We start from the raw sequence: 57,671 nt of genomic DNA on the forward strand, positions 1-57,671 counted from the left end.
CCCGCCGCCTACCGCACTCCCAGCCGAAGCGGCACCACCCGAGTCCGCCGCCTACCGCACTCCCAGCCGAAGCGGCACCACCCGAGTCCGCCGCCTGCCGCACTCCCAGCCGAAGCGGCACCACCCGAGTCCGCCGCCTACCGCACTCCTAACCAAAGCGGCACCACCTGAGTCCGCCATGACCGCATTCCCAGCCCCGCACGACCCGACCTCGAGGAGGGTCCGCCGCGAAGCGGCGCAGCGGCCCGGCCGCGCTCGAGCGCGCCAGCGCTCCAAAAACACAGCCAGTACCTCTGTGGGCGCAATACCGAAAGGTCCTGGCGCGACAGTGCCGATCAGTTCCGCCGGCGATGCCCACCCGACCGACGCGCCCGCCGCGCAAACCAGCGCCCGTCGACCCGGTCCAGCGCGATGGCCTGACTGAACGCCTTACTCAGGTTGTCCGCGGTGAGCACGTCCTCGAGCAGCCCCTGACCGACCACCTCACCCTCCTTGAGCAGCAGAGCATGAGTGAACCCCGGCGGGATCTCCTCGACGTGGTGCGTCACCAGAACCATGGCAGGTGCGTCGGGATCGGCGGCCAGGTCCCCGAGGCGTTCGACGAGTTCCTCGCGCCCGCCGAGGTCGAGACCTGCGGCCGGTTCGTCGAGCAGGAGCAGTTCCGGATCGGTCATCAGGGCACGGGCGATGAGCACCCGCTTGCGTTCACCCTCGGAGAGGGTGCCGTAGGTGCGGTCGGAGAGGTGTTCGGCACCAAGGGTTTCCAGCATGTCGACGGCGCGTTCGGTGTCGATGTCGTCGTAGCGTTCGCGCCAGCGGCCGAGCACGGCGTACCCGGCCGACACCACCAGGTCGCTGACCTTTTCGTCGACGGGGATGCGGCTGGCCACCGCCGCCGAGGACAGGCCGATGCGTGGGCGTAATTCGGTGACGTCGACGCGACCGAGGGTCTCGCCCAACAGGTTCGCCGTCCCGGAGGTCGGATGGACCTCGGCGGCAGCCATTCTCAGCAGTGAGGTCTTACCGGCACCGTTGGGGCCGAGGACCACCCAGCGTTCGTCGAGTTCGACCTGCCAGGTGACCGGGCCGACGAGCGTTCGGCCCGAGCGGCGGATGGTGACGTCGGAGAAGTCGATGAGCAGATCTGGATCGGGTTGCGACACGCGCTCCATCTTGGCCCACGGGAGCCCTCAGCGGAACGACCGGCCCGGGTGGGATTCGTCGGTTCGGTGCCGCGCCGCTTCGCGCGACGCGCCGAGGTCGCTGCGCAGCATCCGGGCGGCGAGGAACGACACCGGCACCGCGAGGGCGACCCAGACGATCAGGATCACGGCGATTGTCGTCATCATGGCGGAACCTCCGTGTGTCTCTCGCTGCGAACGGGTATCCGATAGGTCTTACCCACACAATGCTGCCGGTACACCCGAACATCGCGACGACGCGCGCGAACCGCAACGACAGCCGTCTGATTCGCTCGCGCGTGTCGGCAGTCTCACGGCACGGCGATCACCGTCATCGAGCCCGGGGCCACCTCGGTGAAGCCGGCGTCACGCACGGCGACAGCACGTCCCGCCGATACCTGCGCGACGAGTTCGGACCATTGCCGCGGGTCGGCATCGCGCACAGCGCAACGGAATTCGCGTTCGGCCCAGGCGGCGGCCGTTTCGACCGGCATGGCACCGGCCAGCAGCATGCTCGCGTGTCCCACCTGCGCGGCTGCCTTACCCACCGACATCCGCAGCGCGCTGTTCACCCACAGCACGGGCAGGTCGGGGTCGGGTGGGCCCGGTTCGTCGTGGACGAGGTCGGTTCCGCCGATCTGGAGTTTGCGGATGCGCTGGTCGATCGCGCCGACCGGGCCGGGGACGAATGCCCGCGCCTGCGCACCGTCGATGTCGACGGTCACGCCGTCGACATCGTTGGCCGCCACCCATTGCGCACCGCGCGCCCGGCGGGCCACCTTCCTGATCCGTGAGCGCTTCCACGCCAGGTACCGCGCCTCCCATTCGCCACCCGGCCCGGAACGCGGGTCGAGACACACCGCGACCGCGGCGGCGGCAGCGGCGGCGAGTAGCGCACTGCGCGCGGGCGGTTCGGCTTTGGGGATGTGCAGCACCATCTGCATCGCCTGCACCATGGCCGGGTCGTCGGGGTCGCCGGTGCCGCCGTAACCCTGCGCCAATTCCGCATGCCGGACAGCGAATTCGGCCGCTTCGTCGCGGACCTCCACCTCGGTATCCCCACCGCTCAGTTCCGCGCTACCCACACCACACCCGATTCGATCGACACCACACGTGCGAACCAGCGTAGCGAGCCGTGCGCGCTAGGAGACCTCGACCGTCACCAGGAAGGTGCTTTCCGGCCGGACCGGCGGTTCCTCGAGCTGCACGTAGGTGAACTCGACCGCCGTCGTCCCCTTGGCGACCGCGCGCAACGGCCACACCGTCGTCCGGCCCTCGGCTATCGGCTCCTCCGCGACCAAGATGCCCTCGTCGAGATTCACCGGCTCCCATTCCTGATCCGAGTCGGCCGCCTGAGGCAGCCGCACCCGCAGTTCCTGACCCACATCGAGGGTCACCGTGCGACCGGCGGCCGACTGGTCGACGGTGACCGCCGGTTTCGCGACCGCCGGAGCGGTGCTCGGCAGGGTGAGCGTCGTCGATCCGATGCTGTCGGGGATCGGTTCGTCGTCGCCGCAGCCGGTGAGCAGACCGGCCACGGCGAGCGGGACGAGCAGGAATTTACGCACGGACTCTCCCAACGCCGAAGTTCTTTCTGCGCTGGGATTACCCGCCGTGCCCGGAACTAACGGCCGAGCAGCGGAACTCGGCGGACCCCGCCGTCGCGGGCGTCGGCCGCCTCCACCTCGTCACGCGTCACACCGAGGATGAACAGCACCGCGTCCAGGTACGGGTGCGACAGCGCCGTATCGGCCACCTCGCGCAGCGCGGGCTTGGCGTTGAACGCCACACCGAGCCCGGCCGCGTTGAGCATGTCGATGTCGTTGGCGCCGTCACCCACGGCGACGGTCTGCTCCATCGGCACGCCCGCGTCTGCGGCGAACTTGCGCAGCGCGGTCGCCTTGAACGCGCGGTCGACGATCTCGCCGGTGACCCGTCCGGTGAGTTTGCCGTCGATGATCTCGAGGGTGTTGGCCTGCACGAAGTCGAGTTCCAGCTCGTGCGCGAGCGGCTCGATGACCTGCCGGAACCCGCCGGAGACCACACCACAGCGGAACCCGAGCCTGCGCAGCGTACGAATGGTGGTGCGCGCGCCCGGGGTGAGTTCGATGCGGTCGGCGACCTCCTCGATCACCGATTCGTCGAGCCCCTCGAGGGTGGCCACACGCTGACGCAGCGACTCGGCGAAGTCGAGTTCACCGCGCATCGCGGCCTCGGTGACCTCGCGAACCTGCTCCTCCACGCCCGCGTGCGCGGCGAGCATCTCGATGACCTCACCCTGGATGAGGGTGGAGTCCACGTCGAACACGATGAGCCGCTTGGCCCGGCGGGCCAGGCCCGCGCGTTCCACAGCGATGTCGACTTGTTCGGCGACGGCCACATCGGCCAGTGCCGTGCGCAGTCGCGCATCGGTGTCGGCACCGGAGTCGGCCGCCGACACCATGAGCTCCATGCCGGTCACCGGGTAGTCGGCGATGCCGCGGATGGTGTCGATATTGGCGCCGAGCCCGGCCAGCAGCCGCGAGATCGCGCTGAAGGCGTGCGCGGTGACCGGCGAACCGAGTACGACGACGGCGTGGGTCGACATCGGCGGCTTGCCGATCTGCGCGTCGACCGACACGTCGACCTGCATGCCGACGGTGTTCATCGCCTCTTCGAGCTCGTCCTGCAGCGCCTCGGGGTCGTTCGGGCACGAGACCAGCACGCCGAGGGTGAGTCGGCCCCGGATGACCACCTGCTCCACGTCCAGCAGGCTCACCTGATGCCGCGACAGCGCCGCCAGCAGCACCGAGGTGACGCCGGGTCGGTCGGGGCCGGTGACGGTCACGAGAACTGTGGTGTCGGCCAAGTCGATCTGCTCCGTTCGTTTACCCACAAAAAGAGTGTGCACCCGCTGGTCACCCAGCAGGTGCACACCCTGGTCGTTCGGTGGTTCCTTGCTACTTCGTCAGCACGGGTTCGTCGGCGTGGGCGTTGTGCTTGCCCGAGCCCCAACCCACGTGCGCCTCACGCTTCATGCGCTCGATCATGTGCGGGTAGTGCAGCTCGAACGCCGGACGCTCCGAGCGGATGCGCGGCAGCTCGTAGAAGTTGTGGCGCGGCGGCGGGCAGGTGGTGGCCCACTCGAGCGAGTTGCCGTAGCCCCACGGGTCGTCCACGGTGACGACCTCACCGTAGCGGTAGCTCTTGAAGGTGTTCCACACGAACGGCAGCATCGAGGCGCCGAGGATGAACGCGCCGATGGTGGAGATGGTGTTCAGCGTGGTGAAGCCGTCGCTGGGCAGGTAGTCGGCGTAGCGACGCGGCATGCCCTCGGCGCCCAGCCAGTGCTGCACCAGGAAGGTGGTGTGGAAGCCGATGAAGGTGGCCCAGAAGTGCCACTTGGCCAGACGCTCGTCCATCATGCGGCCGGTCATCTTCGGGAACCAGAAGTAGATACCGGCGAAGGTGGCGAACACGATGGTGCCGAAGAGCACGTAGTGGAAGTGCGCGACGACGAAGTACGAGTCGGTGACGTGGAAGTCCAGCGGCGGCGAGGCGAGGATGACGCCCGACAGACCACCGAAGAGGAAGGTCACCAGGAAGCCGATCGACCACAGCATCGGTGATTCGAACGTCAGCTGACCGCGCCACATGGTGCCGATCCAGTTGAAGAACTTCACACCGGTCGGGACCGCGATGAGGAAGGTCATGAACGAGAAGTACGGCAGCAGCACGGCGCCGGTGGCGTACATGTGGTGCGCCCACACGGCGATGGACAGCGCGGCGATACCGAGGGTCGCGTAGACCAGCGTGGTGTAACCGAAGATCGGCTTACGGCTGAACACCGGGAAGATCTCGGAGACGATGCCGAAGAACGGCAGCGCGATGATGTACACCTCGGGGTGGCCGAAGAACCAGAACAGGTGCTGGTAGAGCAGGATGCCGCCGGTGGCCGGGTCGTAGATGTGGCCGCCCAGGTGGCGGTCGTAGGCCAGGCCGAACAGGGCCGCGGTGAGCAGCGGGAACGCCAGCAGCACGAGCACCGAGGTGACCGCGATGTTCCAGGTGAAGATCGGCATGCGGAACATGGTCATACCGGGCGCGCGCAGGCAGACCACGGTGGTGAGCATGTTGACACCACCGAGGATGGTGCCCAGACCGGAGACGGCCAGGCCGAGGATCCACAGGTCGGTGCCGACACCGGGCGAGTGCAGGATGTCGGTGAGCGGCACGTACGCCGTCCAGCCGAAGTCCGCGGCGCCACCGGGGGTCACGAAGCCCGCGGTCGCCATCGAGGCGCCGAACAGGTACAGCCAGTAGCTGAACGCGTTCAGACGCGGGAAGGCGACGTCGGGGGCGCCGATCTGCAGCGGCAGGATGATGTTGGCGAAGCCGAACACGATCGCGGTCGCGTAGAAGAGCAGCATGATCGTGCCGTGCATGGTGAACAGCTGGTTGAACTGCTCCGGCGACAGGAACTGCAGACCCGGACGGGCGAGCTCGCCACGCATGAGCAGCGCCATGAGGCCGCCGATCATGAAGAAGCTGATCGCCGTCACCAGGTACATGGTGCCGAGCACCTTGGGGTCGGTGGTGGTGACCGCCTTGTAGAGGAACGAGCCCTTCGGCCCGGTCCGAGCCGGATACGGTCGAGTCGCTTCCAACTGAGGGACTGGCCTGGGCTCTACCGCAGTCACTGATCCTCCTGAAGATGCCTGTACGTCACTCGCAGAGCCGACCGCGCCTCGTACAAGGGCAGCAGACATGCGTTGAAGTGATCGTAAACCGTGCGGCCGCAGCATTCCGCGCGGGTCCTACTCTGTGTCGTATTCGGCGCGCCGTAGACGCCGATCGCCATCTTCCTCCGCAGGTCGCGCGGGTGCAACGGTTGGCGGGGACAACCTTTCGGGTTCCGGCGCGTCTCGTGCGCGACCGATCCGGTTCACCCACCTTGGGGTGGTATTCGAGCCCCCTCGGAGTGCGCACCCCACCGCTGGGGTCGCTGTCGGCGAGGCCCCTGGGCGACGAGATTGGAGGTGTACCGAAAACACCGCTGACAAGCCCTCGAGGGGAACACGATGAGCACCTTGGTCACCGCACCCGCCGACAACGTCATCCAGCTGCCGCGCCGCTCGGGCGCACCGATCGCCGACGGCCGACTCGCCGACGCCGACCTGGACCGCTGGGCGAACCGCCTGGCCCGGCTCCTGCTCGGCCGTGGTGCGGGCGCGGGCGACCGCATCGCCCTCGCGGTCGATCCCCGGGTGGAGGCCGTCGTCGCCGAGGCCGCGGTGCGCAAGATCGGCGCCGTCCCGGTGAGCGCCGAGGAGCAGTCGGACACCGGTTTCGGAATCACCACCAGGTCTCGCCGCGGCGAACTCTCCGACACCGTCGACTGGCTGGTGCTCGACGATCGGTCGACCCTGCGGCGCTATCTGGTGAGCTCGGACGCCCCGCTGTCCGGCATCGATCTGCGCGCGGTCTCCTGAACCCATTCCGGTCTGGTCCCCACAGGTTCAGAATGGAACCCAGAGCGCAGTACCAAGCGGTCGGGGATACCGGGCTCCACATATGAAAACGCAGGTCAGCTCATGATTCAGCCTTCTTCGCGAGCGTCCGACACCGCGCCCGAAGATCCTTTCCCCCTGTCCGCCGCCCAGCGGGGCATCTGGTTCGCCCAGCACATCGCGGGCGACACCCCCATCTCCATCGCCCAGTACGTCGAACTCAGCGGCGCGATCGACCACGCGCTGCTGACCGCGGCCGTGCGGCGGACCGGTCGCGAGTTCGGCACCGGTTTCGTTCGCCTGGTCGACATCGACGGACAACCCCATCAACTCGTCGACCCGACCCTGGACGCCGACATCGCCGAACTGGATCTGCGCGACGAGCCCGACCCGGAAGCGGCCGCGCACGCCTGGATGCGCGCCGAGTACTCCGCGCCGCTGGATATGACGCGTGACCGTCTGGTCCGCCTGGCGATGCTGCGGATCGCCGAGGATCGCTGGTTCTGGTACTCGCGGATGCATCACATCGTGCTCGACGGAATGGGCGCCCTGGCGCTGGTCCAGCGCACCGGCGAGCTGTACAACGCCGCCTTCGAGGGCCGTGAGCCCCCGCCGGCCAAGGCCGAGCCGTTGCAGCGGATCGTCGAGGCCGACCTGGCCTACCGGAGCTCGGACCGTTTCGCGGCCGACCGTGAGTACTGGCGCACCCATCTGGCCGACCTGCCCGACCCGGTCACCCTCGCCGGTCGTGCCGCCGAGGTCGACAGTCATCCCACCCGGGTCGCGGGCGCGCTGCCCGCCGAGACGAGCGCCCTCCTGGATTCGGTCGCCGCGGAGATCAATTCGGGCGTCGCGCCGACGGTGGTCGCCGCCTTCGGCGCCTATCTCGCGGCGATGACCGGTGCTCCCGAAGTCGTGCTGAGCCTGCCGGTGTCCGCGCGGACCTCCGCGACGCTGCGCCGCTCGGGCGGCATGCTGGCCAATGTCGTCCCGCTGCGGGTCGCTCTCGACCCGACCACCACGGTGGGTGCCGCGATTCTCGCCGTGCAGAGCGAGCTCACGGGGGCGTTGCGACGGCAGCGGTACCGCCAGGAGGACATCATCCGCGATCTCGGCTGGTCGATGGACGAGGCGGTGTCGTTCGGTCCGGCGGTGAACCTGATGATGGTGGACACCAAGATCGCGCTCGGCCCGGTCGTCGGTCGGCTGCATGTGCTCACCTCCGGTCTGATCGACGATCTGTTCGTCAATCTGTATCCGGGGATGGGCGGAGACAGCACCCATATCGATCTCCAGGGCAACGGCAACCTCTACAGTCCCGCGGAACTGGCCGCGCATCACGACCGTTTCCTGCGGTTCCTGCATCGTTTCCTCGCCGCGGGCCCCGAGGCGCCGCTGTCGTCGGTCCACGTGCTCGCCGATGCCGAGCAGGCCGTGTCGGTGCCCGCGCGCGGAGCTGCCGGGGTCGAGCAGCGCACCCTGCCCGAGATCCTCGCCGCGGGTGCCGCGATCGATCCCGACGCGGTGGCGCTGCGCGGGGGCGTGGACGACACGATGACCTACCGCGAGGTCGACGACTACACGAATCGGCTGGCCCGCGTGCTCATCGCAGCCGGTGCCGGACCGGAACACGGTGTGGCGCTGTCCATTCCACGCTCGGCCGAATCGGTGCTCGCCACGATCGCGGTCGCCAAGTCCGGCGCTCCCTTCGTCCCGATCGACCCGACCTACCCGGACGACCGGATCGAGCACATGATCGACGACAGCGCGGTGGTCACCGGCCTGACGGTGACCCAGGCGCGAAAGTCCTTGCCCGACAAGGTCGACTGGCTCTGCCTCGACGACGAAGCGACCGCCGGCCGCGTTGCCGAGCAGGAGGCCACCCCGATCACCGACGCCGACCGGACCGCCTCGATCCACCCCGATCAGGTCGCCTACGTCATCTACACCTCGGGCTCGACCGGATTGCCCAAGGGCGTGCTCGTCTCGCATCGCGGGCTGGCTGATCTCGCCGCCGGATCGGGCGCGGGTTTCGGTGTCGATGCGGGTTCGGTTGTCGCGCACGCTGTTTCCCCGAGTTTCGACATCTCGGTGGAGGAGATCCTGGTGACGCTGGCGGCCGGGGCCACCCTCGCCGTGGTGCCGCCGTCGGCCTACGCGGGCGAGGACATGGCGCAGGTCTTGCGCGCGCACCGCGTGACCCATCTGAACGTGACCCCGGCGGTCGTCGGCTCCCTCGATCCGGCGACGCTGCCCGACCTGGGCACCATCGTGGTCGGCGGCGACGCCTGCCCACCCGAGCTCGTGTCGAAGTGGGCCGGGCGCAGACTGCTCAACGGGTACGGCCCGACCGAGACGACGGTCACCGCCACGCTGAGCGAACCGCTGACTCCGGGCGGCCCGGTCACCATCGGTGGTCTCGCCCGTGGCGTGAACGGGTTGGTGCTCGATCCATGGCTGCGGCCGGTCGCACCGGGCACCGTTGGCGAGTTGTATCTGTCGGGTCCCGGGGTGGCGCGCGGTTACCACCGGCGCAGCGGGCTGACCGCGAGCCGCTTCGTCGCCGATCCGTATGCGCCCGGAGCGCGTATGTACCGCACGGGCGATCTGGTGCGCTGGACCGCCGACGACGGCCGGTTCACGCTGGAATACCAGGGCCGCAGCGACTTCCAGGTGAAGGTGCGTGGGTACCGGATCGAACTCGGTGAGATCGACGCAGCGCTGCAGCGGTTGCCCGCCGTCGACTTCGCCATCACCCTCGGTGTCGAGACACCGTCCGGCGCGACCGCTCTGGCCTCCTACATCACTGTCGAACCCGGTGCCGATGTCCATCCCGAGGCGGTGAAAGCCGCTGTCGGCGAGACTCTTCCGGCGTATATGGTGCCCACCTCGGTGATCGTGCTCGACCGTGTTCCGCTCACGCCGCTCGGCAAGGTGGACCGCAAGGCCCTGCCCGCACCGGATTTCGGCACCCGCGCCGTCGCGAGCAGAGCGCCGTCCACACCGCGTGAGGAAGTCCTCGCCGCCCTGTTCGCCGAGGTGCTCGGGGTAGATGCGGTCGGGGTGGACGACAGCTTCTTCGCCCTCGGTGGTGACAGCATCGTGTCCATTCAACTGGTCTCGCGGGCGAAGGCGGCGGGGATCGCGTTCAGCGCCCGCGACGTGTTCGAACGCAAGACCGTGGCCGCGCTGGCCGCGATCGCGGGCGACACCGAGGCCACCGTGGTGCACGAGCTGCCCGGCGGCGGTGTCGGCGCGGTGGAGCTCACGCCCATCGTGCACGCCATGATCGAGCACGGTGAGCCGTGGGGTCGCTACGGTCAGGCCGTCCTGATCGGTCTGCCCGACGGCACCCGCCGCGAGACCCTCGTCGCGGCGCTCGGGGTGCTGCTCGACCATCATGATCTGCTGCGCAGCTCGTTGCGCGACGGGGAATGGGTTGTCGCCGAGGCAGGTTCGATCGACGCCGACAGTCTCGTCGAGGTGATGCGGTCGGAATCCGACGATGTTGTCGACCGCGCGTTGCAGGACGCGGCGAACCTGCTCGATCCCGCGTCCGGTGTCGTGGTGCGATGCGTGCTGATCGAACGCGCGGATGCCGCTCCGCTGTGCTGGCTCGTGCTGCACCACCTGGTCACCGACGGTGTGTCCTGGCGAATCCTGCTGCCCGACTTGGCGATCGCCGCGTCCGGCGGCACGCCCGCTCCGGTCGGGACCTCGTTCCGGCGGTGGGCGCACGGTCAGGCGGAACAGGCGGCGCTGCGTGCCGGTGAGCTGCCCGTCTGGCAGCGGATCGCGGCCACCCCCGACCCGGCGTTCGGCCGCGACACCTTCGATCCGGCCCGCGATGTGGTCGCCACCATGGCGCAGCTGCGATCGACCGTCCCCGCCGAGGTCGCGCACGCGGTGCTCACCACCGTTCCCGAGCGATTCCATTGCGGCGCGGACGATGTGCTGCTCGCCGCGCTCACCATGGCGGTGTGCCGCTGGCGTGCGCGCACAGGCACCCTGCTGACCCTGGAAGGGCACGGCCGCAGCGAATCCCTGCTTCCCGGTGCCGATATCGGGCGCACGGTCGGCTGGTTCACCACCGTCTACCCCGTCGCGATCGACCTCGCGGGCATGGACCTGGACGACGCGTTCGCGGGCGGCGGCTCGGCGGGCTCGGTCGTCAAGGCGACCAAGGAGCAGTTGCGCACCGTCCCGGACCGGGGCGTCGGCTACGGACTGCTGCGGTACCTGAACAGCGAGACGGCACCGGCTCTGGCAGACGCGCCGATGCCCCAGCTCAGCTTCAACTATCTGGGCCGGGCGGTCACCGGCGAGGACCCCTGGCTCCCACGCCGCTTCGCCGCGACCAACGACGATCGCGCGCCGCTGGCCGCCGTCGTGGATGTCAACGCCGTGCTCACCGACGCCGAGCTGGAGGTCACCTGGGCATACGCGGGCAGACTGCTCGACGAGGCCGACGTGCGAGAACTGAGCGAGCTGTGGTCACAGGCGCTCGACGCGCTGGTCGACCATGCGCGCACCGACGGGGCAGGCGGGCGCACACCGACTGACTTCGCTCTCGTCGCAGTCGATCAGTCCCAGATCGATAGCTGGGAGGCGACCTATCCGAATCTCGCCGATGTATGGCCGCTGTCGCCGCTGCAGTACGGGCTGCTGTTCCACGCCCTCTACGACTCCGACACCGCCGACGGCTACACCGTCCAGTCCCTGCTCACCCTGGCGGGCACCGTCGACAGCGCCCGCCTGCGCCGCGCGGCCCAGGCCTTGGTCGACCGGCACGAGAATCTGCGGGCGGCGTTTGTCGAAACCGCCGACGGACCACGTCAACTCGTCCTCACCGATGCCGAGATCGAGTGGCACGAAATCGATCTCACCGGCATCGCCGAGGAACAGCGGGCACGTGAGTGCGACCGGGTGGTCGAACTGGACGCGCTCACCCGCTTCGACCTGACCCGTCCCCCACTGCTGCGGTTCACCCTGATCACGACGGCGCCCGACACGTACCGCCTCGTGATGACCAACCACCACCTGGTGCTCGACGGCTGGTCGACGCCGCTGCTGGTCCGGGAACTGCTTGCCCTCTACGTCACGGCGGGCGACACCGCACCGCTGCCGCCCCCTCGGTCCTACCGCGAATTCCTGTCCTGGCTCGCGGAGCGCGACGCCCAGGAATCGATCGACGCGTGGACGCGGTCGCTGGCCGGCATCGACACCCCCACTCGCGCGGTCCCCACCCTGGCCGGGATCGAGTCGACCGAGACCGCGATGATCTCGCGCGACCTGCCACGGACCACCGTCGCCACCCTCGAATCCGCCGCCCGCGCCGCCGGTGCCACGGTGAACACCCTCGTGCAGGCGGGTTGGGCGCTGGTGCTCGCCATGCTCACCGGCCGCACCGATGTGGTGTTCGGCAGCACCGTGTCCGGTCGGCCGCCGGAGCTGCCCGGCGTCGAGGAGATGGTCGGGCTGTTCATCAACACGCTTCCGGTGCGGGTGACGCTCGACCCCGGTGAGCGGGTCGCCGATCTCCTGGCGCGGGTGCAGGCCGAGCAGGCGCGCCTGATGGACCATCAGCACGTCGGGCTGGCGGAGATCCATCGCGCTGTCGGCCTGGCCGAATTATTCGACACACTCACGGTTTTCGAGTCGTATCCCATCGACCGGGCGGCATTGTCGCAGGCTCTCGACATCGCCGGGATGCGTGTACTCGATGTGGAGGGCACCGACGCCACGCCGTACCCGCTGAACCTCATGGTGATTCCGCTGCGCGGCGCGGACGACGCGGGCGACACCTTGCGCATCACCGTCAAGTTCATGGCCGATCAGCTTGAACACTCTGCGGCACAGTCTCTTCTGGATCGGTTCATTCGGCTCCTGGGTGCGCTCACCGAGAATCCGGATATCCCGGTGGCCCGCCTGCAACATTGCGATGACGACGAAAGAGCTCTGCTGGCACCGGTATACGGTGCCCCCGCGCTGCCGATGCGCACCCTGCCCGACGTGCTGACGGCGGGCGCCCGCATCGACCCCGCCGCGATCGCGGTCAGTTCGGGCGACCTGCGGATGACCTACGGCGAACTCGACGCCTGGTCGAACCGGTTCGCGCGGGTCCTGCTCGGCCGTGGCATCGGGCCCGAGGTGTTCGTCGTGCTCGCCCTGACCCGATCCCTGGAGTCGGTGGTGGCGGTGTGGGCGCTGGCCAAGACGGGCGCGGCGTTCGTCCCGCTCGATCCCAGCTACCCGGTGGAGCGGATCGAGCACATGCTCGCCGATTCCGAGGCGCCCATCGGCGTCACCGTCACAGAGACCGGCGAGACCCTGCCGGGATCCATCGACTGGCTGCTGCTCGACGACCTGAACACCTTGCGCCGGGCAATGCTGGTGTCGGACGCGCCGATCACCGACGCCGAACGCGGCGGACCCCTCGACATCGACCACACCGCCTACCTGATCTACACCTCCGGATCGACCGGCAAGCCCAAGGCGGTCCTGCTCAGCCATCGTGGTCTCGCCAATCTCGTTGCCGCCCAGCGCGAAACGCTCGCCCTCGACCCGTCGGCGAGCGCGTTGCAGGTGGCCTCCCCCAGCTTCGACGCGTCGGTCTTCGAAATGCTCACCGCGCACGCGGCGGGTGGACGGCTCGTGGTGTCCCCGCCGGAGGTGTACGGCGGCAGCGAGCTGGAGACATTGCTGCGCACCGAACGCGTCACCCATGCGGTGATCACCCCGTCGGCGCTGGCCACGATGGAACCCACCGATCTCACCGACCTGCGGGTACTCGCGGTGGCGGGCGAGGCGGCCACCCCTGAGCTCATCGAGAAGTGGGCCGCGGGTAGGCGCATGGTGAACCTGTACGGGCCGACCGAGTTCAGTATCTGGGCGACCGGTCCCGCCGAACTCGTGGCCGGTGCGCCGGTCACCATCGGTGGGCCGATTCGCGGTGCGGCGGTGGTGGTGCTCGACAGCTGGTTGCGGCCGGTCCCGGTCGGTATCGCCGGTGAGCTGTACCTGTCGGGCCCCGCGCTGGCCCGCGGCTACTTCAACCGCTTCGAGATGACCGCCGGTCGCTTCGTCGCCGATCCGTTCGGCGCACCGGGCGAGCGCATGTACCGGACCGGCGACATGGTGCGCTGGGTGACCGACGCGGACGACTGGCTCACCCTGGAGTACTTGGGCCGCAGCGACTTCCAGGTGAAGATCCGTGGTCTGCGCATCGAACTCGGTGAGATCGATGCGGTGCTCTCGCGTGACGAGGAAGTCGACTACGCGGTCACCATCGGGCGCGAAGGACCGGCAGGCGCGACCGTGCTCGTGTCCTATGTGCTGCCCGTCCCGGGCGTCGAACTCGACACTGAGCGGTTGCGGGCGCGGGTCGCGGCGGAACTGCCCGGTTACATGGTGCCTGCGTACGTCGTCGTGCTCGACGACATCCCGCTCACACCGGTCGGCAAGCTGGACCGCAAAGCCCTTCCGGTACCGGACTTCTCGGCGGCCCGGCAGGCGTATCTGGCGCCGCGCACGCCCGTCGAACAGGCCGTCGCCGAAGTTTTCGCCGAGGTGCTCGGCAGCGAGCGGGTGAGCGTCGATCAGTCGTTCTTCGAGCTCGGCGGCAATTCGCTGAGTGCGACCAAGGTGGTGGCGCGGGTCAATGCGGCGCTCGGTTCGACCATCGCGCTGCGCGATCTGTTCGACGCGCCGACGGTGGCGCAGCTGTCGGCGCGGGTGGTTCCCGCCGCCGAGGGCAGTCCCGGACGTCCCGCGCTCGCGCCACGGGTGCGCCCGGATCGCCTTCCGCTGTCCCCGGCCCAGCAGCGCATGTGGGTGCTCAACCAGCTCGATCCGGCCTCGTCGGCCTACAACATCGCGATCGCGCTTCGCCTCACCGGAACCCTGGACGTCGCGGCCATGCGCGCGGCCCTCATCGACGTGATCGACCGTCAGGAAAGCCTGCGCACCCGCTACCCCGCCGACGCCGACGGCCCACGCCAGGTCGTCGTCGGTATCGACACCGCCACGCCGGTGATGCCGCTGATCGAGACCGAGGACGGTGCCGCACTGCGTGATCGGATCAACGAGCTGGCCGGCACCGGGTTCGACCTCACCCGCGAGGCGCCTCTGCGCGTCGGACTGTTCGCGGTTCGTCCCGCCGCCGTGAACCGAGATCGGGACACCGAACCGGTCGACAGAGCGCGGTCGGACTCGTCTCCGGCCATGCCACAGCGCCCTTCCGCGCACACGCAGGGTGCTGGAGCTGGCCGTCCGCCTGCGTCTGCCCGGCCCTCGGGAGAAGCCGCCGATAGCGTGACCGACCATGTCCTTGTCCTCGTGGTGCACCACATCAGCGCCGACGGTGCGTCGATGGCACCCCTGGCCGCCGATCTGGTCGCCGCGTATTCGGCGCGGGTCGCGGGCGAGGCACCGTCGCGGCCGCCGCTCGCAGTGCAGTACGCGGATTTCGCCCTGTGGCACCGCGAACTACTCGGCTCCCCCTCGGAGCCGGAAACCCTTGCCGCCGAGCAGGTTCAGTATTGGCGCGAAACGCTCGCCGGTGCGCCGGACGCACTGGAACTTCCCTCGGACCGGCCACGACCCGCCGTGCAGACGATGCGCAGCGACGACGTGGACTTCGGCATCGACGAGCAGACACACCGCGCGATGATCGATTTCGCCGCCGCCCACCACGTGAGCGTCTTCATGGTGGTGCACGCGGCGCTGGCGGTCCTGCTGGCCCGGCTCGGCGGCACCGACGACGTGGTCATCGGCACCCCGATCGCCGGCCGGGGCGACGCGGCACTCGACGACCTGGTCGGGATGTTCGTGAACACCCTCGCCCTGCGCACACCGGTCGACCCCGGCACCGATTTCCGGCAGCTGCTCGCCGCCGTCCGCGCCACCGACCTCGACGCGTTCGCCCATGCCGACGTGCCGTTCGAACAGCTCGTCCAAGCCCTCGACCCCACCCGGTCCACCGCGCATCACCCGCTGTTCCAGGTGTCGCTGTCGCTGCAGAACTTCGTGGAGCCGGTCCTCGAGCTGCCCGGCCTGCGCTTCGAGGTCGAGGATTTCGACCGGCGCTCCTCGGCCTTCGATCTCACCCTCGACCTGCGCGAACGCTTCACCGACGCCGGTGCGGCGGGCATCGACGGCGTCCTCACCTACGCGACCGACCTGTTCGACCCCGCCACCGTCGTCTCTTTCGCCGATCGCTGGAAGCAGGTACTCACCACAGTCCTCACCGCCCCCGACACCCGCCTGTCCGACATCGACATCCTCGCCGGATCCGAACGCGCCGAGCTGGTTCCGGTGCTCGGTCCCGCCACCGCCGGAACAACCACCCTTCCCCAGCTGCTCACCACCACAGCGACCACCTTCCCCGACCGTGCCGCCTTGGTCGCCGGCACCGGCGGCACGACGACCTACCGCGCCCTCGACGCCCGCTCGAACCAGCTGGCACGGCTACTCATCGAGGTGGGCGTGCGCACGGAAACAGTTGTGGCCCTCGGCCTTCCGCGCTGCCCCGAATTGCATCTCGGCATCTGGGCCGCGGCGAAGGCGGGCGCGGCGTTCCTGCCGGTCGATCCGAAACATCCGGTGGATCGCATCGAGCACATGCTCACCGATTCCGGTGCGCGGATAGGGATCACGACCGTCGAGTACCGGCCTGCACTTTCGGACTCCACCCGGTGGCTGATCCTCGACGACCCCGATTTCGCCGCGCGGCTGGACAATGCCGACGACCGCGCGCTCGAAGGCCTCCCGGCGCCGATCAGGGTCGAGAACCCGGCCTGGGTGATCTACACCTCCGGATCGACCGGCACCCCGAAGGGCGTCACCGTCACCCACCGTGGCCTGGCCGATCTGGTCACCTCCCAGCGCACCGATCTGCGGCTGGACGAGCAGGCCCGCGTCTTGCAGGTCGCCTCACCGAGTTTCGACGCCTCGATCTTCGAGGCACTGATGGCCTTCGGCTGCGGTGCCGCCGCCGTCATCGCCCCGCCGGACGTGTTCGGCGGCGCATCCCTGGCCGAACTCATCGCGGCCGAGGGTGTGACCCACATGGTGATCACCCCCTCGGCACTGTCCACCATCGATCCCGCCGAGGTGTCGAGTGTGCGTGTCCTCGCGGTGGCAGGCGAAGCGGTCGGTCCCGACCCGGTCGCGCGGTGGTGCGGTGGCACCGGCGGACGGACGATGGTCAACCTGTACGGCCCGACCGAATACACCATCTGGGCAACGGGTTCCGGTCCGCTGTCGGCGACGGAGCCGGTCACCATCGGCACTCCGGTGCGTGGTGCGGCGGCGCTCGTCCTCGACGACCGGCTGAGCCCGGTACCGGTCGGTGTCGCGGGTGAGCTCTACCTAGCGGGCACCGCCCTCGCCCGTGGCTACCATGCCCGGCCGGGACTGACGGCGGCCAGGTTCGTCGCCGACCCGTTCGGCGCGCCCGGTGACCTGCTCTATCGCACCGGCGATCTGGTGCGCTGGACCCGTGGCGCGTCCGGGCTCGCCCTGGAGTATCTGGGCCGCACCGACTTCCAGGTGAAAGTGCGTGGTCAGCGCATCGAACTCGGCGAGATCGATGCGGTTCTCAGCGGCATCGACGGGGTGGAAGTCGCTGTGACACTGGGTGTTCCCGGCCCCACCGGAGCCACCGCGCTCGCCGCCTACCTGGTGCGCGTGCCCGGCACCGAGCTGGACGTCGACCGCGTCCGTGCCCTGGCGGCCGACACCCTGCCCGCGTACATGGTGCCCGCCGCCTTCGTCGTCCTGGACGAGATCCCGGTCAACGCAGTCGGCAAACTCGACCGAAAGGCGCTGCCCGCACCAGTTTTCGTCACCGACGAGGCGCCCTATCGAGCGCCGGAGACCCCGACCGAAAAGGTGCTGGTCGAGGTGTACGCCGAGTTGCTCGGCCGCGATCAGGTGGGTGTCGACGACTCCTTCTTCGCGCTCGGCGGCGACAGCATCCTCGCGATCCAGTTGGTGACCCAGGCCAAGCTGCGCGGTGTGCACTGCACGCCCCTGCAGGTGTTCGAACACCGCACCGTTGCCGCGCTCGGCGCCGCGATCGACGCCGCCGACACCGTCGAAGCGCTCGCCGAACTTCCCGGCGGCGGCACCGGCGACCTCCCGCTGACCCCGATCGTGCGGTACATGGTCGAACGCGGCGGGAACTTCGACCGGTTCGCCCAGACGGCGGTCCTCGAACTGCCCGTCGGCATCGACCGGGCCGCGCTCGTCGCCACGCTCACGGCCGTCATCGACCGGCACGACATGCTCCGATCGAGGCTGTGGGCGAGCGCGGACGGCTGGCGGCTGCGGGTCGCCGAACCGGGGTCGGTGAACGTCGACGCACTGGTGCACCGCACCGTGTTCGACTCCGCCGCCGACCTGGTCGACCTGCGGGAATTCGCGCAGACCGAACTCGACACCGCGATGAACCGGCTGCGCCCCGCCGATGGTGTCGTGCTGCAATTCGTGTTGCTCGACCCCGTCGGCGACGCCGGGTCGCACACCCGGCCCGGTCGACTGATCGTGGTGGCCCACCATCTCGCGATCGACAGCGTGTCGTGGCGAATCCTGGTGCAGGACTTGATCGCCGCCTGGGCGCAGGTCGACGCGGGCACCACGCCGGTGCTCCCCGAGATCGGCACCTCGATGCGGCGCTGGTCGCACGCCCTCACCGAGCAGGCGAACTCCGAACGGCGCGAATCCGAACTCGGCTACTGGCGACAGGTGGTGAACGGTCCCGACCCGCTGCTCGGCACACGACACCTCGATCCGGCGATCGATCAGGCACGCACCGTGCGCCGTTTCGGCATCGAAATCGACGAGGACACCACAGCGGCGCTGCTCACCACCCTGCCCCGGCTGTTCCAGGGGACGGTCACCGACGCGCTGCTGGCCACCCTCGCCCTGGCCCTGGCGCGGTGGCGCCTGCGCCGCGGCGTCACCGAACGTTCGGCGCTGCTACGGCTGGAAGGCCACGGCAGGCAGGAGGAGATCGTGCCGGGCGCCGACCTGTCGCGAACCATCGGCTGGTTCACCAGTCTGTACCCGGTCCGTCTCGATCTCACCGAGGTCGATGTCGACGAGGCGTTCGCGGGCGGTCCCGCGATGAGTGCGGCCATCCGGGCGGTGAAGCACGACCTGCTGTCGGTGCCGGACAAAGGCATCGGCTTCGGAATGCTGCGCTACCTGAATCCTACGACCGCGCAACAACTCCCGGCCCGGCTTCCCGGCCAGATCTGCCTGAACTACCTGGGCAGGCACACCTCCGTGGAAACCCCCGCGGGTCTCGAAGGGCTCGGCTGGCTACCCACCGACGCGCTCGGCGACCTGGACGCACCCGAGCACCAGGACGTGCCGATCATGTCGGCCGTCGACATCAACGCGATGGTCACGGGCGAGCGCCTGCACGCCGAATTCGGCTACGCCGCAGAACTACTGGCCGAGGCAGACGTCACCGAGCTCGCCGACCTGTGGGCCGACGCACTGCGCGCGGCCGCGCACTTCGCCGACACGCCCGCCGCCCGAACCGCTTCGGCCGACGAAGCCGCCGCGATGACCGCCCGCACCGCACCCACCAAGGCAGGACCGGCGGGCCTCGGCCTCGACGTCCTGCTGCCGATCCGACCCGGCGGCGACCGCCCCGCACTCTTCTGCGTCCACTCCTCCTCCGGAATGTCCTGGAGCTACCTGGGATTGGCCGAGCAACTACGGCCGGGACGACCGATCTACGGGTTGCAAGCGCCCGATCTCAGCGGCCGCGAACCATCGGCTCGGTCCATCGAGGAATTCGCCCGCCGCTACGTGCGCGAGATCCGCGCCGTCCAGCCGACCGGCCCGTATCACCTGCTCGGCTGGTCCTTCGGCGGCCTCATCGCCCACGCCATGGCGGTCGAATTGGCCACGGCGGGTGAGCGAGTCGGGGTGGTCGCGCTCCTGGACACCGACACCGCCGACATCGACGGTGACACCATCGAACGCCTCTCACCCGGTGCGTTCATCAACACCTTCGGGGCGATCTTCGGCATCGACGACGTCCCCGCCACCTCGACGGCCGAGGAGGCGGCCGACCTCATCACCGCCCGGCTCGGCGGCGTCGAACTCATCGATGCCGCGACCATCGAGCGGATGGCGGGCTCCTACAACGCCTCCGCGGGGACCAGAACCGGCTACCGGCGCCCCGTCTACCAGGGCGATGTCCTGTACTTCAGCGCCACCGTCGACCCCGCCGAATGGATGGGCCCCGACGGCTGGCGGCCCTACGTGACCGGCGACATCGTCAACCACGACGTCGACGTGTCCCACGACGACCTGACCAACCCCTACGCACTGTCGGTCATCGCGCCGGTGCTCGACGACCACATGGAAGCAGGAGACCGGATATGAGTGTCGAACACACTGCCGTACAGAGCCCTCCGCGCACCGGCACCGGTGGCGTCGTCGTCGAGGGGATCGAGAAATCCTTCGGGGAGGTGCGCGCCCTGCGCGGCATCGATTTCGAGGCCGTGCCCGGCGAGGTGCTCGGCATCCTCGGCCCCAACGGCGCGGGCAAGACGACCATGGTGAACGTCCTGTCCACCCTCGTCATGCCCGACCGCGGCCGGGCGACGGTCGCCGGCCACGATGTCGTCGCCGACCCGGCCGCGGTGCGCAAGCGGATCATGCTCACCGGCCAGTACGCCGCGCTCGACGACATGCTCAGCGGCTACGAGAACCTGGTGATGTTCGGCAGGCTGATGGGTCTGCGCAAACCGGCCGCCCGCGCCCGGGCCACCGAGCTCATCGCCGAATTCGACCTCGACCAGGCCGCCGACCGACGCGTCGGCACCTACTCCGGCGGCATGCGGCGCCGCATCGACATCGCCTGCGGCCTGGTGGTGCGGCCCGACGTGGTGTTCCTCGACGAGCCGACCACCGGTCTCGACCCCCGCAGCAGGCAGGGCGTCTGGGATCTGGTGCGCAGCTTCAAGAACGCGGGCATCACCACCCTGCTCACCACCCAGTACCTGGAGGAGGCCGACGCCCTCAGCGACCGGATCATCGTGATCGACCACGGTGTGGTGATCGCCTCGGGCACCGCCGACGAGCTCAAGCACCGCACCGGCGGCAGCTACTGCGAGATCGTGCCGCTGGATCTGGAGGAGCTGCCCGCGATCGTCACGGCACTCGGCACGTTGCTCCCCGCCGAGCACCGGGCGGCCCTCACCCCGGAATCGGACCGCATCACCATCCCCGCCCCCGACGGTGCGAAAACGCTCGCCGAAGCCCTGCGCCGGCTCGACAACGCCGGGCTCGAACTCGTCGACATCGCCCTGCGACGGCCCTCGCTCGACGATGTGTTCCTCCAGCTCACCGGTCACCTCGCCTCGACCGAATCCACCCCGCAGGTGATCTCATGACCGCGACCACCTGGCAGACGCACTGGCGCGCCGCCCCGAACACGCTGCAGCAGTGGTGGGTACTGACCACCCGGCTGATCGTGCCGTCGGTCAAATCCGGTGAGGTGCTCGCCTCGCTGCTGGCACCCGCGGCGTTCACCGCCAGCTTCTACATTCCGTTGAAGACGGTGATGTCGTTCTCCGGCAACGGGTTCAGCAGTTACGCCCAGTACATGATGCCGCTGGTGATCTTGCAGGCAGCGGCGTTCACGGCCATCTCGGCCGCCTTCCGATCGGCCACCGATTCCGTCGCCGGGATCGACCGGCGATTCGCCTCGATGCCACTGCGGCCACTGGTTCCGGTGGCGGCACGGATGTCGGGCAATCTGTTCCGGCTGCTGCTGGCGCTGGCGGCGGCGATCGCGTCCGGTTACGTGATCGGGTTCCGGTTCCGGCTCGACGCCGCGCACACCCTCGGGTTCCTGGCGTTCTCCCTGCTCATCGGTATCGCGTTCACCCTGGGCGCCGACGTGATCGGCACGCTGTCCAAAAGCCCGGAGACCACCTCGCAGGCGCTGATGCTGCCGCCGTTGATCTTCGGCATGCTCTCGACGGGCCTGGCACCGGCCGACCAGTTCCCCACCTGGGTCCAGTGGTTCGTGCGCAACCAGCCCGTCTCGCAGTTCGCGACCGGACTGCGCGCGCTCGCCGGTGACACCAAGGCCGACACCGGCGCGGTGAGCTGGTCGCTGATGGGCCCGTCGCTGCTGTGGCTGGCCGCGATCCTGCTGATCTGCACCCCGGCGGCGATCCGGCTGAGCTCGAGGAGGGCGTGATGACATCGCAGTCCGAGACCTCACCGGTGGCGCTGGTGCGGCAGACGACGATCCAGACCCAGCGACTGTTGCTGCGCTGGGCCCGCAATCCGATCACCGTGCTCGAGGCGTTGTTCATCCCGTGCCTGCTGCTCGTGATGCTCGACATCGTGGTCGGCGGCCAGATCGAGCGGTTCACCGGGGAGAACGCGCTGTCCAGCTCGGTCCCGATGGTCGCGATCGTCGGCGCCCTGTCCGGTGCCGTGGCGAGCGGGGTACTGCTCGGCCGCGAACGCGACGCCGGGCTGCTCGCCCGATTCTGGGTGCTGCCCGTGCACCGGGCCTCCGGCCTGGCCTCCCGCATCCTCGCCGAAGGATGCCGCATCCTGCTCGGCACCGTCACCGTGGTGATCGTCGGGCTGCTGCTCGGCTTCCGATTCCAGCAGGGACCGCTGGCGGCGCTCGTCTTCCTGCTGGTCCCGGTCGTTTTCGGGCTGGCCTTCGCCACCATCGTCACCGCCGTTGCCGTCTACACGGCGAAGTCCTCGCTGGTGGAGGGCATCACCATCCTCACCTCGCTGATGATGTTCTTCAGCACCGGGTTCGTTCCGCTGGTCGCCTTCCCCACCTGGATCCAGCCGCTCGTCCGCAATCAGCCGATGTCGGTCGCCGTCGATGCCATGCGCGGCCTCGCCGACCACGGACCCGTCGCCCGCCCACTCATGCTCACCCTCGCCTGGTCGGCCGGTGCGATCCTGCTGTTCGCCGTGCCCGCCGCCATCGGCTTCCGACGGGCCAGCCGCCGCTGAGCAGGGCCCGATCGGTTACCGGTCGGGCCTCCGCAGGATGCGACGGTCGATGGCGATGACTTTTCCCGCTGCGGCGCGTCTTGATTGCAGACGGTGTGCTCGCCTGCGACCGTCTGCGTAGATCCCTTCAGCCGAGGAGTCAGCATGCAGTTCACCCCGCAACCCGGCGATCCCACCTGGATCGACCTCTACACCTCCGACCTCGACCGCGCCATCGCCTTCTACGGCGAGCTGTTCGGCTGGACCGCCGAACGCGGCGGGCCGGAGTTCGGTGGGTACACCACGTTCAGCAAGAACGGCGTCGCCGTCGCCGGTGCCATGAGCCGGATCGAGGACGAGGGCGATCCCTACCCCGACCGCTGGACCGTCTACCTGCACTCCGACGACGCGGCCGCCACCGAACAGAAGGCCGCCGAAGCGGGTGGCACCGTGTTCGTGAAGGCGATGGAGGTCCCCGGTGTCGGCACGATGGCCGTGCTGGCCGATGTGGGCGGCGTGGGTGTCGGCGTGTGGCAGCCGGGACCGTTCCCCGGTTTCGGCGAGATCGGCCGGGTCGCCGACGGAATCTGGCAGGACGCCGCCGGCCTGCCGTCCTGGTTCGAACTCATGACACGCTCCTACCCGCAGTCGCTCGACTTCTACCGCGCGGTGTTCGGTTGGCACGACACCTTCACCGTCGCCGACACCGAGGAGTTCCGCTACACCACCCTGCACGCCGAGTCCCCGATGCTTGGTGGGGTGATGGACGGGCAAGGCCATCTGCCCGAAGGAGTACCCGGCGCGTGGGTGGTGTACTTCGGCAGCGACGACACCGACAAGACCGCTGAGCTCGCCGTATCCCTCGGCGCGAAACTGGCCTTCGAACCGATGACCACGCCCTACGGCCGGGTCGTCGGTCTCACCGATCCCACCGGCGCCCACTTCAGCATCGGCGGCACCGCCCGCTGACCGAGGCGGCGACGTTTCCCGCGTCGCCAGCCCCGGCGCTAGTCTCGACGCGACGCCCGAGCGGGCGGTAGCGACGAGTTCTTGTGTGGGGGAAGATGTCCGGGGACCAGACGACCGAACGCGCGCGTGTACTGCGGTCGATACCGATACTCGCCGGCCTGGTCGGTGCCGTACTCCTCGCCGTGGGTGTGGTGCTGGCGCTCTACAGCCAGTTCGTCGCGGCACCGATTCCGGTGCCGCTCAACGGCGACTTCAGCGAGACCACCGATTTCCCGTTCCGACTGATCCGGGGAAGCCTCGTCGTCGCGGGCGCCGCGGCACTGACCGGTGCGGTGGTGTTCGCTCTCGGGCGTCGCGGTGACGAGCGTGCCGCGAGTGTCGGTGCGGGAGGCGTACTGGCGATACTCTTCGTCCTCGGTGGGGGCCTGTGGTTCGCGGTTGCGGCGGACATCCCGTCGACCTATCAGCGGCTGACCTCGGACTTCGTCGTGACACCCCGGGCATCGTCCGCGATCGCATCGCTCGCCCTCGCCATCTCGGGCGCATTGCTGATCTTCGTGTTCGTGGTGAAGCCGACCGGCCCGGTGCCGCGTTGGAGGGCGCTGGTGGCGGCGCTCGTCGTCGGCGTGGTCCCGGTGCTCGGCGCCGCGGGCGTCGCGGTCCGCTTCGGCGACGACAGCGTCGCCAGCGATCACGTCACCGCCGAAGCGGCACCCGAGGCTGGCGCGCCTGCGGTGCTCGGGTCCGAGAAGTTTCGGCTCCAGATCCCTGCCGATCCCGATCTAGGTCACCGAATTCTCGTCACCCGAAGCGGTTTCGTCGCCGTGACGCCTGCGGGTATCACGCAGTACGACGGTGCGACGGGAACCGAACGGTGGCACTATCGGCGCAGCGATATCAGCACCGACAGGGTGTGGAACCGGCTCGAGGACACGACCTACCTGCGCGCCGAGGACGTGGTGCTGACCAAGTGGAGGAATATCGGCTGGATGGCATTCGACGCGGCCACCGGCGAATTGCTCTGGACCGGAGGAGACTTCGCCAGTGACCCTCGCTCCACGGCCGGCGGGCACCTGCTGGTCACCGTCTCTTCCGAGACCGGAAGCGTCACCCGCTACGACGCCCGGACCGGGCGTGAAATGTGGCGTATCGCAGGCGAATCAGCCAAGTGCACCGCAGCACCATCGCAGGTCGCGACCACAATGACAGCGATCTACCGTGTGGCGCGTTGTGGTGACGGCGAAGCCGCGACGGTGGTCGTCACGGCATTCGATCCGATGTCCGGAGAGGTTCGCGATACGCGCAGCTTTTCCACGCCCGGAGCGGTGCGAGCCATGCGTACCGGCGTCCGCGTGTTCGACAGCGGCTTCGTCTGGGTGGAGTGCCATGGGGAGGAAGCAGTAGAAACCGAGATCTTCCTGCCACCGAACCAGCCGCTGTCGTCGGCCATCGTGGATTCGAGCCGCAAGTACAGCGACGTCGAAGAGGCGGACAGCACAGCTGCGCTGGTCAGCTCCGAAAACTCGGCACTATTGGGCGACCGCTGGGAGGTCTTGTCCGCCGTCGGCGAAATCAGGTGGACCGAGCTCGAAATGACCGCGCCCGCGACCGGGACGATGTCCGTCGAGGACCGCACCGAACTGCTAACCGACCAGGCCGTCATGCTCACCTACGATGATGGATACAAGCTGCGGACCTGGGACCGATCGACCGGACGCGAGGGCCGAGCCGTGCCCGTCGCCCTCGGTCCACACGGGGATCCGCGCGTGGCAACCACCTCGGGATCCGTGCTGATGATCGCAACCGATCGCAAGGGTCACAAGTCCGAGATCATCGGCTTCGGCTGACCCCGCGATCTGCACCGGGCCGCACAGGGGCGCGGTTCGGGACGGTCAGTAGATGGATGCTGGTCGCCGCCGCACAACACGGCCTCGGGCTGCTCGCCCTGCGGGGTCGATGGTCTGCGCGTTCCGGCTGCCACCGGACCTGCGCGTGCCCACCACCTTGCCGCTGATCGCTCGGCGGTGGCGATGTCGACGCACCTGCAGAAGACAAGTCCCGGCACCGATGACCTCGGCCCCCGACATTCGCGCCGACCCCAACCCAGTACCCTCGTGCGCATGCCGGTGAGCGCCCGAGAACGCACCCGATTCCGTCGCACCGCCAAGCAGGGTCGTCGTGACCGCTCGCGGGGCGGGCTCGTCGCCGCGTTGCTGTGCGTCGCGGTGGTGAGCGCGGGTTGCGCGGACAAGCACGACGACGCGAGCACGATCATCCGCACCACGACCAATATCGCCGGTGCCGGTGTGGTCGGCGCCGACCGTGACACGGCGACCGCGTGTCCGACGCCGAGCGCACCCGACGCGGGGTCGGGTACCCGCTCGGTCACCCATTCGGCCGGGGTCACGGAGGTACCCGCCGATCCGCAGCGCATTGTCGTGCTCACCAGCTCCGCTCTCGACGCGGCGTGTGCGCTCGGCCTGTGGGAGCGGGTCGCGGGCGCGGTGACGCTCGACGGTGAGCGTCCCCAGCCGATGTACCTCGGGTACGGCGTGCTGAAGGTGCCGAGTATCGGACCGATCGGCGCGCCCGACCCGACGCGTATCGCCGAACTGAAGCCCGACCTCATCCTCGGCGACGTACCCCCTGCCGCAGGCGGTTACGAAGCGCTGCGCGCGATCGCGCCGACCGTGCTGGTCGGCAGCGGCGGCAGTTGGCAGTCCGATTTCGTCGCCTACGCCGCCGGGATGGGCCGCACCAAGGCCGCTGACGCCGCCCTGCAGTCCTACCTCACCGAGGCTCACGACCTCGGCGACGCGCTGCACGCGAACCAGTCCCAGGCCTCGGTGCTGCGTTTCACCGCCGACACCATCCAGGTGCAGGGTTCGGAAACCTTTGCCGCGCAAGTCCTTTCGGATGCCGGTGTACAGCGCCCCCAGGCGCAGCGCGGTCCGTCGTTCGACATCACCCCCGACGACTTCTCGAACAAAGCCGAGGGCGACATCATCTACGTGATGTTCGACGGCCCCGACGGTGAGGCGCACGGCAAGAAGGTGCTGCGCTCGAAGGAATTCGAGAACCTGGGCGCCGCGACGGATCGCCGCGTGTTCGCGGTGGACGACAAGATCTGGCACACCACCGGCCTCACCGCGGCACGCGCCGTGCTGACGGATCTGCGCAACAGCCTCAACGGCTACGTCACCGACTGATCGGCGTACAGCAAACGCCCAGCGAGTTTCCAGGCCGGGCGCAGTCCGCGCGCTTACCGTCGTCGGCATGGACGAACACGATCTGGGACTCGGTCACGATCTGCGGGTGATGTCGCGGCGGCGAATTCTCGGCGTTCTCGGAGCCGCGGGAGTAGCCGCCGTCGCGGCGGGCTGCGCGGCGGGCGAGGAAACCGGCGCGACCACCACCGAGGCTTCGACGACCGCCACGGCCACCCCCGCCGCAGCCCCACAGGAAACCGCGGGCCCCTACCCCGGTGACGGCTCCAACGGACCGAATGTGCTGATCGAATCCGGTGTCGTCAGATCCGATCTGACAACCAGCTTCGGCGCGTATTCCGGTGTCGCCCAAGGTGTCCCGATGTCACTGACCTTGACACTGCACGACCTTGTGCAGGGCGGTGCCGGTGCGGGGATGGCGGTGTATGTATGGCATTGCGATCGTGAGGGCCGCTACTCGCTCTACAGCGAGGGTGTCACCGACCAGAACTATCTACGCGGCGTACAGGTGGCCGACGATGCGGGCGTCGTCGAATTCACCTCGATCTTCCCCGCCTGCTACGCGGGCCGCTGGCCGCATATCCACTTCGAGGTCTACGACTCGCTCACCACCGCTGTCGCGGGCGAGAACGCCCGCCTCACCTCCCAGATCGCCCTCCCCCAGGACTCCTGCGAGACAGTGTTCGCCGCCGACGCCGGTTACGCGGCCAGCACGACGAACATGTCGGCGGTGAGCTTGTCCTCGGACAACGTCTTCGGTGACGGCTGGGATGCCGAACTGGCCACCGTCTCAGGCACTCCCGCCACCTCCATGACCGTATCGCTCACGATCGGTGTGGGCGAGAAGTCCGGTCCCCTGCCGGGTGGTGGTCGTCCGCCTCGCTGAGATCATTTCGGCGCGTCGGCGCGCACGCTGCGGCGCAGCTTCAGCTTGTTGAACACACCGATGGCGACGACACCTGCCAGCAGCACGTACAGCGTGATCGTGATCGGGGTGCTCACCAACGTCAGCGGATCGTTGTCCGAGTTGTTCATGGCCGCGCGCAACGAGGTCTCGGCCAGCGGCCCGAGGATCACCGCGATGAGCACCGGGGCGATCGGCACGTCGTAGCGGCGCATCGCGAAACCGATCGCACCGAGCACCAGCATGAACACGACGTCGACGATCGATGCCGCCGCGGCGTACACACCGAAACACGCGAACACCGCGATCCCCGCGTACAGGTATTCGCGCGGGATCTTCAGCAGATTCGCCCAGAGCCGGGCGAAGGGCATGTTCAGGATCAGCAGCACGATCATGCCGATGAACAGGCTCGCCATCAGCGCCCACACCAGGTCGCCGTTGCGGCTGAAAAGCAATGGGCCAGGCTGCATTCCGTACTGTTGGAACGCGGCGAGCAGCATCGCCGCCGTCGCCGAGGTCGGCAGGCCGAGCGCGAGCAGCGCACCCATCGCGGTGCCCGCGGTGGCGTTGCCCGCCGCTTCCGGTGCGGCCACACCGCGGATCGCGCCCGTGCCGAACTTCGGCTTGCGGCTGCGGCGGTCCAATCGTTGCTCGGCACCGTAGGCAAGGAAGGTCGGCACCTCCGCGCCGCCTGCGGGAATCACCCCGAACGGCACACCGAAAGCCGTGCCACGGGCCATGGCGGGCACCATTTCCCGGAACTCCGAGCGCGTCAGGTAGGGCCGTCCCTGCGGGGCGATGAGCGTGCGGTCGTCGGGTCGCCCGATCCGGGACGCGACGTACAGGACTTCACCGATGGCGAGCATGGACACCGTGATCACCACGACGCTCACCCCGTCGAACAGTTCCACACTGCCGAAGGTGAACCGCTGCGCACCGCTCACCTGATCGGTGCCGATCACCGACAGCACCAAGCCGATGAGCAGTGCGGCAATACCTTTGAGAACCGAATCCGACACCACCACCGAGATCGCGACGAACGCGAAGACCGCCAGCGCGAAATACTCTCCCGGCCCGAACCTGGTCGCCAGATTCGCCAGGTGCGGTGCGAAGAACACCACGAGGACGGTCGCGATCAGCCCGCCGAAGAACGCTCCGACCGCCGCGGCCGCCAACGCCTGTGGGGCGCGGCCGTTGAGCGCCATCCGATGGCCCTCGATGGACGTCGCTATGGCGGTGGAGTTGCCGGGTGTGTTCATCAGGATGCCGGAGATCGAGTCACCGAAGAGGCCACCGAAGTAGATGGCGGCCATCATCACCAGCGCGGCCAGCGGGTCGAGCGTGAACGTCACCGGCAGCAACAGCGCCACCGCCATCGCCGAACCGAGCCCGGGCAGCACGCCGACAGCGGTGCCGATCACGCAGCCGAGCACCACGTAGAGCAGGTTGACCGGGGTCAGGACGCTGCCGAAACCCTCCAGGAGGTTCGCGATCTCGTTCATCTAGAACAGTCCCATCACGCCGGGCGGCAAGCTGATACCGAGCAGACCGCCGAAAACCAACTGGATGGTGGAGGACAGGGCAAGGCCGACAAGGATATTGAGGCCGTACCGCCTGCTGCCGAGGCCGATGGTGACACCCCAGAACGTCACCGCGCCCGCGATGATCCACCCGGCCGGGAGGAGCAGCACCGCGAACATGACCAGCGACGCGAAGGTGATCCCGGTACCACGCCAATTGCTGGACAGGCCGATGATCGGGCGGCCGTTCTCGTCGAGTGGGACCTCCGGCCTGCGGATCACGCTCACCGCCAACAGCACCGCGAACACCAGGCACAGCACCGCGGCCAGCAGCGGCACCGTTTTCGGGCCGAACAGTTCGCTCTCGTCCGCCACCTCCGTGTCGGCGATACCGGCGAACAGGAACACCGCCAGCGCGACGAGCAGCAGCGGCATGATGAGCGCGCTCCAACCGGGCCGCCACCACGAGCGTGACACCGACGCCGGGTCGGGTTCGGTGGTACTCACGACAGCCCCAGGTCTTCGACGATCTCGGTGATCCGTGTCTGTTCCTCGGCGAGGAACTGGCGGAACGCCTCGCCTGCCAGGAACGTCTCCTGCCACCGGTTGCGGGCGACGGCGTCGCGCCAGCTCTCGGTGCGGGTCATCTCGGTGACGATGTCGATCAGCTCCTTCTGCTCCTGCTCGCTCAACCCCGGTGGGGCCACGAACCCGCGCCAGTTCACGAGATCCACCTGCGGGTAGCCGGCCTCGGCCATGGTTGGGGTCGCCTCGAGTCCGGGCAGCCGGCCGGGCGCGACCACGGCCAGCGGTCGCAACCTGCCGTCCTCGATCAGGTCGCGGAAGTCGTTGAAACCGCTGATCCCGATGCCGGGGGTGCCCGGCGCGGTCGAGAGCAGGTTGATGGTGAGTTCGCCGCCACCGGCGTAGGCGGCGTAGCGCACCTGAGCGGCGGGGATGCCCGCGGCCTCGGCCAGCTGGGCGGCGAGCATGTGGTCGATCCCGCCCGCCGATCCGCCGCCGACCGGTGTGGTGGCCGGGTTGGCTCGCCAGTCGCGGATCAGGTCGTCGAGGGTGCGATAGGGCGAGTCGGCGGGGACGACGATCACTTCGAAGTCCTCGGCGAGCCGGGCGATCGGCGTCATATCGGCGAGCTCCACAGGCGAACCGTTGCGCGCGATGCCGCCCATCATCACGGTGCCCGTGACCATGATCGTCGTCGCCACCCCGGTCTGCGTGGACAACTGACCGAGCCCGATCGTGCCGCCCGCGCCGGGCACGTTCACCACCTGCACGTTGTTGACGATCCCGTCGCCGCGCAGCGCCTGCTGGGCTTCGCGGGCCACCAGGTCCCAGCCACCGCCCGCGGCGGCGGGCGCGATGACGGTCAGTTTGGCCCGCGCATCGGCACCGTGGCCCGACCGATTGGCGTCCAGCCCCGCCGCGACCACCAGGACCACGACTCCGAGGACACCGAGGATCCAGCGAACTGAGCGGGGAACACGGTGCATCGGGGTCCTCTCACCAAACGTCTGCCGAAAGTTTGCCCGAGTCGGGTCGCCGCTGTGCACAGAACGCACAACAATTCGCCGACGGATCCGGCCGCGCGCCCCACGGTTACCCTCGTGCTCATGCCCGTGCAGCGCGACAGTTCCGTCATCCATTTCACCGACACCGGCAGCGGCGAGCCGATCGTGCTGTCGCACGGATTCCTCATGGACGCAACGATGTTCGACCGCACCACCGCGCGACTCACCGCCGCGGGACTGCGGGTGATCGCCGTCGACGCGCGCGGTTTCGGCGAGACCGTCAGCGACCCCGACGAACCGTTCACCTACTGGGACCTGGCCGACGACATCGCCTCGGTACTCGACCATCTGGACATCACGGGCCCCGTCATCCTCGGCGGCATGAGCCAGGGCGGCTACACGGCCCTGCGTTTCGCCCTGCGCTACCCCGACCGCACCAGGGCCCTGGTCCTCGCCTCGACCACAGCCCGCGCCAACACTGTCGAGGAATCCGCCCAGTACCGCGCCATGGCCACCGCCTGGACCGACCCCGCCATCCCCCTCGAACCCCAGGCCCGCGCCCTCGCACCCCTGCTCATCGGCGGCACCGACGCCGACCAGGAACACTGGATCCGCCGCTGGCTCACCAACCCCGACCGCCCCCGCACCACAGCGGCCTGGACAAACCTCGCCACCCGCGACGAAATCACCCCCCGCCTCCCCGAAATCCCCTGCCCCGCCCTGGTCCTGCGCGGCCACGCCGACCAAGCAGGCGGCACCGCCGACGACGCCTCAACCCTCGCCACCGCCCTCCCCGGCACCCACGGCCTCTCCACCGTCATAGCGGGCCCCACCGCAGGCCACGCAGTCTGGTGGACCCACCCCCAACCGGTATCCACCGCCATCACTGCGTTCCTCGACCAGCTCCGCCGGACCGAGCGGGCATCTTCCTAGCGAGACTCTGGGGCCGGAATGAAGGACATAACACCGGGACGAACCCTCGAATCGTCGCCCGGAATGACCGCTGCCGCGATTGTCGGCAGCGTTCTACTCGTCGGCGGTGCGGCGATCAGCGCCTTTTCCGTCGAACCGCGGACAGCGGCAACACAAGAGATCGACAACCTCGGTTCGGTCCTGTCCCTGTTCTCCCTGGTCTTCGCAATCGCCGCCCTCGTCACGTTGACCATCGCATTACGCTGGTCGACCACCTTCCGCATCAACGGACTCGGAAATCTCCCCGCAGTCGGAATGGCGGTCGTTCTCGCCCTCGAAATCCTGATTTCACGTGCCTGGGACGGTATCGACGACATCGCGCAATGCCTCCACGACAACCCACCTACCGCTGTGACACTCGCCGTCGCTTCATGGGCGCTGGTCGTCACGGGAACCGTCCTCGTTCTGTGTATTGCCTTCTCGCCGCCGTACCGATGGACCATTCCGCTCCGTTCTCGGATCATCTATGTTGCCATCGGCATCTTGATTTGCTGCCTTGCAACAGCATTCGCTCTCGACTTGGGCAGCGGTCAGCCGATCTGAGGCCTGCGTTACTCCATGAGCGCAGATGCGCACTGTGGCCCGCTCGACTGAAGTCGCTGGTAGCGGGGCCGTTGGTAGCATGGCACGCGCTGATCCATGACCCGCGAGCGTCAAGGAGAGATCTATGTCGAAGCGTGAGGTTCCGCCCGAATCCGACAATGCCGCCGATGTCGATATGCCGTGGGCGCCGCGGGATCACGAATGGACCGGGCATCGGGCCGAGCATGATGCCCTGGAATGGGCGAAGGGGGATCCGAAGAAGCTCGCCAGTATCTATCTGTATCGCGATCCGGAGGGGGATCCGGCCCTCGAGAAGGATTACAAATTTCCGGTTGCCGACATCATCGACCGGAAGCCGACCAGGGTGTTCCGGGCGGTGGCGAATGCGGCGGCGCGGCTGGATCAGGCCGATATCTCCGGCGCCGACCGCGACAAGGTGAAGCAGCGCATCAGCGAGCTCTACCGGGACGCGGCCGACGCCTTCGACGATCCGGAACTGCGGGCACCGTGGGATCGGTGAACTAGAACTCCCAGTCCTCGTCCTCGGTGTTGACGGCCTTGCCGATGACGTAGCTGGAACCCGAACCGGAGAAGAAGTCGTGGTTCTCGTCGGCGTTGGGCGACAGCGCCGACAGGATCGCCGGGTTCACCTCGCACTCGTCCTTGGGGAAAAGGCCCTCGTAGCCGAGGTTCATCAGCGCCTTGTTGGCGTTGTAGCGCAGGAACTTCTTGACGTCCTCGGTGAGGCCGACCTCGTCGTAGAGGTCCTGGGTGTAGTCGACCTCGTTGTCGTAGAGCTCGAAGAGCAGCTCGAAGGTGTAGTTCTTGAGCTCGTCGCGCTCGGCCTGGGAGACCAGCTCGAGGCCCTTCTGGTACTTGTAGCCGATGTAGTACCCGTGCACCGCCTCGTCGCGGATGATCAGCCGGATCATGTCGGCGGTGTTGGTGAGCTTGGCCCGCGAGGACCAGTGCATCGGCAGGTAGAAGCCGGAGTAGAACAGGAAGCTCTCCAGCAGCGTGGAGGCGACCTTGCGCTTGAGCGGGTCGTCACCGTTGTAGTACGACAGGACGATCTCGGCCTTGCGCTGCAGGTTGCGGTTCTCCTCCGACCAGCGGAACGCCTCGTCGATCTCCTTGGTGGAGCACAGGGTGGAGAAGATGGAGCTGTAGCTCTTGGCGTGCACCGACTCCATGAACGCGATGTTGGTGTACACCGCCTCCTCGTGCGGGGTGAGCGCGTCGGGGATCAGCGAGACCGCGCCGACGGTGCCCTGGATGGTGTCGAGCAGCGTCAGGCCGGTGAAGACCCGCATGGTGAGCTGCTTCTCCTCGGTGGTCAGCGTGTTCCAGGAGGGGATGTCGTTGGACACCGGCACCTTCTCCGGCAGCCAGAAGTTGCCGGTGAGCCGGTCCCAGACCTCGGCATCCTTCTCATCGGGTACCCGATTCCAGTTGATGGCCGACACCCGATCGATGAGCTTCATTCCGCCTCCACACCTTTCCGCCAGACCTGTGACCCGCACCCGCCGCCGTGTGCGAGGCCGTTCCCCACGAACACTACTCGTAGTGGGTGACAACCTCGCGGAGCACAACAGCTTGTGTTGCGATGCGGGCGATCCGACCTCACCGGTCGACCATCCGCACCACACACGCGGCCCCCATTGTGCGTCACGCGCCCGCGCGGACCACCATCGCATCGCCCGCGTTTTCCTCACACGCACCGACCACCCCGCCCGTCGGTGAGCACCACCACCCGCCGCCCGATCCGGAACCGCCCCGTCGACCCACGATCACGGTGCGGGAAGATCGTCGGGAGAGAGTGAACCGATCCGAAGGGACATCGACTGTGCGACGGATGTTTCTGTTGACCCTCGCCGCGATGACCTCGGTCGCGTGCGGTCCCGGCCCCGCGCCGGATGCGATGCCCAGCGACGGGTTCTGGTCCAGGGCAGCGGTTTCCGACGAGGAGAAGGTGACCGTCCTGCGCAAGGTACGCGCGATCGACGTGTGCGCGCTGCTGCCGCGCGCCTCGCTCGAGCCGTTCGGAACGGTGAGCACGGTCGAGGACGTCCGCCCGGATCAGTGCCGTGCCGCCATCGCCGTCGACGGTCATCTCACCGGTATCGACGCCACCTGGAGTACGGGGGTGATGTTCTCGGGCGAACCCGCGATGGACGGACCGGTGCGCGAGGAGTCGATGGGCGATGTGCGCGTGTTGTTCGACGACGAACCCGCCACCTCGTCGGATCCGCAGTCGCGCGCGGCGTGTCAGGCGTGGGCGTTGTTCGTGTCGGGCGCCGACCTGTCGCTGAGTGTTCGCGCGCCGGGCGACGCGTGTGCGACCGCCGCCGACCTGTTGCGGATCGCGCTGGTCGAGTTCCGCGAGGAGCCGCCGCACGGCACCTCACCCGATACGGATCGCACGGTGGTGACCGGCGCCGACCCGTGTGCCGTTGCCCCGCTGCTCGGTTCGCTCGTGCCGGTGGGTGATCAGCGGCTCACCACCTGCAAACTCACCGTCGACGGCCATGAGGCGATCGTGACCTACGACTACGGCTCCGAACGCTCCGTCACCGATGACACCCCCGCGTTCACGGTCGGCAGCCGCCAGGTGTTCCGCTTCGAGCCGGGCACCGCGACGTCGTCCATCACCTCCCTGACCGCCGTCGTCGGCCGGGCTCTGACTCCGGGCCCGACCGACGCCCTGCTCGGTCCCCGCGTGCCGAAGGTGACGGTCACCGCCGACTCGGCCGTCGCGGAGAAGGTCATGCGCGAGGTACTGCCGCTGCTGCCCTGAGCTACTCCGTGTCCTCCGGGAAACGGCGCAGGGCGATGACGGAGGCGAGCAGCCCACCCCACACCACCACGATCGAAATGATCAGCATCGTGATCGCACCAGCCGACATCAGGACTTCGCCTCCTCGATCACCGGCGCCGCGACGACGCCGTCCTCGTCTTCCGGTACACCGGGATCGCGCCACGGCAGCAGCGCCATGACCACGCCGAACACGATGGCCGCACCGGCCACGCCCCAGCCCGCGATCAGCACGTACTCGGTCGTGTATCCGCCGTAGGTCTCGTCGAATTCCTGGCGCAGGCTGTCGACCATCATCCACACCAGCGCCACCGGCGTCACCACGCCGAGCAGCACCATCCACACGCGGCCGACCTTCAGGTTGGACACCGTGTCGGTGTGTTCGCGCAGCACACCGAGTTTGCGCAGCGCCCACGCGACCACGATCACCGCGACGAACGCGGCCAGCACGATGCCGTACTGGTTGATGAAGTGGTCGGCCACGTCGAGCAGGTACAGACCGTTGCGAGTCGGGAACAAGGCGATCGAGACAGCGGCGGTGAGGCCGCCGACGATCAGCACCGCCGGCACCCGGGCCAGCCCGGTCCGGTCCTGCACTGCCGCGACGATCACCTGGACGATGCTGATCAGCGAGGTGAGTCCGGCCAGCACCAGGCAGGTGAAGAACAGGATGCCGAACCAGGCGGCGCCGGAGGACAATTCGGAGATGATCGTCGGGAACGCGACGAACGCCAGTCCGGGACCGCTGGTCGCGGCGTCGCTCACGGCGACACCGGTCTGGTGCGCCATGAAGCCGAGGGTGGCGAACACCCCGATACCGGCCAGGATCTCGAACGAGCTGTTGGCGAACCCGGCGACCAGCGCCGACCCGCCGAGGTCGGCCTTGCGCCGCAGGTAGGAGGCGTAGGTGATCATGATGCCGAAGCCGACCGACAGGGAGAAGAAGATCTGCCCGTAGGCCGCGACCCACACCTTGCCGTCGGTGATGCTCGACCAGTCCGGGGAGAAGAACGCGTCGAGTCCCTCGGCCGCGCCGGGCAGGAACAGCGCCCGCACCACCAGGATCAGGAACAGCGTGAACAGCAGCGGGATGAAGATCTTGTTGGCGATCTCGATGCCGCGGCGGATGCCGAGGGCGAGCACGACCAGCGTCACCACCCACACCGCGATCAGCGGCCACAGCACACCGGGCACGAACGGCGCCGCGAAGCCCGGCTGGTCGGCGACGTGGAGGAAGTCGTTGCTGAAGAACTTCTCCGGGTCGTCACCCCACTGCTGGCCGACGGAGAACCCGGCGTAGCGGATGGCCCAGGCGATGATCACCGCGTAGTAGACCGCGATCACGAAACTGATGGCCACCTGCCACCAGCCGATGGGTTCGGTCGCGCGGGACATGCGCCGGAACGCCAGCGGGGGTGAACCACGGAACTTGTGGCCGATCGTGTACTCGAAGATCAGCAGTGGGATGCCTGCCGAGAGCAGGGCGACCAGATAGGGCAGCAGAAAGGCTCCGCCGCCGTTCTCGTAGGCGATATAGGGGAATCGCCAGATATTGCCCAGCCCGACCGCCGAGCCGATCGCCGCGAGCAGGAATCCTGCCCGTGTACCCCATTGTTCCCGGGGGCGTGCTGTCATCGCACTACTCCATCTACTCGCGGCGTGTGGTCTCGGTTGCGCGAAAGGACCTTAGTGTAGGGGCGCCCGGCTCCCCCCGGCCGGGGATCCGATGTCGCCCCGGTGACGATCCGGCGGAGATCGCGATGCGGCGACAAGGCGGCATCGGTCCAGTTCCGGTGTTTGCGAGCGGATTGCTCGGACGGGCACACTCGGGTTCGGGTCCGACATCGGACCGGGTCACCGACGACAGGGGTTGCCGATGGTGCGCAGGATCGCGTTCGCCGCGGTGGCATTACTCGTTTGCGTCGGCTGTGGTGACGACGAGAGCGACCCGTCCGCGACCGCGCCGCCACCACCGGTGGTCCCGGCGCCGCCACCCGAGTTCTGGTCGCAGGTGCCGCGTGACCAAGCCGAACGCGAGAAGGTCGCCCAGGCGACCCGGCAGGTGGATGTGTGCGCGATCTTGCCGCGCGAGGCGCTCGAACCGCTGGGGTCGATCGAGAGCGTCACCGTCGGCCTGGATTCGTGCCGGGCGGTCCTGCACAGCGATTCCCCCGGCGAAGGCACCACCCTGACCTGGCACGCGACGCTGCTGCCCGGCCTGACCGCGGGCGGACGAGGCAGGACCAGCCAGATCGGCGATGTGACCGTGCGCCTCGTTCCCGACCGAGACGCCGGCGAGCCCCGATCCTGCGGCGTCACCGCGCATTTCCCGGCCGGGGCGGCGTTCTACCTCGGCCTGTCCACGCGCCCGGGGACCAACCCGTGCACCGTCGCCGACGAACTGGTGCCGGGGATGGTGCAGCGGTGGCGGGAGTCGCCGGCCCAGGGCACGTCCCCCGACACCGTGCCGACGGTGCTGCTCGGCGCCGACCCGTGCGCGGTCCGCACGAAACTCGTCGGCACGGTGCACGACGACGAGCAGCGACTCACCCAGTGCCTCTTCGGTTATCGCGGGCAGAAGATCACTGTCGGCTACGAGTACCGGGTGCCCGAATATCTGGCGGCCAACAGCACCGAGGAGCACATCGACGGCCGGACAGTGCACCGGTCGGTCTCGGTGTACGACAGCTCGATCCCGATCTATACCGCCGCCGTCGGCCCTGAATTACCGCCCGAATCAACGGTTTTCGGACGCCGGATCCCCATCGTCGAGGTGGTCGCCGCCACCGATGATGTCGCGAGGGACGTGATGGCGGCGGCGCTCACCCTGTTTCCACCCCGCTGAAACTCAGATCCCCAGAACGAGTTTCGCGGTGGTGAAGTAGATGATCAGTCCGGTGGCGTCGACGAGTGTCGTCACCATCGGCGCCGATACGACGGCCGGGTCGATGCGGAACTTCTTGGCCAGCAACGGCATCGTGCCGCCGATGGTCGCGGCCCAACCGCAGATGAGCACCAGCGTGACGGCCACGACGATGGCGATCTTGGGACCGACGAACACGGTGCCGATCAGCAGGCCCGCCGCGGCCAGCATGCTCCCGAGCACCAGGCCGACCCGGCATTCGCGCCAGATCACCTTGAACAGATCCGAGACCCGCACCTCGCCGACCGCCAGCGCACGCACACACGCCGTGGCCGCCTGCGCTCCCGCGTTGCCACCCGCCCCGATGAGCAGCGGAATGAACAGCGCCAGGCTGGCCGCCTGCTCGAGGGTGGTGGCGAAGATGTCGGTGACGCTCACCGTGAGCGTGGCCGCGAACAGCAGCAGCATCAGCCACAATGCCCGGTAGCGCGCCAGCTGGAACACCTTGGCGGCCATGTAGTGGCCTTCCCACGGCGCCGAACCGGCCTGCTTGGCCACGTCCTCGCTGTCGGCGGCCTCGAGCACCTCCATCGCGTCGTCGATGGTGAGCAGTCCGACCACGCGGTCCTCGCTGTCGACGACGACCAGGTTGATCTCGTTGGTCGAACTCATCAAGCGCGCCGCCTTCTCGGCGGAATCGGTGGCACGCACGAACGGCGGTTCGGTGACCACCAGTTCCGACACCATCGCCTCGGGCGCGTGCAGCACCAGCTCGCGCAGTTCCACGATGCCGGTGAGCCTGCGCCCCCGGTCGACCACGGGCAGGGTGTACACCGTTTCGGCGTTGGCGCCCTTGGCACGCACCAAGGCCAGCGCCTGGGCGACGGTCAGATTGCCGGGCAGCGCAACGACTTCCGGCGTCATGTAGTGACCGACCGACCCCTCCGGGTAGCCGAGCAGGGCGGCGGTCATCCGGCGCTCGCGGGGGCTCAGCCCCTCGAGCACCTTCTTGGCGACCTTGGCGGGCGCCTCGTGGAGCATGCGGGCGCGGTCGTCGGGGTCCATCGCCTCGACCAGATCGCGGAAGCTCTTCTCGCGCAGTCCCTGCAGGATCTGCTGCTGGTCGACCGGCTCGAGTTCCTCGAAAACCGTGATGGCGCGGTCCTTGTCGAGCAGCCGGAACACCACCCCGGCCTGCACGGCGTCCATGCGGGCCAGCGCGTCGGCGATGACGTGCGGCGGACGGTTGTCGAGCCAGTCCATCGCGCTGTTCACCCGGTGGGTCTCGACGATGTCGCGCACCGACTCGGACAGGATCGCCAAAGCCTCGGTCACCGAATAGTCCTCGGCCACAACAGGATTCGGTTCTTGCGCGGCGGCTTCGACAGGTACGTGACGTGCTTCGACGAGATCGATCTGCGGCATGGGACAGTCCTCTGGCGCGACGACGCGCATGCCTACGGCAGAGGTAGGTACATGCGCCGAGATGGTTTCGGGAGACGGCGAGGATTACCGCGGGCGTCCGCCACCACGACCATCACGCACCACCGCCAGGAGGGCCGGCCGGTTTCAGTGCGAGAGCGAAGGGGCGACGCCGCGCGGCCTTCGACTAGGGGGTTCGCTGCGCATGGCAACACCACCTCCTCGTCGTCACCGCGGGCCCTGTGCCCACACTTCTCCCCGAAGGATACATGCATGGACTGGTCGTTTCATCTTTACGCTGTCGTACCACTGGTCACAGTGGCCTCTGTCACACCATGGGCGGGCAATCCCGCGATGACGGTGTCGACCGTCTGTTCGGCGAACTGCCAGACCTTCGCGCCGTCGACGTGGCGCAGCGGTCCACGCAAGACCAGTTCGGCGAAACCGTGCACCGTCGACCAGCAGCTCCACGTGGCGGCCTCGCGCGCCGACGGGGCGAGGTCACCGATGTGGACCATCATGTCGAGCGCCTCGGCGAGGGCCAGGTAGGCGGGCGAGTCGGCGATCGCGGCGGGCGAGGTGTCGCCCGCACCGAAGAACGCGACGGCGAACCAGCCCGGCTCGGCGAGCGCGAACGCGATGTAGCCGAGACCGACGGCGCGCAGGCTTTCCCGCGGTCCGGCGGGTACACGGTCGGTCGCCATGCGCGTCGCCATGTCGGCCTGGATCGCCGAGGACACCGCGTCGAGCAGCGCCTTGCGGTCGGGAAAGTGCCGGTAGGCGGCATTGGGCGTGACTCCGACGCGACGGGTGACTTCCCGGATGGTCAGCGCGTCGGGCCCGCCGGACCTGGTGAGTTCCAAGCCGGCCGCGAGGAGCGCGGCCGCGAGATCGCCGTGGTGATACGCCAACCCTTGTACACCCTTTCCGCGAAGTATATGGTGTGAACATATCAAATGTGCACGCCGTACACATCGGAGGCCGTACCCATGACCGCACTCCCGAACGTCGTCGACCACGACACCTGGCAAGCCGAACTCGACGCCCTTCGCGTCCGTGAGAAGGCCGCCACCCGCGAACTCGACGCCATCGCCGCCCAGCGGCGCAAACTGCCCGCCGTCCGCCTGCCCGATTACACCCTCAAAGCCGAAGACGGCAGCGATGTTTCGCTCGCCGAGGTGTTCGACGGGCGCACTCAGCTCATCACCTACCACCACATGTGGACGCCGGGGAACACCTGGCAGTGCCCCGGCTGCACCGGGCTCACCTCCCAGTACGCGCGGCTCGATTTCCTCGACGCCTACGACGCGCGGTTCGTCATCGTCACCCAGGGCCCGATCGACGAAGTGCTCGCCTACAAGCGCCGCGTCGGCAACACCATGACCTGGTACTCCACCGCGGACAGCCCCTTCGGCGCCGATATGGGCGCGGGTCCCGGGGCAGGCTTCGCGGTGAACACCTTCCTGCGCGACGGCGACACCGTCTACCGCAGTTGGCACACCGACGGTCGCGGCACCGAACAGCTCGCCTACACCTTCGGTCTGATCGACGCCCTGCCCTACGGACGCCAGGAGGAGTGGCAGGACAGCCCCGAAGGCTGGCCGCAGTCACCCACCTACAGCCGGTGGCCCAGCTCCAAGGACATCGCCGCCTCCTACGGCGACCCGAACGCCTGAGCGGACGGTCACGGGCGAAAACCGCCGGTCGGGGATTCGGCGCGGCGCGCGCACAATAGTTGCCGGAGCGGGCGGCAGTGGGAACAGTGGAGACCGGAAGCCGCGGTGCGTGGCGCGGCGACATCGGTTGTCAACACACTGAGGAGAAACCTGTGCGCTTCGGCATCTTCGTCCCCCAGGGCTGGCGGCTCGACCTGGTCGACATCGAACCGGCCGATCAGTGGGCGGTGATGCGCGAACTGGCCGAGCGGTTCGACAGCGGCGGCGTGTGGGAATCGATCTGGGTGTACGACCACTTCCACACCACCCCGGTGCCCACCGACGAGGCGACCCACGAGGCGTGGTCACTGATGTCGGCCTTCGCCGCCTCGACCAGCCGGGTGCGGCTGGGGCAGATGTGTACGGCCATGAGCTACCGCAACCCCGCCTATCTGGCCAAGGTCGCCGCCACGGTCGACCTGATCTCGGGTGGCCGGGTGGAGATGGGTATCGGCGCGGGCTGGTACGAACACGAGTGGCGCGCTTACGGTTACGGCTTCCCGCCCGCCGGTGAACGCCTGGGCCGTCTCGACGAGGGCGTGCAGATCTTCCGCCAGGCATGGCGGACCGGGCGCGCCACCCTCGACGGTAGGTACTACCAGGTCGACGGCGCCATCGTGCACCCACGTCCGTTGCAGGAGAACGGGATTCCCATCTGGGTCGCGGGCGGTGGGGAGAAGAAGACGCTGCGCATCGCCGCGAAGTACGCGAACTACACCAACTTCAGCGCCGTCCCCGACGAATTCATCCGCAAGTCCGAAATCCTGCGCGAACACTGCGCCGAGGTGGGCACCGACTTCGCCGCCATCACCCGCAGCGCCAACTTCAACGCGGTTGTCGGAAGCACGGAATCGGAAGTGCAGGAACGTCTCTCGCTCATCATCGACCGCTACACACCCTTCCTCGGCGCCGATGCGGCCAAGACCTACGTCACCGACAATTTCGGGAGTAGCGCCGCCACCGGCACGCCCGAGCAGATCGCCGAACGGCTGGGCGGCGTCAAGGATCTCGGCCTCGGCTACGCCATCCTCAACTTCCCCGAAGCCGCCTACGACACCTCCGGTATCGAATTGTTCGAGCGCGAGGTGGTTCCCGCGCTAGGCGGGTAGGGCGGGAACGATCGCCTCTCCCATCCGGGTCAGCGTCGCGCAGGCATCCGGCGCGGGCTGGCCCGGGTTCGTCACCACGATCATGCGGACCACTCCCTGTTCGGCGCCGAAGGCGACATCGCACACCGTGGTCAGCGAGGCCGAGTCGACCAGCTTGCGTCCCGCACGCCCGGCGACCGTGATGTCGTAGAAGTTGCCGGGACCGGCTTCGGCCTCGAACTCCTCGAGCGAACGATCCGCCGAGTACACGCGCAACGACGCGGTCGCACCGTCCCACGCGCACGTCTGCCACCCCGCCTCCGCCGACCCGGCGGGGACCCTCGACGCCGGGTCGACCCCCGCCTGCGTGAGCGCCTGCTCCCCCACGCCCGCGCACGGCTCGAACAGCGCCTTCGCCGCCGGGTCGTCCCCGGAACATGCGGCGACCGTGCCCGCCACCACGATTCCCAGGCCAATTGTCGACAACCGGCGCATTCCAGGTCCCTTCCACTGCCTCGCAAACGCGCCCAAGCTACCAAGTGGTTGTCCTGTGCCGGCCCTGCGTCGCCCGATACTGTCGCGGTCACCACTGCCGACCATCCGAGTTGTGGCAGACCCGTACGGTCTGCCGTCTTTCAATTCCTCTCGGCACTGTGCGGCTTCTGCTGAATCTTGCTTCCACAGCGGGCTTTCCGACTCCGAACTTCCGGTGGGTGGCGACGTAGGATCACTGCCGGGCCTGCCCGTCGGCGGGTCGGGAAGGGGAATCGGACGATGAGTGCCACCATGCCCGTCGAACTATTGGCGGCGGGTTCTACTACTTTGGGCGCCGCCTACGCGGCCGCGCTGCAACTCCTGGACGCGCGCCGCTCGCGTGTCCGCGTCCAGCAACTGAGCAGAACGATCACCGAGGACACCGCGGAACCGAAGGCCGAGGCCGACTGGCTCGAGACCGCCGCACGCGAACGCTCGGCCCTCGACATCGAGCATCATCACAGCGCGCTCCAGCAGCAGCGGCTGGCGACCATCGCCTCGCTGGTATGCGGCGTGATCGCGATCGGCGTGGTGATGTACGGCCTGATCGGCGACGATCCGAGCGATCCGCAAGGCCTCGCCACCGTGGCCGCGGGCCTGCTGCCCGGCGCGGCCAGCGCCCTGCTGTTCTGGCAGTCCCGCGGAGCGAGCACCCGCGCCGACAAGTTCGCCGAACGCATCGCCACCACCGCCGCCCGCGCCGAAGCCCTCCGCCACGCGGACTCCATCCTCGACACCCGCGCCCGAGACCGCTTCGCGACCGCCGTCCTCCTCAGCACCGCGTTCCCGGAACTCACCGGCCGGGAGATCTGGCGGATGGCCGAGAGCAAACCCACTGCGCCCGAAGGTGATTCGCTGCCGAATTCCGGGGCGACGGAGGCTCGCCCTGATCCGGGCCGTCTCGCAGGCCACTGACATGATCAACGGCTCCTCCGAAGCAAGCACCTATTCCCCTCGTACGCCTGATCAAGGAGTAGTTCCGCGCCTCGGCGCCGCCTCGCAATCCTCTCCTTCTTCGGCTGAGATCAGGAGCCGGTGACCATCAGCTCGACAGCCTCGTTCATCCGGTAGCGCGTGGCCAAGATCCGCAGCGCCTCGTCCAGCGTGACTACAGGATTGCGGTATCGGGACAGCATCGACCGCAACGCGGCCGTCGCAGCATCCGCTGTCACGCCTTGTCTTTGCGCCGCGCAGCTCGTTCCGCCGCTACTCGCCGAGCTTCGCGCAGGTGTTGATCGATATCGGCGGGGTCGTCAGCGATCGAGATGTCCACTGCCGTTTCGGCCAAAGCGTCGTATTGGCGGCGGTGGGTCTCGCGGTAGTCCAGTACATCGTCGAGCGCCAGCCGATGGCGTGTGCCGATACGTTCGGCAGGAAGCTGACCCTTCTCGATCAACCGCTTCACCGTCGGGTGGCTCACTCCGAGCAGGTCGGCTGCCTGTTGGGAGGTCAAGGTCATACTCCGCAACCAGCGTGGCCGAACATACCCGCCGCTCCGGGCCGCCGAGGAAGTAGCGGCACGCGGGCGTATCTGCGAGACGCAGAGAACGTGGTCGATAAGGTCGCCACGTAACCGTAGCCCTCACCCGGACAGCGATGGAGAGGATCCATCACGCGGCACGGCGTAACCGAACGCGAACCGAGGGAACCGAAGCGGGCGCCAGTGCGTCCAAATCTGTAAGTGACTTTCTTCGGCTCAGCTGGGAGGTGGGTGCCGTGGGACGACGAGCAGCAGCGGGCGTTGCTCTGGACCGTGATAGCGTGCGGGCGCATACCGGTGCGGTGGGAATCCCGGTGATACGCGCGAAGGGGGCTTGGCGGTGACGCCGAAACCAAGCGAGCAGCCGAATCTGCCGCTCGGTGTGCAGATCGTGTTCGATGCGATCAACCAGCAGTCAGCCGCCGCGCAGGCCCGAGCCCGGATACTGGGTGACGCACTCGCCGGTCAGAATTTCGGCACCGATCCGAACTATGTGGTCACTGGCGAGCACTATGAGGACTACTCCCATCAGCAGTTATACGACTACGCGCGGGCGCTCAACACTGAGGGTTTGCAGTCCGCACGCGATCTGTGGGACTCCCAGGGCACGAAGATTTCCACTCTGGCCTCCGAGGCCGTAGCCAAGGTCCGCACTCGTACAGCTCACGGCGCTTGGGTCGGAGCGAGCGGCGACGCGCTGCGTGCGGCGGTCGCGGCCCTGGAGAAGACGGGTATTCAGCTCGGCGGAGTCTGCACATCGGTCGGCGTCCGCCTCGAGGCCGCGAGCTACGCCGCGCAAGCGACCCGGATAGCGGTACCGGAACCCGAGCCGATCAGTAGACCTGATCCCGACGACTCCAACTCGTCGGTGATCCCCGGTGTCGCGAACCCGGCCACCCTCGATACCGAGCAAGCGGCGCGAGCTCAGGCCGAACGGCAAGCTCAGGCCGCGTTCAACAACATCTATCGACCGGGCGTGTGGACGAGCGGCGATCAAGTGCCCGCGTTCACCGAGGTACCGAAGTTCGGCCAGGACGACAGCGCCAGTGGTGGCCCAGGCGGATCGGGCGGTTCCACCGGTGCGCCAGGCACGGGCCTGCCTACGGCCGAAACCAGCAGTCCGCCGAATCCCACCGATGAGAGCCAGAACAACGATCCCGAATCGAGCGGTGACCCGTCCGGATCGAACGATTCCTCGCCGAATGGGGTGACGTCGGACGAGTCGAACTCGGGCGACTCCGGTACCACGAACCAACCGGAGTCGGAGCAGACAACGGCGGCGACCACCCAGCCAGGACAAACCACCGGTACACCGGGCACCGGATCACCCGGAACGAGTGGCCCGGGCGGGTCGGCCGGTGGAGCATCGGGCGGATCGGCTGGTGGAGCGCCCGGTAGCAGCGGACCCGGGGCGCCCCTCGCTGGGAGGTCCGTTGCGGGACCGAGTATTTCATCACCGTTCGGAGCGGCCGCGGGCAGTGCGGCGGCGCGCGCGGCGCGCGCGCCCATGATGCCGATGGGCGGCATTCCCGGCGCGGCCGGGCGTGGAAAAGATGATGAGACAGACCGGAAATCACCGGAATATTTACGGTCGGTGTCTGAGGAGTGGACGCAAGGCATCACCGCTCATCAGGCCGTGTTTGGCGCGGACGCGGCGGCCGCGCGGCCGACCACCGGATCAACAGACGTGGCATCGCACGCGACCATGTATGACCCGAGCGCCGCTGCCCCAGCTACCGAGCCCGCTATGGACCCGCGCACGACGCCGACCGGTGCGGCCGATCCAGCTGTCCGTTCCGCGCCGACATCAGCGAATCCGCCCACCGAACCGGTAGCGCCACCCCCGGTCTCGACCGACGAGGTGTCCGGACTGCTTCGGCAATTCAGCGGACAAGGCCCCTTCGGTCCCGCCGAGCCGCCGCCCGTGCCCGAATCCGAGTCCCCGACATCCGAACCCGGCCAGGAGCCTGCCCGGTGAGCGATACCACCCAATGGCAGCTCACCCCAACCGAATTCGCGTGGCTGTGGCACCGCGAAACACGCTTGGACGCCTTCGACTACCCCCTCCCGATCGTCATTCGCGAATCCAGGGGGACCCCGGACGAATACGCCAGGAAGGTCGCCGGTTTCAACGCCCGATTCCCCCACGGCGCCGAGCAAGCACTCAGCGCCGCTTTCCTCATCCTCGAGCAAGCCGAAACCCGTCTGCGCTGCATGGGCTCCCTGCGCGACGGCACCCAACTCCGGGTGCACGGTGCCGCCCTCGACCGCCTAGGCGTTGTCGCGCACCAACGAACCGACGCCGCAACCGAATCCGGCACCATCTCCCTCACACTCACCCCACGCGGCCAGGTCCCCTCGCTGGTATGCGCCCAGCTGCCCGCCACCGAAGCGGGCCGCGCCGGTCGCCTGATCGGCTACACACCCCGCGTCCGCGCCGAACAACAACCCGACATCTGGGGGCGGACGGCCGACGGCAGCGTCCCGGTGGAAGAACGCATCCGCACGCTGGTAATGACCCAACCGCGCAGCGCCGAAGGGTACTTCGTCATCGAACGCGGACTGGATCAGCCCCGCCCGCCCGAGCCGATCTACACCAGCTGGATCGACATCGAACCCGGTCGCAAATCTAGCGGCCGCTATCTCATCGACGTCGACCATATGGACACCACGCTCACGCCGGTCACACCGACAACTCTCGTTCAAGAACTCGTCAGGCGGTGCTGATGAAAAACTCCAAGGAAAGGGGCAGTCGTGGCTGACGACAACTTCAACACCATCAACTACGGCCAAGCCGAGATCGGTGCGTTCCTCAATCAAGTCTCCAACGGCGAGGTGCGGTTCGACAAAAACGAGGCGCTCGGCGTCGTTGCCGAATTGCAGACACTCATCGAAGGTGTGGGCGCATCTCGCGAGGAAATGGCGAACGGCGAGAGCATCGACGGATTCGGCACTCTCCCATCGGGAGTGGAGCTCGTTGCCGGTTTTCGCAACAAGGCTACGTTGGGACGCGACGCGTTCCGACAGTACATCGAAGCAATCATGCAGGTACAGGAGGGCGTTCTACGTGCCGCAAACGCGATCTCCGAAGCTGACGCGATCAACGCGCGTCGCCTGAAACTGTCCGCCGAAGCGCTACCGGAAGCGAGCTGAACATTGCATACAAGGCTCGCGTTCCTCGCCACAGTCTTGCTCGCCTCTGCGTGCGCACCGGGCGACCACCCCACTGATCCGCCAGCGGTCACCAGCGCACCCACGACAACCGCATCGATGGCGGTGCAGGTCAGTCCAGCACCCAAACAGGGCCGCCTGGTCACCGACCCGGTCGAGTGGGATCCGTGCTTTCAAGTACCCGATTCGGTCATTGAACAACTAGGTTTCGACCCCAAGACCAGACAGCGCGGCGACTGGTTCGACATCGAATACACATTCCTCGGATGCAAATTCGAACGACGCTCGGTCACCCTCGGGATGGACACTCGTGACGGAATTCTGAGAATAATGTCCGGAAGCATTTCCCTCGATCAGGTCAGAACAAAAGAAACTACCGAATTTTCAGTCAATATAGGATCACGCGACGGTGTTCGTTGGGACGATCACGAACATTGCACAGTCGCAATGACGGGGCCTGACGGCGTCATTTACGTATCTGTCGACAGTAGCGGCAACCTCTCGGGCTGGAGCGGCTGCGATCACCTCGAAGAACAATCGCGAGCAGTCGAATCCATCCTACCCAAGTAGTTTTGCCCAAATTTCGAACACACCAGGGAGGGACCGCCGACATGGCAGAGAAACTTACCGCTGATATTCCACAAATTCGCGCCCTCGTCGCCACCGTCGACGACGTCTCCAAGCAGATCGACGCTCTGGACGTCCGCACCCATGTCGCAGCGTTGGCGAACGCTTTCCCCGGCAGCGGCATCAGCGCCGCGTGCGCACAAGTGGGCGAGTTCACCGAAGGGGCGTGGCTACGAGTCGCCCAGCGCTTTCACGGAATATCCACCGCCATGACCGACTGCGCGAACAAAATCGACGCGACTGACGAGGACTTCAAAAAAGCGCTCGACACGATGCGCTTCAAGGCACTGGGGGTGAACTGATGCTGAAGATCTCCCTCCCACAAGTCGAGCAGTGGCAAGTGTGGTTGTTGAACGACTGGGCGACGACTATCGCCACCGCCAACACCGGCTTCGACTATCAACTCGGCCGGTCCGTCAACCACTTCCAGGACCTGCACGGATCATGGCAAGGCGCCGCGGCCGACGCCGCCTATAGCAAAATGGACGAGGAGAAGAACCAAGATCAGCGGCTGTCCACCCAGGTCAGCGAACTCGTCACCGAACTGCGAACCGGCGCGACCGGCCTCACGAGCGAACGAAGCTCGTTGCTCGGCAAGGTAGCCGACGCCCAAGACCTCCCGTTCACGGTCAACGGCCAAGCGGTCAAATTCTCCGTCACCGCGAACTGGACCGTCCTCGCCGACTACACCTCGATCACCGGACTCACCGCCGACATGGTGAAGGAAATCCAAACCGAGACTACATCGCGCCAAGGCCAGATCAACACGGCGTATTTCAGCTTCGCCAACGCTGCGGAAGCCTTCACTACGGCGATCAGCACCCACGCTACAGAAATCCGGTCCTGCGGAAACGTTCTCGGTAGCGGTATCGACATCGGTAGCTTCACCGAGTCGGGAGTGATGGGTGCATTGGGAATCCCCGGCCTGCTCTCCGGTGCGGCGTCGGGAGCGCCCACCCCGGCTGAAGCGGCGATGCTGCTCAACCAAGGCAAAGAAGTCCGGTTCACGATGCCTGACGGATCAACCAAAACCATCACCCCCAACGCCGACGGGACACTCACCGTCGCGCAGTCGGTGACCGGCGCCGACGGGTCCACAACCATCACCGCCAGCACCAACGGCGGCCCACCAACCACAACCGTCATGACACCCCGACCAGACGGTTCAGGAATCATCGACACCACCGTCACCGACCCCAACGGCGTCGTCCAACGAAGCCGCACCATCCCGACGGCCCAGGGGCGCAACGAAACCTACGCGGTGAACGCCGATGGATCCATCGGCGCGAAGTTGGCTGAGTCCTACCGAGCCGAAGACGGCGGAGTCGTTACCGATAGCTACAAAGACGGCGTGATCGACCGGCAGTGGAAGGGTCCCGACGGTTTCACCGCCAACGAACGGTACGTAATCGCGCCCGACGGGCAGCAAGTTCTCGTAGGAACCTCGAACTCGACGCAGATGAGTTCCGAACTGAAACCCGACGGCACCATCCACACCACCTTCCCCGACGGCCGGACGGCGGTCACCACCCAATTCGTCGACGGCAAAGTCCTCACCGAATTCTCCGACAAGTCTGTCCTTGCCTACGACCCGAGTACCGCAGCCGAAGGCGTTGCCAAACAGAGCCCGTGGGATGTCGTCAAATCATGGAGCGGTGGGCATGTCAACGGCTTCATCGACTCCACTGTGGGCACAGTCCAGACTCATCCCTGGGAAACCGTCGCCGGTATGGGAGCCTCTGCGGCGAGCGAAGGTGCCGGTCGATCGAGTGTGACGATGGCGGAGAAGGCAGCGGAGTTGTCAGGCATAGCCGCACAGAAACAGATAACCGCGTTCAACATGCTCGACGCGGGCACACCGGGTGCGGGACGTGCGGCGATCGAAGGACTCGACGCCTCAGCGGACGCAGCTTCGAAGGCAGGCGCCGCCAGCGCTGCGGGCACCGCCGCGAAAGTGCTTGGCTGGCCAGCCACAATTGGTGTCAATTCGTATATCAATTACCAAGATTGGCAAAACGGCAAACCCGCCGACGAAGCCGTCGCCAATGCGGTCGGCGGTACCGTAGGCGGCATGGGAGGTGCTTGGCTCGGCGGAGCAGCAGGCGCGGCTATTTGCGCGCCGACGGTCATAGCCACACCGCTGTGCGCGGCTGGCGGCGCCGCGCTTGGCGGGTTCCTCGGCGGATCGGCAGGAGCATACGTCGCCGAGCAGCCCTTCAAGTAAGAAGGTGCGAATTCTAAAGGTCCTGCTCGACCGACGGAGGCAGATAATCGTGAGCGAAACCCACCGAATCAAACATCCAACACTGCCACCGTGGCCAGATCAATGGGGCAGCGCCAGGCTGCAAAAGAACATGGTACTCGTATCCCTGTTCTCCGGCATCGGATTTGCCATCACACCATTCTACATTCGGTCCGCGTACCATGCTCACGACTACTCCACGATGACATACGGTTTCGCACTCGCGATAGTGGCTGCGCTGTTTTGCGCCTTCGGAATAGCGAATAGCCGCCCGCGCCGTTATTCATTAACCATGACCGCACTACTTGACCACGGCGACACAACCGGACTGCAAATTCAGGTTGCCCGGTGGCGCGCATATGCGATGTGGACGTTCTTCATAGTCGGCCTGACCTTTTTTCTGACCAGATGCGTCATCATTCTGCATGACTCCACAAGCGATCGCACATCGGACGTCCCGGGAGCAGGACTTGCGTCAGTTCAGTTAGCCACGTCGTTAATATTCGCGGGAATTTTCGCCGGACTTATCGTCTACATGCTCAATGCCCGTGGCCGAATCCACCTGCTACTTACACCAACCGGCATCACCTATCAAGACGGTAGGTCAAGAAAATCGCTAAAATGGTCGGATATCAACCATGTAAAAGCGGCATTTCCCAACAACATCGCAACGACCCGATTGATCGCTACGCGGGATTCAGCGATTGAGGTCGAGAGTCAGGGACTACTCGCGCGGCTGTCGCGAAAGACGTACGGATTCTTAGACATACCTGGTGGATTCACAATCGACCCGGCATCGCTCCTGTACACAATCGACTTCTACGCACGTCATCCCGAGCTTCGCGACGAGCTGAGCGGCACGGAATCGATCGACCGGATAGCGCGGGGCAATCTATTGTCATGAGCGGTTGCAGAGATAAATGAACTCGGCATGCAGCTGACGTAGTTCTGCATTTACTATTCGCCACCGCCCTCAGTGCTGCTGCGCCGCGTCTTCGACGCAGTACTGACAGGTTTCCTTGAACACGCCTTTGTTCGTGTGATGGCGAGTGTGAGCGTTTCGGCGGCTCGAGGGCATTGGTCGCCCCTTTCGGACTGCCGACATCTTTGCTCGGGTTTCGGCGCTCGCCGTTTTCCCGAAGTTGGGATTGCCGACACCCTTCCTCATCTCCGAGAGTCGGCGACGCGATTCTTCGGGCATCGCATGGCCGAATCGAGGATGGTCAGGGCCGTACTTTCCGAAGTTGGGATTGGCCTCGCCCTGGTACGTGCCTTTACGCTCGGCCGACCATTTCGCACGTTGCTCGGGCGTGTGAGTCCGTCCGAAAAAGGGCGCATCTTCACCAAACCGGCTCACTCCAGGGCGTCCGGTTGCCCGAATCCGCGCAGCTTCCCGCATTTCCGGGGTCCAGATCAAGCCAATGGGCCCGATACCACCTTCGGTCAGATTCAGGAGCGGCTGGCCTTCCTTCCTCAGATACGCAATCCAGTCGATCTCGGCGCGGCCCAGATTCTCCGGACTGTCAGCCCAATCCAGAACATCAGAAATCACCTCGTCATGGTCCTGCTTTCGCAACCAGTCGTAGAAAGGTGTCTTCCGCCCCGAACGGGCAACTTTGAAGTGCTCACGTAAACGGATAGGGGTCGGCTTCGTCGTAAGCCCGATATACCGGTAATCGTATTCGGTACGGAGACGCACGCCATAGATCACACCATCCGTGGTCTTACCCACCGACCCCTCCTAGTTATGGTCGACTGAACTACAACATGCAGCTGACACAGCCTTCCACGGCCGTACCCTCGAGCGCCATCTGCCGCAGGCGGATGTAGTACAGCGTCTTGATCCCCTTGCGCCAGGCATAGATCTGGGCCTTGTTCAGGTCGCGGGTGGTCGCCGTGTCTTTGAAGAACAAGGTCAGCGACAGGCCTTGGTCCACGTGCTGGGTGGCGGCGGCGTAGGTGTCGATGATCTTCTCGTAGCCGATCTCGTAGGCATCCTCGTAGTACTCGAGGTTGTCGTTGGTGAGGTACGGGGCCGGGTAGTAGACGCGGCCGATCTTGCCTTCCTTGCGGATCTCGATCTTCGACGCCACCGGGTGGATCGAGCTGGTGGAGTGGTTGATGTAGGAGATCGAGCCGGTCGGCGGCACCGCCTGCAGGTTCTGGTTGTAGATGCCGAATTCCTGCACCGAGGCCTTCAGCTCACGCCAGTCGTCCTGGGTGGGGATGCGCACGCCCGCGTCGGCGAAGAGCTGTGCGACCTTGTCGGTCTTGGGCTCCCACACCTGATCGGTGTACTTGTCGAAGTACTCACCGCTGGCGTACTTCGACTCGGCGAAGCCACCGAACGCGGTACCGCGCTCCTTGGCGATCAGGTTCGATGCCCGGATCGCGTGGTAGACCACGGTGTAGAAGTACATGTTGGTGAAGTCGATGCCCTCTTCGGACCCGTAGTGCACCCGCTCGCGCGCCAGGTACCCGTGCAGGTTCATCTGGCCGAGGCCGATGGCGTGCGACTCGTTGTTGCCCTGCTCGATCGAGGGCACCGAGTAGATGTGGGTCTGATCCGACACCGCGGTGAGCGCGCGGATCGAGGTCTCGATGGTCTGCCCGAAATCGGGTGAGTCCATCGCCTTGGCGATATTGAGCGAGCCGAGGTTGCAGGAGATGTCCTTGCCGACCTTGGAATACGAGAGGTCGTCGTTGAACTCCGACGGGGTGGAGACCTGCAGGATCTCCGAGCACAGGTTCGAGTGTGTGATCTTGCCCTTGATCGGGTTGGCCCGGTTCACCGTGTCCTCGAACATGATGTACGGGTAGCCCGACTCGAACTGCAGCTCGGCGATGGTCTGGAAGAACTCGCGCGCCTTGATCTTCGACTTGCGGATGCGCTTGTCGTCGACCATCTCGTAGTACTTCTCGGTGACGTCGATATCGGCGAACGGCTTGCCGTAGATGCGCTCGACGTCGTACGGCGAGAACAGGTACATGTCCTCGTTCTTCTTCGCCAGCTCGAAGGTGATGTCGGGGATCACCACGCCGAGCGAGAGGGTCTTGATGCGGATCTTCTCGTCGGCGTTCTCGCGCTTGGTGTCGAGGAAGCGGTAGATGTCGGGGTGGTGCGCGTGCAGGTACACCGCGCCCGCGCCCTGTCGCGCGCCCAGCTGGTTGGCGTAGGAGAACGAGTCTTCCAGGAGCTTCATGATCGGGATGACACCCGAGCTCTGGTTCTCGATCTTCTTGATCGGCGCGCCGTGCTCACGAATGTTGCTCAGCAGCAAGGCCACACCGCCGCCGCGCTTGGACAGCTGCAGCGCGGAGTTGATGGAGCGGCCGATGGACTCCATGTTGTCCTCGATGCGCAGCAGGAAGCAGGACACGGGCTCGCCGCGCTGCTTCTTGCCGGAGTTGAGGAAGGTGGGGGTGGCCGGCTGGAAACGGCCGTCGATGATCTCGTCGACCAGCTTGCTCGCCAGCGTCTCGTCGCCGGCGGCCAGGGTCAGCGCGACCATGCAGACACGGTCCTCGAACCGCTCGAGGTAGCGCTTACCGTCGAAAGTCTTGAGGGTGTAGGAGGTGTAGTACTTGAACGCGCCGAGGAAGGTGGGGAACCGGAACTTCTTGGCGTAGGCCTGCTGGAACAGCTGCTTGACGAAGCCGCGGCTGTACTGGTCGAGCACCTCGGGCTCGTAGTAGTTCTCCTTGACCAGATAGTCCAGCTTCTCGTCCAGGTTGTGGAAGAAGACGGTGTTCTGGTTGACGTGCTGCAAGAAGTACTGGTGCGCGGCCTCGCGGTCCTTGTCGAACTGGATCTCGCCGTCGGGGCCGTACAGGTTCAGCATGGCGTTGAGGGCGTGGTAGTCCATCACCTCGCCCGCGGCGTCGGGCCGCACCGCCGACCGCTCTAGACGGGCTGACTTGCCTGCCGGTGCTGTGGTTGCTGTTGCCAAAACAATCCCAATCCCTCTCGGACGCGCGCGACGTCCTCAGCGGTTCCCATCAGTTCGAAGCGATACAGGTACGGCACCCCGCATTTGCGCGAGATGACATCGCCTGCAGCACAGTAGGTTTCGCCGAAGTTCGTGTTACCGGCCGCGATCACACCGCGCAGCAGGGCACGGTTGTGCGGGTCGTTGAGGAACTTGGCGACCTGCCGCGGTACGAGGTCCTTGTCGGACCGTTGCTCACCCATGACGTGCCGACCACCACCGTAGGTGGGGGTGATCAGCACGTAGGGTTCGTCGACGCGCAGCGAATCAGCGGTGTGCAGTGGTAGTCGAGTAGCCGGGAGACCCAGCTTCTCGACGAAACGGTGAGTGTTCTCCGAAGCGCTGGAGAAGTAGACCAGCCCGCCCGGAGTCGTCCGTTCGGGCATCGCGGCTCCTTCCGAGCGAAGTCCTAGGCGGCCGCGACGGCGAGCGACTTGATGCGGTCGGGACGGAAGCCCGACCAGTGATCCTCGCCCGCGACGACGACGGGCGCCTGCAGGTAACCGAGCGCCATGACGTAGTCGCGCGCCTCGGCGTTCTCCGAGATGTCGATGACGTCGTACTCCACCCCGACCTTGTCGAGCGCCTTGTAGGTGGCATTGCACTGAACGCAAGCGGGCTTGGTGTACACGGTGACGGTCATTAGAGTCCCTCTCTCCTATGCCTGATCCACAGCCTGTGATCCGTATGCAGTGCACGAACGGTGATGCTGCGCAAACTCCTGGATCTGGCGAAGAAAGCCCTGCTCGTAACCCCTTCCCTTGGGCCCGATCAGTAGTGGCTTCACACCGTGTTCCAGTACCGAAGACACTACACCTAGTGGCCGACAGATGGGAACAACACAAGGGGTTGCGAGTCGCACAGATGTAATTTCCACCGGGTAAGTCCCAGGACGCACCGGCGGCGAGCAGCCGAAACAGTGGTTCAGATCACGATTTCGCCTACCGGCGAGTCTTCAGCAAACCGGCTCGACAACGAAAGAGCGCCGCATCGACCGTGTCGATGCGGCGCCCGTCGGGAGCGCTGTCAGCTTACGCGTTGACGAGTGTGCCGTTCGCGGCGGCGACCAGTTCGTGCACCGCGGCACCGAGCTGGGTCAGCGCCTCGGCGTCCTCGCTCGGGTGCACCTGGGCGAACCGCTCACCGATGGTGCCGAACCGCACGGTGGCCGACTCCACGACCACACCACCCGCGACGCCCACAGACTTCACCGCGTCGCCGTGCGCCCACTCGGCGGCACGCGCGCTGATCGAGGCACTCACCACGGCGACCGGCTTGTCCTTGATCGAACCGGCACCATAGGGACGCGAGGCCCAGTCGATGGCGTTCTTCAGCACGGCAGGCAGGGTGCCGTTGTACTCGGGCGTGACAAGCAGGACCGCGTCGGCGGCGGCCACGGCGTCGCGCAGCGCCTGCGCGGTAGCGGGCACGGAACCGGGGACATCGAGGTCCTCGTTGTAGAACGGGACCTCGGCGAGACCCTCGTAGATGGCGATGGCGACGTCCTCGGGCGCGGTCTGTGCGGCTGCCTCGGCGAGGCGGCGGTTGATCGAACCGGCGCGCAGGCTGCCGACCAGAGTAAGGATGCGGGTCTCGCTCATGACGACTCCTGGTGTACTCAGTGGAAAGATCCAAGTTTCATCCGACAATAACCGGACCGCGGTCCGAATACTTCCCCGGAGGGGCGTGTGAGCAGCGTGAGCTACAGCACACCGAGGTCGGACGAGCCCGGCGTGCTGCGGATCGGGCAACCGTCGTCCCTCAATGCCGAACCGGCCGAGCGCGCCGACGCGGCCCGCAATCGAGCCCTGCTGCTCGACGCGGCCCAGCAGCTGGTGCGCGAGCACGGCGTCGCCGGACTCACCATGGACGCGCTCGCCAAGCGCGCGGGCGTTGGCAAGGGCACGGTGTTCCGCCGCTTCGGCAATCGCTCCGGGCTGATGCTTGCCCTGCTCGACCACTCCGAACAGAAGTTCCAGACGGCGTTCATGTTCGGACCCGGCCCGCTCGGGCCCGAGGCCGAGCCGATCGACCGGCTGATCGCCTTCGGCCGAACCCGGCTGCTCGATATCGAACTCGAGGGCGATCTGCACCGCGCCGCCGAGGAGAAGGGCCGCTTCGGCGACGGCCCCTACGCACTGCACCGCGCCCACATCGTGCTGCTGCTGCGCGCGGCCGGGGTGCGCGGCGAGCTCGCCCTGATCGCCGACGGCCTGCTCGCCACGCTCTCGGCGGCGCTGGTCCTGCATCAGATGGAGGAGCTCGGCTACACCCGCGCACAGATCGGCGACAACTGGGAATGGTTCGTTCGCCGGGTTGTTTCGCCTGTCGCCCAAGTAGAGTGAGACGGCATGGGGACACTGCGTGAACAGATCATTGCCGAATTGGGCGTGCAGCCCGAGATCGAACCGAAGCAGGAGGTCCGCAGGCGCGTCGACTTCCTCAAGGAGTACCTGAGCACCACCCCCGCGAAGGGTTTCGTGCTCGGTATCAGCGGCGGGCAGGACAGCACCCTCGCCGGTCGGCTGTGCCAGCTGGCAGCCGAGGAGCTGCGTGCCGAGGGCAAGGACGCCACCTTCCTCGCGGTACGACTGCCCTACGGCGTGCAGGCCGACGAGCACGACGCGCAGGTCGCCCTGAACTTCATCGACCCCGACCGCTGCGTCGTCGTGAACGTGCGCCCCGGTGTCGACGCGGTGTCGGCCGAGGTGGCCGGGTCCATCGACCACGAGCGGCTACGCGACTTCGTGCGCGGCAATATCAAGGCACGCGAGCGGATGGTCGCCCAGTACGCACTGGCCGGGCAGGAGAACCTGCTGGTGGTCGGTACCGACCACGCCGCCGAGGCGGTCACCGGTTTCTTCACCAAGTACGGCGACGGCGGTGTCGACCTGACCCCCCTCACCGGCCTCGCCAAGCGTCAGGGTGCCGCGCTGCTGCAGGAACTCGGCGCGCCGCCGAGCACCTGGTCGAAGGTGCCGACCGCCGATCTCGAGGACGACCGCCCGGCCCTGCCCGACGAGGACGCGCTCGGTGTGCGCTACAGCGAGATCGACGACTACCTCGAGGGCAAGCAGGTGAGCGACGAGGTCGCCGAGCGCGTCGAATCGCTGTTCACCGCCACCCGTCACAAGCGCACCGTGCCGGTGACTCCCCTCGACACCTGGTGGCGCTAGACCGATAGACGATCGCGCCCGGGTACCGACGACGCTTTCCGGGCCGCACTCGACCAGAACGCCGTCTCGTTGGAGACGGTGGCCGATCGACTGACGATGAGCGCGCACTGTGCCGGGCGCGTTCAGCGCTGGCATGTGCTGTCCCCCTTGGCGGTTCGCGACGGGCTCGTCGCGAGCTGACCCGCGCGCGGACTCGACGCGCGGATGTCGCGT

48 protein-coding genes are annotated in these 57,671 nt (G+C 67.3%); 26 read left to right on the plus strand and 22 right to left on the minus strand.

The features are described 5' to 3' along the window. Positions 1-335: 335 nt before the first annotated feature. From AB0I19_RS20490 to ctaD, 6 genes are all read right to left on the minus strand, one after another. Positions 336-1,172 carry an ABC transporter ATP-binding protein gene (locus AB0I19_RS20490; RefSeq protein WP_181700850.1) on the minus strand — a complete coding sequence of 279 codons (837 nt, stop codon included), beginning with the start codon at positions 1,170-1,172 and terminating at the stop codon, positions 336-338. 18 nt (positions 1,173-1,190) lie between these two features. Beyond that, on the minus strand, positions 1,191-1,349 hold the full coding sequence (locus AB0I19_RS20495; RefSeq protein WP_157104673.1) for a hypothetical protein: 159 nt from the start codon (positions 1,347-1,349) through the stop codon (positions 1,191-1,193). Between the two features lie 143 nt (positions 1,350-1,492). After that, a complete protein-coding gene (locus AB0I19_RS20500; RefSeq protein WP_357150610.1) occupies positions 1,493-2,251 on the minus strand; it encodes a peptidyl-tRNA hydrolase in 759 nt (252 codons plus the stop codon). 72 nt (positions 2,252-2,323) lie between these two features. Beyond that, a complete protein-coding gene (locus tag AB0I19_RS20505; protein ID WP_357150557.1) occupies positions 2,324-2,749 on the minus strand; it encodes a protease inhibitor I42 family protein in 426 nt (141 codons plus the stop codon). A gap of 56 nt (positions 2,750-2,805) precedes the next feature. Then, entirely contained in the window at positions 2,806-4,035 is a 1,230-nt protein-coding gene (gene serB / locus AB0I19_RS20510) for a phosphoserine phosphatase SerB (protein WP_133733910.1), read from the minus strand. 85 nt (positions 4,036-4,120) lie between these two features. After that, on the minus strand, positions 4,121-5,860 hold the full coding sequence (ctaD, locus tag AB0I19_RS20515) for a cytochrome c oxidase subunit I (protein ID WP_181700858.1): 1,740 nt from the start codon (positions 5,858-5,860) through the stop codon (positions 4,121-4,123). A gap of 381 nt (positions 5,861-6,241) precedes the next feature. On the opposite strand from ctaD, the gene AB0I19_RS20520 reads away from it, so the two are divergent. The 9 genes from AB0I19_RS20520 to AB0I19_RS20560 all read left to right on the plus strand — a co-directional run bounded on the left by AB0I19_RS20520 (position 6,242) and on the right by AB0I19_RS20560 (position 27,754). After that, complete coding sequence (locus AB0I19_RS20520; protein WP_357150558.1) at positions 6,242-6,652, plus strand: AMP-binding protein; 411 nt, start codon at positions 6,242-6,244, stop codon at positions 6,650-6,652. A 102-nt stretch (positions 6,653-6,754) separates the two neighbouring features. Further along, positions 6,755-20,077: an amino acid adenylation domain-containing protein gene (locus AB0I19_RS20525; RefSeq protein ID WP_357150559.1), complete on the plus strand. Its 13,323-nt coding sequence runs from the start codon at positions 6,755-6,757 to the stop codon at positions 20,075-20,077. Next, a complete protein-coding gene (locus tag AB0I19_RS20530; RefSeq protein WP_357150560.1) occupies positions 20,074-21,090 on the plus strand; it encodes an ATP-binding cassette domain-containing protein in 1,017 nt (338 codons plus the stop codon). The genes AB0I19_RS20525 and AB0I19_RS20530 overlap by 4 nt, the downstream gene beginning before the upstream one ends. After that, positions 21,087-21,905, plus strand: coding sequence for an ABC transporter permease (locus tag AB0I19_RS20535; protein ID WP_357150561.1), 819 nt, complete (start codon positions 21,087-21,089; stop codon positions 21,903-21,905). The genes AB0I19_RS20530 and AB0I19_RS20535 overlap by 4 nt, the downstream gene beginning before the upstream one ends. Next, positions 21,905-22,693 carry an ABC transporter permease gene (locus AB0I19_RS20540; RefSeq protein ID WP_357150562.1) on the plus strand — a complete coding sequence of 263 codons (789 nt, stop codon included), beginning with the start codon at positions 21,905-21,907 and terminating at the stop codon, positions 22,691-22,693. The genes AB0I19_RS20535 and AB0I19_RS20540 overlap by 1 nt, the downstream gene beginning before the upstream one ends. A gap of 144 nt (positions 22,694-22,837) precedes the next feature. Next, positions 22,838-23,641 (plus strand): VOC family protein, encoded by an 804-nt coding sequence (locus AB0I19_RS20545; RefSeq protein ID WP_357150563.1) that lies wholly within the window; start codon positions 22,838-22,840, stop codon positions 23,639-23,641. A 95-nt stretch (positions 23,642-23,736) separates the two neighbouring features. Next, positions 23,737-25,488 carry a PQQ-binding-like beta-propeller repeat protein gene (locus AB0I19_RS20550; protein WP_357150564.1) on the plus strand — a complete coding sequence of 584 codons (1,752 nt, stop codon included), beginning with the start codon at positions 23,737-23,739 and terminating at the stop codon, positions 25,486-25,488. A gap of 273 nt (positions 25,489-25,761) precedes the next feature. Continuing rightward, positions 25,762-26,850 carry an ABC transporter substrate-binding protein gene (locus AB0I19_RS20555; RefSeq protein ID WP_357150565.1) on the plus strand — a complete coding sequence of 363 codons (1,089 nt, stop codon included), beginning with the start codon at positions 25,762-25,764 and terminating at the stop codon, positions 26,848-26,850. 67 nt (positions 26,851-26,917) lie between these two features. Continuing rightward, entirely contained in the window at positions 26,918-27,754 is an 837-nt protein-coding gene (locus AB0I19_RS20560; RefSeq protein WP_357150566.1) for a dioxygenase, read from the plus strand. A 2-nt stretch (positions 27,755-27,756) separates the two neighbouring features. Here AB0I19_RS20560 and AB0I19_RS20565 read toward each other — a convergent pair whose 3' ends face one another. The 3 genes from AB0I19_RS20565 to AB0I19_RS20575 are packed head-to-tail and all read right to left on the minus strand — an operon-like array spanning position 27,757 to position 30,803. Further along, a complete protein-coding gene (locus AB0I19_RS20565; RefSeq protein WP_357150567.1) occupies positions 27,757-29,274 on the minus strand; it encodes a tripartite tricarboxylate transporter permease in 1,518 nt (505 codons plus the stop codon). Next, the gene (locus AB0I19_RS20570) at positions 29,275-29,799 is read right to left on the minus strand and encodes a tripartite tricarboxylate transporter TctB family protein (protein WP_357150568.1); all 525 of its coding nucleotides are present in this window, start codon (positions 29,797-29,799) and stop codon (positions 29,275-29,277) included. After that, complete coding sequence (locus tag AB0I19_RS20575) at positions 29,796-30,803, minus strand: tripartite tricarboxylate transporter substrate-binding protein (RefSeq protein ID WP_357150569.1); 1,008 nt, start codon at positions 30,801-30,803, stop codon at positions 29,796-29,798. Before AB0I19_RS20575 ends, AB0I19_RS20570 begins: the two co-directional genes overlap by 4 nt. A gap of 120 nt (positions 30,804-30,923) precedes the next feature. On the opposite strand from AB0I19_RS20575, the gene AB0I19_RS20580 reads away from it, so the two are divergent. The 3 genes from AB0I19_RS20580 (at position 30,924) to AB0I19_RS20590 (ending at position 32,856) form a co-directional block, all read left to right on the plus strand. Continuing rightward, positions 30,924-31,754 carry an alpha/beta hydrolase gene (locus tag AB0I19_RS20580; RefSeq protein WP_357150570.1) on the plus strand — a complete coding sequence of 277 codons (831 nt, stop codon included), beginning with the start codon at positions 30,924-30,926 and terminating at the stop codon, positions 31,752-31,754. Positions 31,755-31,817: 63 nt separating this feature from the next. Beyond that, positions 31,818-32,336 (plus strand): hypothetical protein, encoded by a 519-nt coding sequence (locus tag AB0I19_RS20585; protein WP_357150571.1) that lies wholly within the window; start codon positions 31,818-31,820, stop codon positions 32,334-32,336. Between the two features lie 124 nt (positions 32,337-32,460). Then, entirely contained in the window at positions 32,461-32,856 is a 396-nt protein-coding gene (locus tag AB0I19_RS20590) for a hypothetical protein (protein WP_357150572.1), read from the plus strand. 1 nt (position 32,857) lies between these two features. Here AB0I19_RS20590 and nrdF read toward each other — a convergent pair whose 3' ends face one another. Further along, positions 32,858-33,820, minus strand: coding sequence for a class 1b ribonucleoside-diphosphate reductase subunit beta (nrdF, locus tag AB0I19_RS20595; RefSeq protein ID WP_067493116.1), 963 nt, complete (start codon positions 33,818-33,820; stop codon positions 32,858-32,860). 371 nt (positions 33,821-34,191) lie between these two features. Between nrdF and AB0I19_RS20600 the strand changes: the two genes are divergently transcribed. Beyond that, positions 34,192-35,133 (plus strand): hypothetical protein, encoded by a 942-nt coding sequence (locus AB0I19_RS20600; RefSeq protein ID WP_357150573.1) that lies wholly within the window; start codon positions 34,192-34,194, stop codon positions 35,131-35,133. 1 nt (position 35,134) lies between these two features. On the opposite strand, the gene AB0I19_RS20605 is transcribed toward AB0I19_RS20600, so the two are convergent. Both AB0I19_RS20605 and AB0I19_RS20610 read right to left on the minus strand, forming a co-directional pair. Next, positions 35,135-35,242, minus strand: coding sequence for a methionine/alanine import family NSS transporter small subunit (locus AB0I19_RS20605; protein ID WP_084456630.1), 108 nt, complete (start codon positions 35,240-35,242; stop codon positions 35,135-35,137). Continuing rightward, a complete protein-coding gene (locus tag AB0I19_RS20610) occupies positions 35,242-36,786 on the minus strand; it encodes a sodium-dependent transporter (protein ID WP_357150574.1) in 1,545 nt (514 codons plus the stop codon). The genes AB0I19_RS20605 and AB0I19_RS20610 overlap by 1 nt, the downstream gene beginning before the upstream one ends. A gap of 241 nt (positions 36,787-37,027) precedes the next feature. On the opposite strand from AB0I19_RS20610, the gene AB0I19_RS20615 reads away from it, so the two are divergent. After that, on the plus strand, positions 37,028-37,996 hold the full coding sequence (locus AB0I19_RS20615) for a peptidase (RefSeq protein WP_357150575.1): 969 nt from the start codon (positions 37,028-37,030) through the stop codon (positions 37,994-37,996). 3 nt (positions 37,997-37,999) lie between these two features. Here the strand turns inward: AB0I19_RS20615 and mgtE are convergent, their stop codons facing one another. Both mgtE and AB0I19_RS20625 read right to left on the minus strand, forming a co-directional pair. Then, a complete protein-coding gene (mgtE, locus tag AB0I19_RS20620; RefSeq protein ID WP_357150576.1) occupies positions 38,000-39,439 on the minus strand; it encodes a magnesium transporter in 1,440 nt (479 codons plus the stop codon). 290 nt (positions 39,440-39,729) lie between these two features. After that, positions 39,730-40,347 (minus strand): TetR/AcrR family transcriptional regulator, encoded by a 618-nt coding sequence (locus AB0I19_RS20625; RefSeq protein WP_357150577.1) that lies wholly within the window; start codon positions 40,345-40,347, stop codon positions 39,730-39,732. A gap of 78 nt (positions 40,348-40,425) precedes the next feature. Here AB0I19_RS20625 and AB0I19_RS20630 point away from each other — a divergent pair, with 78 nt between their 5' ends. Together AB0I19_RS20630 and AB0I19_RS20635 are read left to right on the plus strand one after the other, a co-directional pair. Continuing rightward, on the plus strand, positions 40,426-41,112 hold the full coding sequence (locus tag AB0I19_RS20630; RefSeq protein WP_357150578.1) for a DUF899 family protein: 687 nt from the start codon (positions 40,426-40,428) through the stop codon (positions 41,110-41,112). Positions 41,113-41,264: 152 nt separating this feature from the next. Beyond that, positions 41,265-42,260 carry an LLM class F420-dependent oxidoreductase gene (locus AB0I19_RS20635; RefSeq protein WP_357150579.1) on the plus strand — a complete coding sequence of 332 codons (996 nt, stop codon included), beginning with the start codon at positions 41,265-41,267 and terminating at the stop codon, positions 42,258-42,260. Here AB0I19_RS20635 and AB0I19_RS20640 read toward each other — a convergent pair. Continuing rightward, the gene (locus AB0I19_RS20640) at positions 42,249-42,725 is read right to left on the minus strand and encodes a DUF3558 family protein (protein ID WP_357150580.1); all 477 of its coding nucleotides are present in this window, start codon (positions 42,723-42,725) and stop codon (positions 42,249-42,251) included. The two genes, AB0I19_RS20635 and AB0I19_RS20640, sit on opposite strands and share 12 nt — an antisense overlap. Before the next feature lie 288 nt (positions 42,726-43,013). Between AB0I19_RS20640 and AB0I19_RS20645 the strand changes: the two genes are divergently transcribed. Next, positions 43,014-43,688: a hypothetical protein gene (locus AB0I19_RS20645; protein ID WP_357150581.1), complete on the plus strand. Its 675-nt coding sequence runs from the start codon at positions 43,014-43,016 to the stop codon at positions 43,686-43,688. A 110-nt stretch (positions 43,689-43,798) separates the two neighbouring features. On the opposite strand, the gene AB0I19_RS20650 is transcribed toward AB0I19_RS20645, so the two are convergent. Both AB0I19_RS20650 and AB0I19_RS20655 read right to left on the minus strand, forming a co-directional pair. After that, positions 43,799-43,945: a hypothetical protein gene (locus AB0I19_RS20650; protein ID WP_357150582.1), complete on the minus strand. Its 147-nt coding sequence runs from the start codon at positions 43,943-43,945 to the stop codon at positions 43,799-43,801. Then, entirely contained in the window at positions 43,942-44,232 is a 291-nt protein-coding gene (locus AB0I19_RS20655; protein ID WP_357150583.1) for a helix-turn-helix domain-containing protein, read from the minus strand. The genes AB0I19_RS20650 and AB0I19_RS20655 overlap by 4 nt, the downstream gene beginning before the upstream one ends. Positions 44,233-44,593: 361 nt before the next feature. Between AB0I19_RS20655 and AB0I19_RS20660 the strand changes: the two genes are divergently transcribed. Genes AB0I19_RS20660 through AB0I19_RS20690 form a run of 7 tightly spaced genes read left to right on the plus strand, consistent with a single transcriptional unit; the run spans position 44,594 to position 51,197 of the window. Then, positions 44,594-46,231, plus strand: coding sequence for a hypothetical protein (locus tag AB0I19_RS20660; RefSeq protein ID WP_357150584.1), 1,638 nt, complete (start codon positions 44,594-44,596; stop codon positions 46,229-46,231). After that, positions 46,228-46,980, plus strand: coding sequence for a hypothetical protein (locus tag AB0I19_RS20665; protein ID WP_357150585.1), 753 nt, complete (start codon positions 46,228-46,230; stop codon positions 46,978-46,980). The genes AB0I19_RS20660 and AB0I19_RS20665 overlap by 4 nt, the downstream gene beginning before the upstream one ends. A 27-nt stretch (positions 46,981-47,007) precedes the next feature. Then, a complete protein-coding gene (locus tag AB0I19_RS20670) occupies positions 47,008-47,406 on the plus strand; it encodes a hypothetical protein (protein ID WP_357150586.1) in 399 nt (132 codons plus the stop codon). A 36-nt stretch (positions 47,407-47,442) separates the two neighbouring features. Next, a complete protein-coding gene (locus tag AB0I19_RS20675) occupies positions 47,443-47,994 on the plus strand; it encodes a DUF3558 family protein (RefSeq protein ID WP_357150611.1) in 552 nt (183 codons plus the stop codon). 41 nt (positions 47,995-48,035) lie between these two features. Then, complete coding sequence (locus AB0I19_RS20680; RefSeq protein WP_357150587.1) at positions 48,036-48,353, plus strand: hypothetical protein; 318 nt, start codon at positions 48,036-48,038, stop codon at positions 48,351-48,353. Further along, the gene (locus AB0I19_RS20685) at positions 48,353-50,275 is read left to right on the plus strand and encodes a hypothetical protein (RefSeq protein WP_357150588.1); all 1,923 of its coding nucleotides are present in this window, start codon (positions 48,353-48,355) and stop codon (positions 50,273-50,275) included. Before AB0I19_RS20680 ends, AB0I19_RS20685 begins: the two co-directional genes overlap by 1 nt. 49 nt (positions 50,276-50,324) lie before the next feature. Beyond that, a complete protein-coding gene (locus AB0I19_RS20690; RefSeq protein WP_357150589.1) occupies positions 50,325-51,197 on the plus strand; it encodes a hypothetical protein in 873 nt (290 codons plus the stop codon). 69 nt (positions 51,198-51,266) lie between these two features. Here the strand turns inward: AB0I19_RS20690 and AB0I19_RS20695 are convergent, their stop codons facing one another. From AB0I19_RS20695 to AB0I19_RS20715, 5 genes are all read right to left on the minus strand, one after another. Beyond that, the gene (locus AB0I19_RS20695) at positions 51,267-52,025 is read right to left on the minus strand and encodes an NUMOD3 domain-containing DNA-binding protein (RefSeq protein ID WP_357150590.1); all 759 of its coding nucleotides are present in this window, start codon (positions 52,023-52,025) and stop codon (positions 51,267-51,269) included. A 28-nt stretch (positions 52,026-52,053) separates the two neighbouring features. Beyond that, positions 52,054-54,159: a class 1b ribonucleoside-diphosphate reductase subunit alpha gene (gene nrdE / locus AB0I19_RS20700; protein ID WP_357150612.1), complete on the minus strand. Its 2,106-nt coding sequence runs from the start codon at positions 54,157-54,159 to the stop codon at positions 52,054-52,056. 38 nt (positions 54,160-54,197) lie between these two features. Next, a complete protein-coding gene (gene nrdI, locus AB0I19_RS20705) occupies positions 54,198-54,668 on the minus strand; it encodes a class Ib ribonucleoside-diphosphate reductase assembly flavoprotein NrdI (protein ID WP_067493091.1) in 471 nt (156 codons plus the stop codon). A gap of 23 nt (positions 54,669-54,691) precedes the next feature. Beyond that, positions 54,692-54,925: a glutaredoxin-like protein NrdH gene (gene nrdH / locus AB0I19_RS20710; protein WP_067493089.1), complete on the minus strand. Its 234-nt coding sequence runs from the start codon at positions 54,923-54,925 to the stop codon at positions 54,692-54,694. 388 nt (positions 54,926-55,313) lie between these two features. Then, positions 55,314-55,883, minus strand: a complete 570-nt coding sequence (locus tag AB0I19_RS20715; RefSeq protein WP_357150591.1) for an NAD(P)H-dependent oxidoreductase — start codon at positions 55,881-55,883, stop codon at positions 55,314-55,316. Between the two features lie 135 nt (positions 55,884-56,018). Between AB0I19_RS20715 and AB0I19_RS20720 the strand changes: the two genes are divergently transcribed. Both AB0I19_RS20720 and nadE read left to right on the plus strand, forming a co-directional pair. Continuing rightward, positions 56,019-56,627: a TetR/AcrR family transcriptional regulator gene (locus AB0I19_RS20720; RefSeq protein WP_067637202.1), complete on the plus strand. Its 609-nt coding sequence runs from the start codon at positions 56,019-56,021 to the stop codon at positions 56,625-56,627. Positions 56,628-56,633: 6 nt separating this feature from the next. Next, positions 56,634-57,458, plus strand: a complete 825-nt coding sequence (nadE, locus tag AB0I19_RS20725; protein ID WP_357150592.1) for an ammonia-dependent NAD(+) synthetase — start codon at positions 56,634-56,636, stop codon at positions 57,456-57,458. Positions 57,459-57,671: the final 213 nt, after the last annotated feature.

The sequence above is a fragment of the Nocardia sp. NPDC050413 genome, from assembly GCF_040655475.1.
Classification (GTDB): Bacteria; Actinomycetota; Actinomycetes; order Mycobacteriales; family Mycobacteriaceae; genus Nocardia; species Nocardia coubleae.

Excerpts from the sequence above, each read along its gene's own strand:
- AB0I19_RS20600 (WP_357150573.1), top strand. The coding sequence starts at position 34,192 with ATGTTTCTGTTGACCCTCGCCGCGATGACCTCGGTCGCGTGCGGTCCC.
- AB0I19_RS20685 (WP_357150588.1), top strand. The coding sequence starts at position 48,353 with ATGCTGAAGATCTCCCTCCCACAAGTCGAGCAGTGGCAAGTGTGGTTG.
- AB0I19_RS20560 (WP_357150566.1), top strand. The coding sequence starts at position 26,918 with ATGGACGAACACGATCTGGGACTCGGTCACGATCTGCGGGTGATGTCG.
- AB0I19_RS20565 (WP_357150567.1), bottom strand. The coding sequence starts at position 29,274 with ATGAACGAGATCGCGAACCTCCTGGAGGGTTTCGGCAGCGTCCTGACC.
- AB0I19_RS20545 (WP_357150563.1), top strand. The coding sequence starts at position 22,838 with ATGCAGTTCACCCCGCAACCCGGCGATCCCACCTGGATCGACCTCTAC.
- AB0I19_RS20550 (WP_357150564.1), top strand. The coding sequence starts at position 23,737 with ATGTCCGGGGACCAGACGACCGAACGCGCGCGTGTACTGCGGTCGATA.
- nrdE (WP_357150612.1), bottom strand. The coding sequence starts at position 54,159 with ATGGACTACCACGCCCTCAACGCCATGCTGAACCTGTACGGCCCCGAC.
- AB0I19_RS20495 (WP_157104673.1), bottom strand. The coding sequence starts at position 1,349 with ATGATGACGACAATCGCCGTGATCCTGATCGTCTGGGTCGCCCTCGCG.
- nrdH (WP_067493089.1), bottom strand. The coding sequence starts at position 54,925 with ATGACCGTCACCGTGTACACCAAGCCCGCTTGCGTTCAGTGCAATGCC.
- AB0I19_RS20590 (WP_357150572.1), top strand. The coding sequence starts at position 32,461 with ATGTCGAAGCGTGAGGTTCCGCCCGAATCCGACAATGCCGCCGATGTC.
- AB0I19_RS20645 (WP_357150581.1), top strand. The coding sequence starts at position 43,014 with ATGAGTGCCACCATGCCCGTCGAACTATTGGCGGCGGGTTCTACTACT.
- AB0I19_RS20630 (WP_357150578.1), top strand. The coding sequence starts at position 40,426 with ATGACCGCACTCCCGAACGTCGTCGACCACGACACCTGGCAAGCCGAA.
- AB0I19_RS20525 (WP_357150559.1), top strand. The coding sequence starts at position 6,755 with ATGATTCAGCCTTCTTCGCGAGCGTCCGACACCGCGCCCGAAGATCCT.
- AB0I19_RS20655 (WP_357150583.1), bottom strand. The coding sequence starts at position 44,232 with ATGACCTTGACCTCCCAACAGGCAGCCGACCTGCTCGGAGTGAGCCAC.
- AB0I19_RS20530 (WP_357150560.1), top strand. The coding sequence starts at position 20,074 with ATGAGTGTCGAACACACTGCCGTACAGAGCCCTCCGCGCACCGGCACC.
- AB0I19_RS20555 (WP_357150565.1), top strand. The coding sequence starts at position 25,762 with ATGCCGGTGAGCGCCCGAGAACGCACCCGATTCCGTCGCACCGCCAAG.
- AB0I19_RS20610 (WP_357150574.1), bottom strand. The coding sequence starts at position 36,786 with ATGACAGCACGCCCCCGGGAACAATGGGGTACACGGGCAGGATTCCTG.
- AB0I19_RS20535 (WP_357150561.1), top strand. The coding sequence starts at position 21,087 with ATGACCGCGACCACCTGGCAGACGCACTGGCGCGCCGCCCCGAACACG.
- AB0I19_RS20585 (WP_357150571.1), top strand. The coding sequence starts at position 31,818 with ATGACCGCTGCCGCGATTGTCGGCAGCGTTCTACTCGTCGGCGGTGCG.
- AB0I19_RS20605 (WP_084456630.1), bottom strand. The coding sequence starts at position 35,242 with ATGTCGGCTGGTGCGATCACGATGCTGATCATTTCGATCGTGGTGGTG.
- nadE (WP_357150592.1), top strand. The coding sequence starts at position 56,634 with ATGGGGACACTGCGTGAACAGATCATTGCCGAATTGGGCGTGCAGCCC.
- nrdI (WP_067493091.1), bottom strand. The coding sequence starts at position 54,668 with ATGCCCGAACGGACGACTCCGGGCGGGCTGGTCTACTTCTCCAGCGCT.
- AB0I19_RS20715 (WP_357150591.1), bottom strand. The coding sequence starts at position 55,883 with ATGAGCGAGACCCGCATCCTTACTCTGGTCGGCAGCCTGCGCGCCGGT.
- AB0I19_RS20580 (WP_357150570.1), top strand. The coding sequence starts at position 30,924 with ATGCCCGTGCAGCGCGACAGTTCCGTCATCCATTTCACCGACACCGGC.
- AB0I19_RS20540 (WP_357150562.1), top strand. The coding sequence starts at position 21,905 with ATGACATCGCAGTCCGAGACCTCACCGGTGGCGCTGGTGCGGCAGACG.
- nrdF (WP_067493116.1), bottom strand. The coding sequence starts at position 33,820 with ATGAAGCTCATCGATCGGGTGTCGGCCATCAACTGGAATCGGGTACCC.
- AB0I19_RS20615 (WP_357150575.1), top strand. The coding sequence starts at position 37,028 with ATGGTGCGCAGGATCGCGTTCGCCGCGGTGGCATTACTCGTTTGCGTC.
- AB0I19_RS20490 (WP_181700850.1), bottom strand. The coding sequence starts at position 1,172 with ATGGAGCGCGTGTCGCAACCCGATCCAGATCTGCTCATCGACTTCTCC.
- AB0I19_RS20575 (WP_357150569.1), bottom strand. The coding sequence starts at position 30,803 with ATGCACCGTGTTCCCCGCTCAGTTCGCTGGATCCTCGGTGTCCTCGGA.
- AB0I19_RS20680 (WP_357150587.1), top strand. The coding sequence starts at position 48,036 with ATGGCAGAGAAACTTACCGCTGATATTCCACAAATTCGCGCCCTCGTC.
- AB0I19_RS20520 (WP_357150558.1), top strand. The coding sequence starts at position 6,242 with ATGAGCACCTTGGTCACCGCACCCGCCGACAACGTCATCCAGCTGCCG.
- mgtE (WP_357150576.1), bottom strand. The coding sequence starts at position 39,439 with ATGCCGCAGATCGATCTCGTCGAAGCACGTCACGTACCTGTCGAAGCC.